This window comes from Lysobacter sp. BMK333-48F3, assembly GCF_019733395.1.
Lineage (GTDB): Bacteria > Pseudomonadota > Gammaproteobacteria > Xanthomonadales > Xanthomonadaceae > Lysobacter.
In genome coordinates, this window is record NZ_JAIHOO010000001.1 from 2714334 (window position 1) to 2770125 (window position 55792).

The window sequence follows — 55792 nt, forward strand, 5'->3', positions numbered from 1 at the left end:
GGCCCTGGCTGCGCAGGGCGCGGATCACCACGTCGGTGCACACGCCGCGGTCGGCGGCGACGTCGCCGCCGGGGTAGGCCAGGCGCACGTAGGCCGGATCGTAGTACCGGGTCACGCCGATCTGGGCGCGCGCCGCTGCGACCCAGGGCGGCGCGGGTTCGGTCGCGGCGGATGCGGGCGCAGGCTGGACCCGGACTTCGACCCGGCGCCCGGGCGGCGGCGCCGGATCGCGCGAGCAGGCGGCGAGCAGGGCGACGGCGAGCAGCGCGGCCGCCCCGGCGGGCGATCGGCGCTGCCGTTGCGCGAGGCGACGCCGTCCGTGGCGCGGTGGGTGCATGATCCGGCTCAGCCGCCCTGCGGCGGGCGCGGCGGGCGCGGTCGCGGCGGTTGCGCCGGCACGTCGCGGCCCGGCACCTGGACCAGGCGCAGCTCGTCGGTGTCCAGTTGCAACGCGGTGAGCTTGCCGCCCCAGACCGCGCCGGTGTCGATCGCGTGCACGCCGTGGCCGATGAACAAGCCCAGGGTGGACCAGTGGCCGCAGACGATCTTGAGGTCGCGCTCGGCCCGGCCCGGCACTTCGTACCAGGGGTAGAGGCCGACCGGCTGGGTGCCGGGGCTGCCCTTGTCCTCGAACGCGATCCGGCCGCGCGGCGTGCAGTAACGCAGGCGGGTGAAGACGTTGATGATCGCGCGATGGCGGTCGATCCCGGCCAGCTTGGGATTCCAGGCCGGGCGATCGCCGTACATGTTCTTCAGAAGGCGCCGGTACTGGTCGCCGTGCAGGCGCTCCTCGACCTCGCGCGCATGGCGTTCGGCCATGCCGGTGGTCCATTTCGGCGCCAGGCCGGCGTGGACCATCATCCAGCCGAGCTTGCGGTCGGCGTGGACCAGCTTCTGGCTGCGCAGCCAGCCCAGCAGTTCGTTGCGGTCCTCGGCCAGGACGATGCGCTGCAGGTCGGGGTTGACCTTGCGCTGTTCTTCCTCGGTGCGCTCGCCGATCGCCAGCAGCGACAGGTCGTGGTTGCCGAGCACGACGATGCTGTTCTGGCGCAGCGAGTGCACCAGGCGCAAGGTCTCAAGCGACTGGCCGCCGCGGTTGACCAGGTCGCCGCAGAACCACAGCGTGTCGCGCGCCGGATCGAACGCGATCCGCTCCAGCAGCCGCTGGGTCGCGTCGTAGCAGCCTTGCAGGTCGCCGATAGCCCAAACGCTCATAGACGATCCGCGCTCAGTGCAGGGTGCGCGGAACGGTGAGCGTGAACGCCGGAATCGGCGCGTCGAAACGGGTGCCGTCGTCGGCGACCATCGCGTAGCTGCCTTCCATCGTCCCCAGGCTGGTTTCCAGCACCGCGCCGGAGGTGTATTCGTAATCGTCGCCCGGACGCAGCCACGGCTGTTCGCCGACCACGCCGTCGCCGCGCACTTCCTGCACCTTGCCGTTGGCGTCGGTGATCACCCAGTGCCGCGACACCAGCCGAGCCGGCACCTTGCCGGCGTTGCGGATGTGGATGGTGTAGGCGAAGACATAACGGTCCTGATCCGGCTCGGACTGGTCGTCCAGATAGCGGGTGGCGACGTCGATGTCGAAGGCGTAGTCGTGACGGTGTTCCATGGCGGCAGTGTAAGCAAAGCAAGGATGAAGCGGTAATGAGTTCGCCGGCGCCGACGCGGCGGGCGGGACCGGGCGGTTTGCCGGTTCGGAAAATAGCGCGCCTGCGGCGGCGGCGCATTATGTGCGTCGCTGCGGCCGATAGACAGCGTCGCCGCGCGTCCCGCGCGGCCGCGGCCGTTCGACTGGAAAAACGGCGGCGTCCTCGCGTTGTGAGAACGCGCCGCTCAGCCCGGTTCGGCCAGGGCCGCGCCGCTGGCGGCGAGCGAGTTGGCCAGGCGGACGAAATCGGCGACCTCGATCTGCTCGGCGCGTGCGTCCGGGCGCAGCCCGGCGGCTTCGATCGCGGCGCCGTCGCAGACCTGCGACAGGGCGTTGCGCAGGGTCTTGCGGCGCTGGCCGAAGGCGTCGCGGACCACCCGCGCGAACAGCGCGTGGTCGGCGATGCCGATCTTTTCCGGCGGGTGCGGAATCATCCGCACCACCGCCGAATCGACCTTCGGCGGCGGCCGGAACGCGGCCGGCGGCACGTCGAACAGGGCGATCACCTGGCAATAGGCCTGCAGCATCACGCTGAGCCGGCCGAAGACCTTGCTGCCCGGCGCGGCGGCCATGCGGTCGACCACTTCCTTCTGCAGCATGAAGTGCATGTCGACGATCGCCGCGGCGTGCTCCAGGGCATGGAACAGGATCGGCGAGGACAGGTTGTAGGGCAGGTTGCCGACCAGCCGGATCGGCCCGCCGTTGTGGGCCAGGGCGCTGAAATCGACGGTGAGCACGTCGCGGTGGATGACCTCCAGGGTGCCGTGGGCGCGCGCGCCCTCGGTCAGCGGGAAGATCAGGTCGCGGTCGAACTCGATCACGGTCAGCTCGCCGTGGCGGTCCAGCAGCGGGAAAGTGATCGCGCCCTGGCCGGGGCCGATCTCGACCAGACGGTCGCCGGGCTTGGGGTCCACCGCGTGCACGATCATGCCGATGATGCCGGCGTCGTGCAGGAAGTGCTGGCCGAGGTGCTTCTTGGCTTCGGGCTTGAAGCCCTTGGCATGGGTCTTGGCCGTGCCGGTCATGGCGTGGCTCCGGTCTGGCGGCGGGTGCGCGCGATGCGCGCGCAGGCGGTGGCGGCGGCGATCAGGCTGGACGGGTCGGCCAGGCCGCGGCCGGCCAGGTCGAGCGCGGTGCCGTGATCGACCGCGACGCGCGGATAGGGTAGGCCCAGGGTCAGGTTCACGGCGTGTTCGAAGCCGCTGTATTTGAGCACCGGCAGGCCCTGGTCGTGGTACATGGCCAGCACCGCGTCGTAGCCGCGCAGCTTGGCCGGCAGGAAGGCGGTGTCGGCCGGCAGCGGGCCGATCAGGTTCAGTCCTTCGCCGCGCAACTGTTCCAGCAGCGGCTCGATGACCTCGATCTCCTCCCGCCCCAGGTGTCCGGCCTCGCCGGCGTGCGGGTTCAGGCCGAGCACGGCGATGGCCGGCCGGGCCAGGCCGAAATCGCGGCGCAGGGCGGCATCGAGGATGCGCAGGGTGCGCGCCAGCGGCTCGGGCCGGATCGCGTCGGCGACCTGGCGCAGGGGCAGGTGGGTGGTGGCCAGGGCGACCCGGACCACGGCGTTGGCCAGCATCATCACCACCTCGCAGCCGGCCTGTTCGGCCAGCAGCTCGGTGGTGCCGGTGTAGGCGATGCCGCCCTGGTTGATCGCGGCCTTGTGCACCGGGCCGGTGACGATCCCGTCCAGGCGCCCGTCCAGGCAGGCCTGGGCGGCGTCGCGCAGGGCCTGGATCACGGCCGCGGCGTTGCCCGGCTCGGGCGTACCGAAGGCCGGAAGCACGGGATGGGGGATCTCGACCAGCGCCAGCTCGCCCGGCGCCCGCGAGGGGCGGTCCGGCGGCAGCAGGGTCAGGGGCAGGGCGAGGGCGTCGGCCGCGGCGCGCAGGCTGCGCGGGTCGGCGTAGGCGATCAGGTCGTAGTCGCGCGGCTGCTGCAGCAGCCGCACGCACAGCTCCGGCCCGACGCCGGCCGGCTCGCCCGGCACCAGCGCGAGCCGGGGCGGGGTCACGTCAGCCGCCGGAGGTGGCGGGCTTGGCCGGCTCGGCCGGCGGGTTGTTCTGTTCCGAGCCCTTGCCGACCCGGAAGTCGACATAGGCTTCGCCGCGCTTCTCGCGCAGGAAGCGGTTCCACTCTTCCTCCAGCTTGCGCCGGCCGATGGTCTCCTGGACCTGGGCGCGCTTGCTCTGGTCGGACACGTCGCTCTGGCGAGTGCCCAGGCGCTGGACGATGTGGTAGCCGGCCTGGGTGCGGACCGGGGCGGAGATTTCGTTGTCGGCCAGCGCGCCGACCGCGCCGCCGAACTCCGGACCGAACTCGTCCTGCATGAACCAGCCCAGGTCGCCGCCCTTGGTCTGCGAGGTCAGGTCTTCCGAGCTTTCCTTGACCACGTCCTCGAACTTGGCGCCGCCGGCGAGGCGGGCGCGCAGGGTGTCGGCCTTGGCCTTGGCCTGGGCGTCGCTGGTCTGGTCGTTGGTGCGGATCAGGATGTGGCGGGCGTGGTACTGGGTGACCATCTTCGGCGCGCTCTGCGAGGCGTCGCGCACCTCGACCAGCTTCAGCAGCTGGAAGCCGCTGGCGCCGCGCAGCGGCTCGGTGACCTGGCCCGGGCTCATCTTGCGCATCAGTTCGGCGAACGCGGCCGGTATCTCGTCCATGCCGCGCCAGCCCAGGTCGCCGCCTTCCAGCGCGTTGGGGCTGTCGGAATAGCGCACGGCAGCGGCGTTGAAGTCCATCTCGCCCTTGTCGATCAGCGCCTTGACGCCGTCGACCTTCTTCTGCGCAGTCGCGATCTGCTCCGGGGTGGCGCCGTCGGGCAGGGCGATCAGTATGTGGGCCAGGTGGTACTGGGTGCCGGAGTTGGCCTGGGTGGCCAGGGCGGCGTCGATTTCGGCGTCGCTGACCGAGACCCGGGTCTGGGCGAAACGCTGGCGCAGGCGCTGGATCAGCAGTTCGTCGCGGACCGAGTTGCGGAAATCGGTGAACGAGCTGCCGTCGCGGACCACCTGCTGGCGCAGCTGGTCGACGCTGATGCGGTTGGAGTTGGCGATGCCGGCGATGGCCTGTTCGATCTCGGCGTCGCCGACCCGCACGCCGGTGCCCAGGGCCTGGGCGACCTGGATCTTGACCAGGATCAGGCGTTCCAGCATCTGCCGCTCCAGCACGTCGCGCGGCGGCAGCTGCTCGCTGCGCCCGGCGTACTGGTTGAGGATGTTGGCCAGGGCGCGGTCGAGCTCGGTCTTGAGGATCACGTCCTCGTCCACCACCGCGGCGATCCGGTCGATCGGCTGGGTGTCCTGGGCGTAGGCGGCCCCGCCGAACAACGCGCCGACGGCCAGCAGACTTGCCAAAACCGGGCTCGCAAGGAGCGGGCGGCGCGCGAGAATTTTGTTCATAGGGTCGGGTCGAGGGTCGAGTCGGCGTCGGCGCCGCGGTTTTCGCGGCTGACCGTGGGAGACGGCGGCGCCAGGTACAGGTCGTCGCGGTTGTAGCCGAGAATAGCACGGCGCAAAACGCGCTCCGTGTTCTGGCCGGCCGAGCCTAGACCCTTGAGTTCGAACTCCACCTGAAAGGAGCTGTTGAGGTCTTCGGAGCGGTTGCGCTGGTAGCGGCGGGCGATCGCGCGCACCGCCAGGCAGCAGCTTTCCCACTGCACGCCGGCGATCTGCTCGAGCGGACGCTTGTCCTTGAGCGAGTAGTAGTAGCGGCCGACCACGCTCCAGTTGTCGTTGATCGGGTACAGGAAGGAGAAATCGGCCTGCTCGTACTGGTCGCGTTCTTCGCGGCGGGCGTTCGGCGACACCGCCAGGTTGCGGCGGTAGCGGTAGGCGAAGTTGACCACCCCGGAATTGCCGAACAGGTAGCGGGCGCGCAGGCTGGCCACGTCTTCGCTGCGCAGGCGCGGATCCCACTGGTAGGTGGCGTTGATGGTCCAGCGGTCGCTCGGCGAGACGCTGACGTCGGCCACCCAGGCCGACTTGCCCTGCTTGATCGGCTGCTCGGCGCCGGCGGTGACCCGGATATCGTCGAAGTACTGGATCTGGCCGATGCTCGCCGCCAGGCGCTCGCGGCCGTCGGCCTCGCTGATCAGGCGGGTGGTCAGGGCGGTGGTGAGCTGGTTGGCGTCGGTCTGGCGGTCGGCGCCGGAGTAGCGGTTGTCGCGGAACAGCGCGCCCCAGCTGAACGACATCGGGTTGGTGTCGAACAGCGGCAGGCCGGCCTGGTCGCGGTACGGCGCGCGCAGGTAGAACACCCGCGGTTCCAGGGTGTGCAGGTAGCTCTCGCCGCGGATTTCGGTGTGGCGGTCGAAGTACATGCCGGCGTCGATCGAGGTGATCGGCAGGCTACGGGTCGGCGACTTGTTGTAGAAGCTGCGCACCAGCGCGTCGGTCTTGACCGGCGGATTGGTGTCGCCGCTATGCGCGCTTACATAGGCGTCGGCCTGCTGGTTGGCCAGTTGCGCGGCCAGCTCGCCGTCCAGCTCGTAGGCGGTGTAGCGGTAGGCCAGCTTGGGCCGGATGTACCAGGACGCGCCCTCCAGCGGGAAGCTGACGTAGGGCTTGACGTCGAAGCGGCTGCCGCCGGGGATCTCGCGGCGCAGGCCGATCGGCGCAGCCGGATCGCCCGGGGTGAACTTCATGTCCTCGTGCTGGAAGCGCACCGCCTCGGTGTCGACGCCGGTCTCGACCCAGCGGTTCCACGGCTGCGCCCAATGGAAGGTCGCACGCGGCAGGCGGTCGTAGGCCAGCGAGTTTTCCTGCAGGGTGAAGTCGGCCAACTGGTTGTGGTCGGCGGTGAAGCTGGCGTCCCAGTAGCGGCCGCGGCCGTACAGGCCGATTTCGCTGCGCAGCGAGATCGCCGACTGGCCGTACAGGCTGTTGCTGAAGTCCTGCAGGTAGTACTTGTCGCTGACCCAGGCCAGGTTGGCGCCGGCGTACCAGGTGCCGTCCAGGCGGTGGCTGGCCTTGAGCGCGAACTCGCCGCGGTTGTTGACCGGGCGGCGGTCCTTGGGGATCTCGAACAGGCGGCCGCTGGGGTCGTTGCGGCGGTAGTCGGTGTAGCGCTGCGGGTCCTTGTTGGGCAGGTCGTCGTGCGGCATCCAGTTGGCCGAGACCTCGCCGGAGCCGTTCTCGTACAGCCAGCGGAATTCGCCGCCGATCGAGCCGCCGCGCCGCGCCATGTAGCGCGGGTACAAGGTGGCGTCGTAGTTCGGCGCCAGGTTGAGGTAGATCGGCTGGCGCCAGTCGAAACCGTTCTTGCCCGACATCGAGATGTTCGGGTACAGCAGGCCGGTGCGGCGGCGGTCGTCGACCGGGAACACGAACCAGGGCACGTACAGCACCGGCACCTTGCCGATCCGCAGGGTGGCGCTGCGCGCCACGCCCATGCCTTCGGCGGTGTCGATGTCGATGCGGTGGGCGCGCAGCTCCCAGGCGCGCTGGTTCGGCGCGCAGGTCGAATAGGTCGAGCCGTGCAGCGAGCCCTTGGCGCCGTTGAGCTCGATCCGCTCGGCGCCGCCGTTGCCGCGGCGCGCGGTCAGCTGGTAATCGACTTCGTCGATGCGGTGCTGGTCGGCGTTCTGGTCGCCCTCGGCGCGCTCGGCCACCAGGCGCATGCTCGAGTCCTGGTAGCGGACATGGCCCTCGGCGGTGTACTTGCCCGATTCCTGGTTGTAGGTGAGCTTGTCGGTGCCCAGGAACTGGTCGCCGCGGCTCAGCCGCACATTGTCCTGGACCACGATGTTCTCGTTGGCCCCGGCGCGCTGCAGGGTGCCGCCGTCGATGTCGGTGGGTTGCTCGGCGCGCTGCTCGACGGTGCCGGTCGGGGCCGGGGCGTCGTCGAAGGACGGCACCGCGTCGATCAGCGGACACAGCCCCCAGTTCTCGTTGTCGTCCGCCGCGTACGCGGGCAGGGCGATGGCGATGCACAGCGACAACGGGAGCAGGCGGAGGGGTTTGCGCACGCGACCATCCGATGGACGGAAAAACGGCGGTTAGCTTGCCGTATCCCTTGCAAGCGGGCAACGCGAGCGCCATTTAAGCGGCATCGGCGTTCATTTTCCCGCAACGCCGCAGGCCCAACCCGGAGGAGCCCATGAGCCCGTCTTCCCGTCCCGACCCGGCCCCGGTCGCCAAGAGCGAAGCTGAATGGCGCGAACAGCTGAGCCCGGAGCAGTACGCGGTCTGCCGCTGTTCGGCCACCGAACGCGCCTTCACCGGCCGCTACTGGAACCACAAGCAGGCCGGCACCTACACCTGCGTGGCCTGCGGCGAGCCCTTGTTCTCGTCCGAAGCCAAGTACGACTCCGGCAGCGGCTGGCCGAGCTATTGGCAGCCGCTCAGCCCGCAGGCGGTCAGCGAGCACGCCGACGAGAGTCACGGTATGCGCCGGATCGAGGTCAAGTGCGCGCGCTGCGCCTCGCATCTGGGGCATGTGTTCCCCGACGGCCCGCGGCCGACCGGACTGCGCTATTGCATCAATTCGGCGGCGTTGGGGTTCGAGGGAACCGAAGAGGTGTAATGCGCGGCCTTTCCGAAGCCCGGTAGTTCGGCAAAGCATCTTCGGCAGCGACGAATCGCCGGTTTCCCGGCGGATAGGCCGAAAAGCGGCGGACGCCGGTCCGGCGTCTCGTGGTAGTCCGGCGCTTGGTTCGGCCGGGCTTCGGTTGGGCTCGGAGCAATCGCGGCTTAAGCCGCCCCCACGGGCGGGCAAACCGCCTCCATCAGCGCCCCCACATGCGCCACCGCGCTCTCGCGCAGCGCGGCCAGGTCGTAGCCGCCTTCGAGCATCGACACCACCCGGCCGCCGGCGTGGCGCTCGGCGATCGCGACCAGTTCGCGGGTGATCCAGGCGAAATCCTCGCCGTCCAGCTCGACCTGGGCCAACGGGTCGCGGCGGTGGGCGTCGAAGCCGGCCGAGATCAGCACCAGCTGCGGGCGGAACCCGTCGATGGTCGGCAGCAGGCGCTCGCGCCAGACCTTGCGGAAGCCTTCGCTGCCGGTGCCCGGCGGCAGCGGCGCGTTGACGATGTTGCCGATCCCGCGCTCATGGGCGTAGCCGGTGTCCGGGTACAGCGGCATCTGGTGCGAGCTGACGTACATCACCCGCGGGTCGGTATCGAAGATCGCCTGAGTGCCGTTGCCGTGGTGGACGTCGAAATCGATCACCGCGATCCGGGCCAGGTTGTGCTTGTCGCAGGCGTGGGCGGCGGCGACGGCGATGTTGTTGAACAGGCAGAAGCCCATCGCCGTGTCGTAGGTGGCGTGGTGGCCGGGCGGACGCACCGCGCAGAACACCCGCCGCTCCTCGCCCTTGAGCACCGCGTCGACCGCGGCCACGCCGGCGCCGGCGGCGCGCAAGGCGGCTTCGGCCGAGCCCGGCGCGAGCACGGTGTCGGGGTCCAGCGCCATCGGCCCGTCGACCGCGGTGTCCAGCACCAGGGCCAGCAGGGCATCGCCGTGGGCGCGCAGCAACTGGCCGCGGCTGGCGCTGGGCGCCTCGCGCCAATCCAGTTCGGGAAAGGCCTCGCGCAGGGCCTCGGTCACCGCGACCAGGCGCAGCGGCCGCTCGGCATGCCCCGGGCCGGGGTCGTGGCGGGTGCAGGCCGGGTGGGTGTAGACGCGCATCGCGCGGTCAGCCCTTGCGGCGCTCGTGGTTCCACAGCACCTCGCCGTGGCCGCTGGCGCGGGCCAGCACGCGGGCCAGCACGAACAGCAGGTCGGAGAGGCGGTTGAGATAGCGCACCGCCTGCGGCCGCACGTCTTCGACCCGGGCCAGGGCGACGGTCTCGCGTTCGGCGCGGCGGACCACGGTGCGGGCGATGTGGCAACGCGCCGCCGCTTCGCCGCCGCCGGGCAGGATGAAATCCTTCAGCGGCGGCAGTTCGTCGTTGTGCGCGTCGAGCCATTGCTCGAGCCGGTCGATGTCGGCGTCGAAGATCGCCGAGTGGCCGGGGATGCACAGCTCGCCGCCCAGGTCGAACAGCTGGTGCTGGATCGCCACCAACTGTTCGCGGATGGTCTGCGGCAGTTCGGCGGCCAGGACCAGGCCGATGCAGGAATTGGCTTCGTCGACCGTGCCGTAGGCGCCGACCCGGGCCGAGTCCTTGCCGATCCGGTTACCGTCGCCGAGTCCGGTGCTGCCGTCGTCGCCGGTGCGGGTGTAGATCTTCGAGAGACGGTTGCCCATCGTCGCGACGGACTCAGCGCTTGTGCGCGTCGTCCGCGCCGATCGCGCCGGCCTTGGACTTGGCGGCGCCGGCGGCGATCGCCTGCACCAGCGCGGCGATGCCGACGTAGGTGGCGGCGGTGCGCAGGTAGGGCAGCAGCCATTCGACGTAGTTGGCGGCCCAGCCGGCGACGCTCTTGTCGGCGACCGAAGCCGACAGCCAGTAGAAGCTGCCCTGGCTCAGCAGCTGGCAGACCGCGGTCGAGGCCAGCAGGGCGACCGCGGCCAGCGCCAGGGTGCTCCAGCGGCGGGCGTAGTTGCGCGCGACCCACAGGCCGCCGGCCCACATCGCGAAATAGGCCGGGAACAGGAACCAGTACGCGGCCGAGACGCAGTAGTGATCCCAGAAGCTCAGGCCCTGGCGGGTGATCACCGCGTAGTCGACCGCCACCGCCAGCGCCATCAGCGCTGGGAACGCCCAACGGGTCCACGAGCGCAGGTAGAAGCCGCCGATGAAGAACACCGCCCACGAGGCGTCCGGGATCGGCGTGAAGTGGTTCACGCGCGTGGCCGCCATCAGCACGGCGAGCAGGACGAAGATGAGGCTGCGTTGGGTGTTGGGCTGCATGACGATGGCTCCTGACGCCGGACTGGCGCGCCAATCCCGACATTCTAAGGAACCTGCGGCGAAAGTGCCGGTTTCGGCCGGCGCGCGCGGCGAGCAGACGCTAAGTGGTTGATTCCAAGCGTCCCGCCGGCGCCCGTCCGGGGCTGCCGGCGCTGCGGCACGGGGTCGCAGAACCGGGCCGCGCGCCACGACGCGGACAGACGCTGCGCGGGGCCGGCCGTATCATGAGCGGATGAATGCAGACGCTTCGACGCCGCCCGCCGCCGTCTACGCCAGCCACGACGTGCTCATCGTCGGCGGCGGCCTGGTCGGCGCCAGCCTCGCCATCGCCCTGGACCGGCTCGGCCTCGATGTCGGCCTGATCGAAGCCGCGCCGCCCGGCGCGCTGCCGGCGGTGTTCGACGAGCGCAACCTCAGCTTCGCCGAGGCCACCCTCAACGCCCTGGGCGCACTCGGCGTGCTGGCCAAACTGCGCGCTCCGACCGGCGCGATCCGGCGCATCCACATCAGCCGCAAGGGCGACTTCGGCCGCGCCGTGCTCGAAGCCTCGCGCTACGGCCGCGAGGAGTTCGGCCGGATCGTGGTCGCGCGCGACTTCGGCGAAGCGCTGGAAGCGCGCCTGGCCGAACTGCCGCGCCTGCACCGCTACCGGCCGGTGCGCTTCACCGGTCTGGCCGAGGCCGGCGACGGCTGGCGCGGCGTACGGGTCGCCGACGGCGCCGGCGAGCGGGTGCTGCGTGCGCGCCTGCTGGTCGCCGCCGACGGCACCCGTAGCGCGGTGCGCGCGGCGCTGAACATCGGCGCCGAGGAGCACGACTACGGCCAGACCCTGTTCGTGACCCGGCTGCGCGGCGAACGCGGCCCGGACGGCACCGCTTACGAGCGCCTGACCGACGAGGGCCCGACCGCGCTGCTGCCGCGCGGCGACCGCCACTACGGCCTGATCCACAGCGTCGCCAGCGAACGCGCCGAGGCGGTCGCCGCGCTCGACGAAGCCGGCTTCCTCGATCGGGCCCAGCAGGCCTTCGGTTGGCGCTGCGGCCGCTTCCTCGATTGCGGCGCGCGCAGCCTGTACCCTGCGATCCGGGTGTTGGCCGCGCGCCTGACCGCGCCGCGCGCGGTGCTGGTCGGCAACGCCGCCCAGACCATCCACCCGATCGGCGCGCAAGGCTTCAACCTCGGCCTGCGCGATGCGATGACCCTGGCCGAACTGATCGAGACCGAACTGGCCGCGCGCGGCGAAGCCGACTGCGGCGCGGACGACCTGCTACAGCGCTACGCCGCCCGGCGTCTGCCGGACCGCGAGCGCACGGTCGCGTTCTCCGACGGCCTGGCCCGGCTCAGCGCCAACGGCAGCGGCCTGCTGCGGCCGCTGCGCAGCCTCGGCCTGTTCGCGGTCGACCGGGTCGCGACCGCGCAGTCGTTCCTGGTCGGCGGCGCGATGGGCTACCGCGGCGAAGTGCCGGCCTTGTGCCGCGGCGACGCGGTCGATGCGCCGCGCCCGGCCGGAGGCCGCGCATGAGCCGGCGCGAATTGCTCGACGTGGTCGTGGTCGGCGCCGGCGTGGTCGGCGCCGCGGCCGCGCTGGCCTTCGCCCGCGACGGTTTCGAGGTGGCCCTGGTCGAGGCGCGCGAACCGCCGCGCTGGCAGGCCGACCGTCCCGACCTGCGCGTGTACGCCTTCGCTCCGGACAACGCCGCGCTGCTCGACGACCTGGGAGTGTGGCCGGCGGTGCGCGAGGCCCGCGCGCAGCCTTACCGCGGCATGCGGGTCTGGGACGCGGCCGGCGGCGGCGAACTGCATTTCGACGCCGATGCCTTCGGCCGGCGCGAACTGGGCTGGATCGTCGAACACGGCCTGCTGGTCGACCGCCTGTGGGCGGCGCTGCCGGCGGCCGGCGTGCAGCTGTATTGCCCGAACCGGATCGAGGCGCTGGAACGCGACCCCGCCGACAGCGTCGGCATGCTGCTCGACGGCGGCCGCCGCCTGCGCGCGCGCCTGCTGGTCGCCGCCGACGGCGCCGACTCGCAGCTGCGCCGCCTGGCCGGGATCGAAGCCGAGGGCCACGACTACCATCAGCGCGGCCTGGTCGCCTACGTCGACAGCGAGCTGAGCCACCAGGCCACGTGCTGGCAGCGCTTCCTGCCGAGCGGGCCGATCGCTTTCCTGCCGGCGGTCGGCGAGCCCGGCGCGCGCGACCGGCGCAGCTCGATCGTCTGGACCTTGCCCGAGCGCGAAGCCGAGCGCCTGCTCGCGGTCGACGACGCGGCCTTCCTGGCCGAACTCGAGCGCGCTTTCGACGGCCGCCTCGGCGCGCTGACCGCGGTCTCGGCGCGCGCGGCGTTCCCGCTGCGGCGACAACTGGTGCAGCGTTACTTCGCCGGCCGCGTGGTCGTCGCCGGCGACGCCGCGCACGTGGTCCATCCGCTGGCCGGGCAGGGGGTCAACCTGGGCCTGCGCGATGTCGCCGGCCTGCGCGCGCTGTTCCGCCAGGCGCAGCGGCGCGGCGCCGACCCGGGGTCGCCGCACCGGCTGGCGCGCTGGGCGCGCCAGCGGCGCAGCGAGAACGCGCTGGCGGCTTACGGCTTCGACGGCCTGAACAAGCTGTTCTCCAACGACGAACTCGCCGCGACGCTGTTGCGCGGGCCCTTGCTCGGCCTGGCCGGCAAGCTGCCGCCGCTGACCCACTATTTCTGGAAACGCGCCGCGGGCTTGTAGCCGCCGCCGTTGCGCGGCGGCAGCCCGCCGCGCCGAACGCCGCCAAGCGGCAAGGGAGCAAGACCATGCAGGGAGCGAAACCTTACGAGCCGCGGCGCGCAGATTGCCTGCGCGCGGCGGCCGGCCGCGCCGTCGCCGTCGCGCTGGCCGCCTGGCCCGGCCTGGCGGCGGCGATGAGGCAATGCCCGCCCGAGGCCGGCGAGAAGTCGCCGCTGTTTCTCGGCTTGGGCTGGGGCGTGCTGGGCCTGTTCGTGCTGCTCGGCCTGAGCATGCCGGTGTTGGGCTGGCGCCTGGGCCGGCGGCGCTCCGCAGGATGGCGCGCGTTGGCGCTGTTGCTCGGCGTCGCGCTGATGTTCGCGGTCTGGTTGCTGGGGCTGGCGGTGTTCCTCGTGTTCTTCGCACTGCCGTGCTGAGGCGGCCGCGGCGCGGCCGTGCGCGGGCGGACGTGGTTGCCGCTGCGCGATCGCAGACCCAAGGGCGCGGGATGGGGCAAGCCGAAACTCCGGCGCGTTCGATGCCGCAGACTGCACGGGCACCGCTGCGCTGCCGTATCGCCGCCGGCATGGCCGCGGCCGCGCCGCTGGCGGCGCAGGCGATGAGCCTGTGCCAGGGCGGCCTGGAGAGCCATTCGCTGGGTGCGCTGATCTTGTGGTGGGGCCTGTTCGCGGCGGTCGTCGCGGCGGCCGCCTGGGGCGCGGTTCGGGTGTGGCGCGCGCTCGCGTCGGCGCCGCGCATGCGCCGCGGCATCGGCCGGCTGGCGGCCTTGCTGGCGATGATCGCGGTGTGTGCGCTGGCCGCGGCGGCGCTGTTCCTGGTCCTGGTCGTGCGCTGCTGAGCGTATCCGCCGGGCAGGGCGCGCGATGCCTCAGTGCTCGTGGAACGCGCGCCGGGTGCGCAGCAGATACACGGCGACCAGCACGCCCATCGCCGCCACCGCCACCACGTAATAGGCCGGGGTCATGCCGCCGAGCTTGGGCGTCAGCAGGCCGATCAGCGGCGGAGTCAAGGCACCGAACACGGCATAGGCGACGTTGTAGGAAAACGACAGCCCGGAGAAGCGCACCGCCGGCGGGAACGCAGCCACCATCACCGCCGGGATCACCCCGACCACGCCGACGCAGGTGCCGGCCAGCGCATACAGGGCGAGGAAGTTCGCCCCGCCGTGGGCGAGGTCGTAGTACAGCGCGTAGCTCGACGCCAGCACGCCGAGCGAGCCGATCAACAGGGCGCGGCCGCGGCCGAGGCGGTCGACCAGCAGGCCGCCGCCGATCGCGCTCAAGGTCAGGCAGAACGCGGCCAGGCTGTTGCCGAGGAAGGCGCGCTGCGGGGCGATGCCGAACTGGCTCTGCACCAGGGTCGGGGTCATCAGCACGATCACCACGATCGCCGCGGTCAGCAGCCAGGTGACCAGCATCGACAGGACCACGCCGGCGCGGTGGTCGCGCAGCACCTGCTTGAGCGGCAGTTCGCGCACCAGTTGCCGGCTTTCGCGCATCGCCGCGAACACCGGCGTCTCGCTGAGCCAGCGACGCAGGTACACGGCCAGGAAGCCGAACACGCCGCCGATCAGGAACGGAATGCGCCAGGCCCAATCCAGCACCTGGGCCGGGGCGAACCAGGTATTGATCGCGGCGGAGATCAGCGATCCGATCAGGATCCCGGCGGTGAGGCCGGCGGTAAGGCTGGCGCAGGCGAAGCCGCCCCGGCCCGGCGGCGCGTGCTCGGCGACGAAGGTCCAGGCGCCCGGCACTTCGCCGCCGATCGCGATGCCCTGGACGATGCGCAGGAACAGCAGCAGCAAGGGCGCGGCGACGCCGATCTGGGCGTAGGTCGGCAGCAAGCCGATGCACAGGGTCGGCACCGCCATCAGGAACACGCTCAGGGCGAACATGCGCTTGCGCCCGGAGCGGTCGCCGAAGTGGGCCATGACGATGCCGCCGATCGGCCGCACCAGGTAGCCGGCGGCGAAGATCCCGTACACCTGCAACTCGCCCAGCCAGCCCGGCATGCCCGGCGGGAAGAACAGCTGGCGCAGGGTCGCGGTCAGGAAGACGAAGATGACGAAGTCGTAGAACTCCAGCGCGCCGCCCAGGGCCGACAGCAACAGGGTGCGGGCGTCGCGCCGGTCGAGCGGGCGGGCGGCGGCGTCGAGGGCGATCGGCGTGGCGGTCATGCGACGGAGGGGCAGCGAAGGGGCAAGGCACTATGCCGCATTGCGCCGCCGGCGCAACCGCGGGGCGCACGAACATGCCCGCGAAAGCGGGCGGTCAGAGACTTCAGCGCCATGCTTGGATGAAGCCCTGAGGTATTCGGCTACGCCGAAGTGAAGCGGAGCCCGCGTTCGCGGGAACCACGGTGGGAGGACTTCGTGGCGCGGTTGGTTTTTCTGCGGGATCGGGAGCGAGCGGCGCCTCTCAGCCGTCATCCCCGCGAAAGCGGGGATCCAGAGACTTCAGCGTCATGGCTCCTGCGCCCGGCGCCGTTGTTGCGGCCAGGGAACAAGCGAACGCTCCCGGGCGGGAGCGTTCGCGGTGTTGTGTATTGATTGGCGACGGTCTTCGCTTCGTCGCCCGCGGTCGGTCAGCGGCGCCAGCCGGCGATCTCGCCGCTGCTGATGCGGCCGTCGGCATCGACGTCCACGGCGAGGAAGTTGGCGCTCAGCGCGGTGTGCGCGCGCGCTTCCTCGCGGCTGATGCTGCCGTCGGCATTGGCGTCGACGGCGACGAAATCGACGTTGCGGCCGTCCGACGGCGGCGCGATCACCGTGGCCGGCAACTGATTGGCCTCGGCGGTGGCCGCGGCGGCGGCGCGGGCCACGCCGCTGGCGTCGACCGCGACCGCATTGGCGGTGCGCGCCTCGATCATCGCCGCGCGCGCCAGTTCGGCGGCGCCCTGCGGATTGCTGCCGTCGACCGCCGCGGCCTGCGCCGAGCGCGCCTCGTCGGCGGCGCGGATCGCCTGGTGGGCCGCGGCCTGGGCGTCGGCGGCCGAGCGCTTGGCCTGTTGCGCGGTGGCTTCGGCGGCGATCGCGCCGCGCGCGCTGACCGCGCCCTGGTCGCGGGTCGCCGCGGCGGCCTGCGCCGCCGCCTGCGCGGTGCTGGCGCTGTCGCGCGCCGCGCGCGCATCGGTCGCGGCGACGTCGGCCTTTTCGACCGCATCGTGTTTGGACTGCACCTTCGACGGCACCTGCGCGCTCGCCGCGCCGGTCACAACCGCCGCCATCGCCAGGGTCAACAGGGCGTGTCGCTTCATCGCGTATCGCTTCATGGCCGCAACCTCGCGTGTGGGGACGAGACGACGCTAAACCGGCGCGAGTCAACCGCGGATAAATTCGCGCAACCGGCGCTGAACGCGAACGCCCCGGCTGCGCGCAGTGCGAGCGCTGTCGCGTCTTGATCCGCTGTGCACATCGATGAAGCGGCGCTGCATCGCGCGCAACTGCGAAACCGCGGCGACGCGCTCAGCGCGGGCAGGGCTTGTGCAACGCGTAGCGCTTGCCGTTCCAGCGCCATACCGGCGCGCACATGCCCGGCCCGGTCATTTCCAGGTCGGGATAGCCCAGGTGCTTGCTCGGCAGGATGTTGTAGCCGGCCGGAAAACCGAACTGCGCCTGCCAGCGGCCGCGCGCGTCGCGGACGTACAGGTCCAGCGATACGCCGATGCGGCCGCCGAGGCATTCGGATTCCAGTTCGGTGAACACCTCGGGACGGCCGTCGCCGTTGAGGTCGACGACCTGGGCGGTGTAGCCGATGCGCTCTTCGCAACTGTCGTCGTAGTACTCGCCGCGGGTGCCGGTGAGGCGGCCGCCGGTGGCCTGCCGGATCACCGCCGCTTCGTTCCAGGCCGGGCCGGGCGGCGGTGCGGCCGATGCCGCGGCGCTCGCGCAAGCCAGGACCAGCGCGGCGGCGCGCAAACGGGCGTGAGCGTGACGATTTCGGTACATGGCGATCCTTTCCTTGGACGGGCCGCGTGGCGGCGATGGCGCCGGCTTACTTCGGCGCGGCGAACACGGTGATCTCTTCGCGATCGTGATACAGCTGGCGCGCGCGCACGATCAGCGGCCGGTGCGCCTGGTACTCGAAGGTCTCCAGGCACAGCCGGGTCTCTTCCCAGCGTTTCTTCATCGGCAGCTTGAGATTGAAGATCGCTTGCCGGCACCAACCCTCGCGGAACCAGGCCGCCATCCGCTCGGCGACCCGCACCGGCTGTTCGACCATGTCGCAGACCATCCAGTCCAGGGTGCGCTTGGGCTGCCAGGAAAAACCGTCGGCGCGCAGGTGATCGACCCGGCCGCTGTCGAGCAGGGCCTGGCGCAGCGGGCCGTTGTCGACCGAGGTCACCTTCATGCCGTTGCGCATCAGCACCCAGGTCCAGCCGCCGGGCGCGGCGCCGAGGTCGGCGGCCTGCATGTTGTCGCGCACCCGGCGCTCGCGCTCGTCGGCGTCGAGCAGGGTCAGCAGCGCTTCTTCTAGCTTCAGCGCGGAACGGCTGGGGGCGTCGGGATGCATGCGCAGGCGCGGGATGCCGAGCGGCCAGGGCGAGCTGTCGTGCGGATCGGACATCGCCAGCACCGCATGATCGCCGGCCAGGAAGGCCACGTGCAGGCGCGGCCGGCGCGGATCGTCCTCGCGGCTGAGCCAACCGGCCTTGCGCAGCGCCGGACGCAGGGCGTTGCCGAAGCTGCGCGCGAGCCCGGCGAGCGGCTTGCCGGCGTCGGAGTCGGGGTGCTCGACCCACAGTTCGCCGAACATCGACACGTTCAGGCCGCTGCCGGCGATCGCCTCCAGCGCGGCCAGCATCGGCGCGATCCGGTCGCTGGCCGGCAGCCCGCGCAGGTCGGCCAGGCGCACCAGCTTCTGCCGGGCGAAGATCAGCTTCGACCACGGCAGCGCGCGCGACAGCGCGGCGGCGTCTTCGACCATGAATTCGACGTAGCCGCTGTTGCGTTCGGTGCGGGCGTAGCCGGGATGGCCGGCGACCGCGGCGCGCTCGTTGAGTTCGGCGGCGAGTTCGGGCTCGAAACCGGCGCGGCACCAGCAGAACAGGGCGGAGTCGGTCATGGTCGGATTCGCGCGGTAATGAAGAATTTGTAGGAGCGGCGTGAGCCGCGACAACCGAAGCGATTAGCGGAAGCGTGCTGGCCGAAGACTGCGGGGCGACGAATCGCGCCTCGGTAGCGGCGCTGGCGACAACCGCTTCGGTTGTCGCGGCTCACGCCGCTCCTACATGCAGCTGCGTCAGTACGCCACGCCGCTTTCGCCGTAATGGCGCAGCACTTCGCAGGCGGCGTCGCGGTGCAGGTCGCGGCGTACGGCGATGCCGCGCCGCTCCAGCTCGCCGATCCAGTCCGCCGGCAGCGGGCCTTCGTCGAACTCGGTCAGGCGCATCACGTCTTCCGAGCGCGCGCCGATCAGCATCCGGTCGATGCCGGCCCAGAAGCTGGCGCCGTAGCACATGCAGCAGGGCTGGGCCGAGGTGGCCAGGGTCATCGGCCCGATCTCGTTGAGCCGGAACGCGCTCAACGCCGACTGGGCGCACATGAAGGCCATCATTTCGGCGTGCGCGACCGAGCAGTTCTGCGGCACGACCCGGTTCACCCCGACCCCGACCACATAGCCGTTGCCGTCGAAGATCGCCGCGCCGAAAGGACCGCCGCTCCCGGCCTCGACATTGCGCCGCGACAGCTCGATCGCCAGCGCGACCTTGTCCTCGTCGTCGTGGTAGGCGCGCTGGCGGTCGACCGCCGCGTCGACCCAGTCCGGCAGGACCAGGCGCACGTCGGCCTTCAGCCGGTGGGCGATCTTCGGGCTCATGCCTGCGCGCTCCAGGTGTCGCGCAGGGTCACGCTGCGGTTGAACACCGGGCGCTGCGCGCTGTGGTCGCGGCGGTCGGCGACGAAGTAGCCGACCCGCTCGAACTGGAACGACTGCTCCGGCGCCGCGGCGGCCGCGGCCGGCTCGACGTAGCCGACCACGCTGCGGCGCGAATTCGGATTGAGGTGGTACTGGTAGGTCTTGCCGTCGCTGTCGTCGTCCGGCGCGGCGACGTCGAACAGGCGGTCGTACAGGCGGATTTCCGCCTCGACCGCGTGGCGCGCGCTGACCCAGTGGATGGTGCCCTTGATCTTGCGGTCGGCGCCGGCCATGCCGGGGCGCGACTCCGGGTCCAGGCTGCCGCGCAGTTCGACGATCTGGCCGGACTCGTCCTTGATCACTTCGTCGCAGCGCAGGATGCCGGCGCCGCGCAGGCGCACTTCGCCGCCCGGAATCAGGCGCTTGAAGCCCTTCGGCGGCACTTCCTCGAAGTCCTCGCGCTCGATCCACAGCTGGTTCGAGAACGGCACCTTGCGGCTGCCGAAACTCTCGTCCTTGGGATGGTTGGAGAAGCTCAGCGACTCTTCGTGGGCATCGTCCAGGTTGGTGATGGTGAGCTTGAGCGGGTCGATCACCGCCATGCGCCGCGCCGCGGCCGCGTCGAGGTCTTCGCGCAGGCAGCCTTCCAGCACCGAGTAGTCGATCAGCGAGTTCTGCTTGCTCACGCCCAGGCGCTCGGCGAACAGGCGCAGCGCGGCCGGGGTGTAGCCGCGGCGGCGGATGCCCTGCAGGGTCGGCATGCGCGGGTCGTCCCAGCCGTCGACCAGGCCTTCCTGGACCAGCACCATGAGCTTGCGCTTGCTCATCACGGTGTAGTTGAGGTTGGCGCGCGAGAACTCGATCTGGCGCGGGATCGCGGCCTCGTTCAGATAGCCCTTGGCCAGCAGCGGCGCCAGCAGCTCGGGCGAGTTCGGCAGGTCGACCCTGCCCACGCACCAGTCGTACAGCGGGCGGTGGTCTTCGAATTCCAGCGTGCACAGCGAATGGGTGATGCCTTCGCAGGAGTCGCTGAGCGAGTGGGCGAAGTCGTACATCGGATAGATCGGCCAGGCGTCGCCGGTGTTCTGGTGGGCGACCTTCTTGATCCGGTACAGCGCCGGATCGCGCAGGTTGATGTTGCCCGAGGCCATGTCGATCTTGGCGCGCAGGGTGCGCGCGCCGTCGGCGAACTCGCCGGCGCGCATGCGCGCGAACAGGTCCAGGTTCTCCTCGACGCTGCGCTCGCGGTAGGGCGAGTTGCGGCCCGGCTCGTTGAGGCTGCCGCGGTAGGCGCGCACTTCCTCGGCGCTGAGATCGCAGACGAAGGCGTCGCCCTGGCGGATCAGCTTCTGCGCGGCCAGATAGAACACCTCGAAGTAGTCCGAGGCGTGGCGCAGCTGCGCCCACTCGAAGCCCAGCCAGCGCACGTCTTCCTGGATCGCGGCGACGTACTCGGGGTCTTCCTTGGCCGGGTTGGTGTCGTCGAAGCGCAGGTTGCACAGCCCGCCGAACTCGTTGGCGACGCCGAAGTCCAGGCAGATCGCCTTGGCGTGGCCGATGTGCAGGTAGCCGTTGGGCTCGGGCGGGAAGCGGGTCCGGATCGCTTGGTGCTTGCCGCTGGCCAGGTCGTCGCGAACGATCTGGCGGATGAAATCCTGCTTGACCGCGCCAGCGGCGGCGGTGTCGGACGGGAGTTCGGGAGCGGAGCGGGCAGGATCGGCGGACATGCGTCACGGCAGTGGGAAAGGGAGAAACGGGAGTTTAGCCGCTGGCGCCGGTCCTTGCCTGCGCCCGGGGCGCGCGACGGCGGCGGGCGGCGGACCGCAGGGGCGTCCGTCGGCGGCCCGCTCGGCGGCGGCTTGCCGGTTCGGGCGGTTCGGGCCGGGCGTGCGTCGCGACGCCCGCGGCGCGCCAGGCGGCGTATGCTGGACCCAGACCCGCCAGGCCTTACGCGCCGAAGGACGCCGACGATGCAAGTCGTCTACGAAGCCGCCCACCTGATCGATGCCCATCTGGTCCGCCATGCCCTGGAAGCCGCCGGGATCCCGGTGTTCCTGAAAGGCGAGGCCCTGCTCGGCGGGGTCGGCGAGCTGCCGCCGTTCGGCGCGGTTCAGGTTTGCGTGCCGGAAGCGGCCTGGCCGCAGGCGCGCGAGGTGGTCGAGCGCTTGTCCTTCGGCGAACCGCCGCCGGAGCTGCCGGAACCGGAGCCGACGCCGCCGGGCTGGCTGCCGGCCTGATCGGCCGCAGCACCGCCACCCGCAACGTCCATCAGGCCGCCGCTGCGACTGCGCGGGCCGGCTGTCCTATCGCCCTATCGATCGCGCGCCGCGGCCCCGCCGGGCGCCGCGTCCCGCACCCGCCGCGTTCGCCGCGGCCGGTGCGCGACGATCCGAACCGAACGGAGTTGCCTGCCATGTATCACCGTCTCTCGACCCGCCGCGGGCGCAGCGCATGAGCGCGCCGGCCGTTTCATCGACCGATTCGCTGCGCACCCCGTTGCTGCAGATGCTGTTCGGCGCTTCGGTGATCAGCAGCTCGGCGGTGTTCGTGCGCTGGGTGCAGATCGGCCCGGCGGCGTCGGCGTTCTGGCGCATGGCCCTGGCCGCGCTGATCCTGCTGCTGGTGGTGGCGCGGCCGTGGCAGCGCGGGCGCCTGCGCGACTGGCGCCCGGACGCGCGCACCCTGGGCCTGGTGATGCTGGGCGCGGCCTTCATGGCCCTGGACCTGTGGCTCTGGCACCGCAGCATCCTCTACGTCGGCGTCGGCCTGTCGACCCTGCTGGCGAATTTCCAGGTGTTCGTGCTCGCCGGCGTCGGCGCGATATGGCTGGGCGAACACACCAGCTGGCGACTGTGGACCGGCCTGGTGATGGGCCTGCTCGGCCTGGCCCTGCTGCTGGCGCCCGGCTGGGGCGGGATGGATGCGCGCTTCCGCCTGGGGGTGGTCTACGGTCTCGGCGCGGCGCTGGCCTACGGCGGTTTCCTGCTCGCCTTCCGCGCCGCCCAGGCGCGCCGCGGCCGCACTCCGAACGAAGCCCTGCAATGGTGGCTGTGTCTGGGCTGCGCGATCATGCTGCTGGCGCCGGTGCCGTTCGGCGGCGAGAACCTGTGGCCGACCAGCGCGCACGACTGGCTGATCCTGTTCGCCTACGCCGCGATCGCCCAGGTGCTGGGCTGGCTGGTGATCGGCCGGGCGATGCCGTTGCTGCCGGCCGGCATCGTCGGCCTGTGCCTGCTGCTGCAGCCGCTGCTGGCCTATGTCTGGGACGTGCTGCTGTTCGGCAAGCGGCTCGGCGCGATCGAACTGATCGGCCTGGCCCTGTCCCTGGCCGGCATCTTCCTCGGCCTGGCGCGCGGCGATCAACCGCTGTTCTCGCCCCGCCGCGACCCGGCCTGAGCGCCGCCCCGACTTTCCTACGGTGCAACCATGAGCGATTCCCTGGCTTCGATTTCCTCCCTGATCCGCAGCGTCGCCGACTTCCCCAAGCCCGGGGTGACCTTTCGCGACGTGACCCCGCTGCTGGCCGACGCCGGCGGCTTCGCCCGCTGCATCGACGCGCTGGCCGAACCCTGGCAGGGCAGCGGGGTGCAGGCGGTGTGCGGGATCGAATCGCGCGGCTTCATCTTCGGCGCCGCGCTGGCGCAGAAGCTGCACGCCGGCTTCGTGCCGCTGCGCAAGCCGGGCAAGCTGCCGCCGCCGCTGGTGGCGGTGGAGTACGAGCTGGAATACGGCCGCGACGCTCTGCAGGCGCGCAGCGACGCGCTCAAGCCGGGCGAACGCACCCTGATCGTCGACGACGTGCTCGCCACCGGCGGCACCCTGGCCGCGGCGCGCGAACTGGTCGAGCGCCTGGATGCGGTGCTGGTCGGCGCCAGCGTGCTGATCGAACTCGACGCCCTCGGCGGCCGCCGGCGCTGGCCGGGCCAGGCGCCGGTGCACGCCTTGTTGCATTACTGAAGCAGAGGAACGGGTAAGGGACAACGAAATGGCGGTGAAAGCGGCCGCTTCCTCTCGCTCGCCGCTCCTCGTTGCTGTTGGCTCTTTCCTCTCGACTCTTTCCTCTCAACTTCCCCGGCTCCTTGAATCCCGCCCGCCGGCCCGCATCTCACCGGCACGGCGAACGAGCGCCGCAACCGCAGACGGAGACAACCCATGGCCGGCACGTCCATTCCCGGGATCGGTGCGTTCAAGCAGCGCCTCCCGCAGCGCGAAGACGCGTTGCCGGGGCGCGACGAGCCGCTGCCGCTGCATAACGTCCACTACGTCAGCGGCGCCAAGCTGCGCGACGAATTCGCCGGCCTGGCCCGGGTCCAGTTCGGCATGGGCTGCTTCTGGGGCGCCGAGCGCAAGTTCTGGTCGCTGCCGGGGGTGGTCGCCACCGCGGTCGGCTACTCCGGCGGCTACACGCCCAACCCGACCTATCGCGAAGTCTGCAGCGGCCAGACCGGCCACGCCGAGACCGTGCTGGTGGTGTACGACCCGGCCAGGATCGCGTTCGAAGACTTGCTCAAGACGTTCTGGGAAAACCACGACCCGACCCAGGGCATGCGCCAGGGCAACGATGCCGGCACCCAGTACCGCTCGGTCGTCTATTGCGAGGACGAGGCCCAGCACCGCGCCGCGCTCGCCAGCCGCGACGCGTTCCAGACCGGGCTGAGCGCCGCCGGCTACGGCCAGATCACCACCGACATTCCCGCGCCGCCGGCGCCGGAGTTCTACTACGCCGAAGACGATCACCAGCAGTACCTGGCCAAGAACCCGATGGGTTACTGCGGCCTCGGCGGCACCGGCGTGAGCTGCCCGATCGGCCTGGGCTGAGCCGCCGTCCTATCGGTCGTCGCAACGGCGATGCGGCGCTCTCCCGGCGGCTTCGCGCTATCCGGGAATCGCAGCGCTCACAGCGGTTCGATCGCGCAGGCGTAGACCAGTTCGCAGGCGCCGTCGCCGGTGTCGGTGCGGGTCAGCGAACTGCGCCATCGCCATTCGCCCGGGGCGTCGGCCTGCACCAGCCAGCCGTGCACGCGCACGCGCTGGTCGGCGCGCGTGCGCTTGAGCGCGCGCGCGACTTCGGCATCGGCCGGGATGATGTGCAGGTTGGCGCTGGAGCGCTGCATCTCCTGCAGCGGAATCGGCGGCTGGCCTTCGAAACGGTAGGTCAGGAACCGCACTTCCTGGCTGAAGCGCAATTTCGACAGCACCGCGTCCTCGCGCATGCGTCCCCAGCCCAGGCCCAGGTCGGTGGGCGAAAACTCGGCGGTGATGCCGTTGCGGTAGTCGCGCCGCGACAGCACCCGGCCTTCGATGCTGAAACCGGCCAGCGGGGTCAGCGTGCCGGGTTCGAGCCGGAACGGCTGCAGGCCGGCCGGCACCGGCGTCTGCAGCGGCTCGGCGTAGTCGGCCACTCGCGGCGGCATCGGACAGCGCACGCTCGCGCCCGCCGCCGGCGCCGGATAGTGCAGGGCGCGCGGCGACAGCGGCGAATACCACCAGCCGACCGCGCTCAGCAGCAGCGCCAGCGCCATCCAGCCGCGTAGGCTCATCGCGCTTCGCGCACCGGCTTGCGTCCGCCGGGGCTGCGCGGCGGTTGCAGCAGCGAGGGCGGCAGCTTGCGCAGTTCGTCGGCCAGTTGCATCAGGAACTCGGACATCGCCGAGCTGCGCCGCCACAGCATGCCGATCTGCCGGTGCGGCGGATCGCCGTCGAAGCGCAGCAGATGCACGTCCGGCGAGGGCGGCACCGGCGGCTGCACCGCCAGCATCGGCAGCAGGGTGATGCCGACCCCGGCGGCGACCATCTGCCGCAGCGTCTCCAGGCTGGTGGCGCGGAAGCCGTCGCGCTCGTCGGCGCCGGCCAGGCGGCACACGTCCAGGGCCTGATCGCGCAGGCAGTGGCCTTCCTCGAGCAGCAGCAGGTGCTGGTCGTCCAGGTCGTGCAGTTCCAGGCTGTCGCGCGCCGCCATCGGATGCTGCTGCGGCACCGCCAGCAGGAAGGGTTCGTCGAACAGCGGCTCGACGTGCAACTGGTCGTCGTGGATCGGCAGCGCCAACAGGCCGGCGTCGAGGCGGCCGTCGCGCAGCCGGGCCAGGATCTGGTCGGTCTTCTCCTCGACCAGCAGCAGTTCCAGGCGCGGGAAGCGCTTGCGCAGCCCCGGCACCACGTGCGGCAGCAGATACGGGCCCAGGGTCGGGAACAGGCCCAGGCGCACGGTACCGGCCTCCGGGTCCTGGCTGCGGCGGGCGATCTCGCCCATCTGCTCGACGTCGGCGATCACCTTGCGCGCGCGCTCGGCGATGTCGCGCCCGACCGGGGTCAGCATGACCCGGCGCGGCGCGCGCTCGACCAGGGACACGCCCAGCTCGTCTTCGAGCTTCTTGATCTGGGTGGAAAGCGTGGGTTGGCTCACGAAGCTGGCCGCGGCCGCGCGGCCGAAGTGCTTGTGATCGGCCAGGGCGACCAGATATTTGAGGTCACGTAGATTCATCGACGGCTGTCCATTGAGGATGGCTATCGGCATAATAGGAACAATTCATTTCAGTAATCAAATGCTGGCGTGCAACATAGCCGGCATAGGTTGTGCCCATCGGCGTCACCCCCTCATCCCAACCCATCCCCTGACTCAGGAGTCACGAGCATGCTTTCGATCGGCGAAAAGTTCCCGAAATTCAAGGTCAAGGCCACCGTCGGTATCGAGAACCTCGATAGCGCCTTCGCCGACATCGACAACGACACCTACAAGGGCAAGTGGCTGCTGGTGTTCTTCTACCCGAAGGACTTCACCTTCGTCTGCCCGACCGAGATCAAGGGTTTCGGCGATCTGAACCAGCAGTTCCTGGATCGCGACTGCCAGGTCCTGGCCGCGTCGACCGACAGCGAGTTCGTCCACCTGGCCTGGCGCAAGGACCACAAGGACCTGCGCGACCTGCCGTTCCCGATGCTGGCCGACATCAAGAAGGACCTGACCTCGGCGCTCGGCATCCTGACCGACGACGGCGTCGCCCAGCGCGCCACCTTCCTGGTCGATCCGGAAGGCATCATCCGCTTCGTCTACGTCACCGACGGCTCGGTCGGCCGCAACCCGCAGGAAGTGCTGCGCGTGCTCGACGCGCTGCAGACCGACGAGCTGTGCCCGTGCAACTGGAACCAGGGCGAGAACACCCTCAAGGTCGCCTGATCCGTGCCGGGTCGTCCCCCGAACGGACGGCCCGTCGCGATCCGACCGGAGAGCGATCTCCCGCGGCGCCGGATTCCGTGACCCGGCGCCCCCTTGGTTCTCCCTGCGCTGGCGGCTCCGCCGGCAGCGCAGTCTTCTTCGGCCATTCCCGCATGCGGGCCGGCTCGGCCGGCCTCCCTCCCTCCCGTGCGGGATGCCTGCAGCCGGGGTTCGCCCCGGCTGCCTCTAATCGCAGCACCGTTCCTTTCCGTCGTTTCCGAGCCAGCCCTGCGCCCCGCGCACGCCCGCCAGGCGGCGACGCCTGCGCGGTCTTCGGACCGGAGCCTTCCGCAGCATTCAGGAGTTCCCGATGAGCCTTTCCGATCTTCGCAATTCGCTTCCCGATTACGCCAAGGACCTCAAGCTCAACCTCGACAGCGTGCTCAGCGACGCCGGTTCGCCGGGCCTGGACGGCAAGCAGATCCGCGCCATCGCGCTGGCCTCGGCGATCGCCTCGCGCTACAAGCCGCTGGCCGCGGCGGTCGAGGCCTTCGCCGCCGAAAAGCTGTCGCCGGAAGAGATCTCCGGCGCCAAGGCCGCGGCCGCGGTGATGGCGATGAACAACATCTACTACCGCGCCACCCACCTGATCCAGAACGAAGAGTACGGCCAGCTGCGCGCCGGCCTGCGCATGAACGTGATGGCCAATCCGGGCATCGACAAGATGTCGTTCGAGCTGGCCTCGCTGGCGGTGTCGGCGATCAACGGCTGCGGCGCCTGCATGGACTCGCACGAGAAGGTGATCCGCAAGCACGAGATCAACGCCCAGGGCGTGCAGAGCGCGCTGAAGATCGGCGCGGTGGTGCACGCGGTGGCGGTGACGCTGGAGCAGATGTGATCGTCTGATTCGGCAGCATCGCGCCTCCCTGAAATCGCCGGCGAAAGCCGGCGATTTCGTTTTTGAGGATCGACGACACAAGAGCCCGATCCTCCCTGCGTCTCTTCGCTTTTTGCCCTTGCCGTTCGCCTTAGCCCTTGCTTGGCGCGGCACGTGGCTCGCGAGACCGATGGAGACCCGGAGGGCGCCGCACAGGACGTGCGGCGTTTTCCGATAAGACAGGGATGTCTTATCGGAAAATCCCGGCGCGCGCTTCGAACTCGCAGGGGAGCTTCGTCAAGGAAAGCCCTTTTCTTTGGTTAGCTTTCTTTTGGGCTTAGCAAAAGAAAGTAACCCGGCCGCGCCAGCGGACGGAAGCTCTGCACTGGCTTGTAGCTTCTTAAGTGGCAAGATCAGATCGAACGCCAAAAGCTTCCGCCGCTGAAGCGGCGGGTTACTTTCTTTTGTCATAAGCAACAAAAGAAAGGTAACCAAAGAAAAGTGCTTTGCTTTGAATCAAAGGCCCGCGCGTTCGATGCCGACGCAGGGATTTTTCATACGGGACGTCCTTGTCCCGATGAAAAACGGCGCGCATCCCTGCGCGCCGCCCTTCGGGTCTTCGTTAGCCCTCGCGAGCGCCCGGCGACGCACAGCAACGGCAACAACAATGGCCGCAATCCCCAAGGTAGGAGCGGCGCCCCACAGGGATTTCCTTCGGTCATGAGCCGCGACCGCGTCCTCGCGCCGTAACCGCCTGCAACCGCGCGCCTCGACCGCCCGGCGGACGATGCCGATCTCGACGCCGGCGGATCTCCCCGATCCGCCGGCGCCGTCCCCTCAACGCACCTCGAACTCGTAGATCCGGGTCGCCGGATCGCCGTTCTGGGTCGGCGTGGCGACGTTGAGCTTGACGTAGCGCGCCGAGGTGGCGCTGATCGAGTGGGTGGTGGAACTGGCGGTATTGGCGCTCACCGACACCGGCGTGCTCCAGGTGCTGCCGTTGCTCGAGGTCTGGATGGTGAAGGCCTTGCTGTTCCAACTGGTCGACTCGCCGCCGGCGCCGGCGTGCTTGACCACGAAGCTGCTGACCGTCTGCGCCGAACCCAGGTCGACCTGCAGCCAGGCCGGCGAGGCCAGCGAGCAGAACTTGTCGGTGTTGCCGCCGGAAACGCTGCCGTTGACCGCCTTGGCCGGGCCTTCGTTGCTGTTGCACGCGGTCGAACCGGTGGCCGGCTTGTTGAGCGCGAGGTTGACGTTGCCGGCGCCGACCGAGACGGTCTGGGTCTTGGTGTGGGTCGCGCCGCCATTGTCGGTCACGGTCAGGCTGACGGTGTAGTTGCCGGCGCTGGCGTAGGTGCGGCTGGGGTTGGTTGCGGTCGAGCTGCCGCCGTCGCCGAAGTTCCAGCTGCGAGAGGCGATGCTGCCGTCGGCGTCGCTGGAGGAGTCGCTGAAGCTGGCGGTCAGGCCGTTGACGCTGACGCCGAAGTTGGCCACCGGCGCGGTATTGCCGCTGAGCGCGTTGTTGATCGCCGCCGCGTACTGCGCGCTGGTGCCCTGCGACCAGCACTTCTGGATGTCGTCGTACAGCCACAGGAAGCCGCCGCTGATGCCGGCGCTGGTCTTCCAGCCGGACATGCGGGTCTGCACCTGGGTGGGGCTGTCGCCGGCGGTGCAGCCGGTGCCGTGCTTGGTCCACAGGCCGGGCATCACGGTCATGCCCATCGCGGTGTTCCAGTTGGCCGGGTCGTTGCCGGCGCCGCCGTCGTAGACCTGCAGGTAGATCCGGTCGACCGAGCTGCCCAGGTTGTCCTTGACCCCTTTCCAGAAGCTCTGGTTGGTGTAAGGCGCGAAGGTGATCTTGTAGCCCAGGCCGACCAGCATCTGGCCGAAGGTGGTGGTGTCGGCGACGTTGTAGTGGCTCTCGTCGTCGAAGTTGACCGCGTCGGCACCGGTCGCGGTCTTCAGCGCCTGGAAATTGCGGTAGAGGATGCTGCCGCTGCCGGTGCCGCAGACGATGGTGCTGCCGCAGCCGGCCGCGGTGCCGTTGGCCAGCTTGGCCATGCGTTCGAAATCCGGCACGCCCCAGGCGCCGATCGACACCTCGACCCGCTTGACCGAGGTCGGCGCGGTCTTCAGCGAGGCCAGACGCGCCGGCCAGTCCGCGTCGGCGCCGGTGTAGGCGCCGTTCTTGACGATCGGAATGTCGTTGTAGACCAGGTCGCCGTTGTCCTCGATGTGGATGCTCCACAGGAACACCGTGGTGAACCCGGAAGCCTTGAGGTCGTTGATCACGGTCTGGCCGCCGGAATAGAACGGGCCGCCGCCGAAGATCGCCGACTCGGCGGCGAACGCGCCCGGCGCGGCGACGGCGAGGGCCAGGGCGGCCAGGCGCGGAACGAAACGGCGCAAGGCGGAAGTCGAGCGTTGGGTCGGCTGAGTCATGGGCGGTCCCCTGGTGGATGGTCGGCGGCGGGGCAGGCCGCGATCGCGCGCACGACGGCGCAGGCTCGCGCTGCTTGTCGCCACGGCGGCGACGCGGCCGACATTGCGAGCGGCGATTTCGCGGTGTCAACGTTTGGATCGATTTAAACCCGGTCAAATCGTTTAAAAACCCGGGCGCGCCGAAGTTTTCCCCGAGCAATCAATACGCTGAGCGAGAACGCACATTGGCCGGCGAAGGCGACCGCGCGCACGGATCGCGGCCGGCCTGCGTTGCGTCGCAACACGGATGCGCGCAAAGCCGCCGCTGCGCTCGGCGGCGGGCGCGCAGGCGAGATGCCGCGCAGTAGGGGGAAGGGCCGGAACTGCGTTGCTTCGACGCGTCGCGCCGTGCGCGGCCCTTACAATGCGCCGATGACTTCTTCCGACGACACCGGGTCCGCAGCGCATCCGCCGGCCGCGAGCGCGCGCCGCGTCGACGCGCTGCTGCGTGCGGCGCGCGCGCGCATCGAGCCGGCCGAGGCCGAGCTGCTGCTGGCCCAGGCGCTGGGCCGCAACCGCGGCTGGCTGTTCGCGCACGACGACCATGTGGTCGCCGACCAGGCGGCGCAACGTTTCGCCGACTGGCTGGCGCGGCGCGAGGCGGGCGAGCCGGTGGCGTATCTGATCGGCCGGCGCGGCTTCTGGCGCTTCGATCTGCAGGTCAGCGCGGCGACTCTGATTCCGCGTCCGGAAACCGAGCTGCTGGTCGAACTGGCGCTGGCGCGGTTGCCGGACGGGCAGGCGGCCCGCGTGGCCGACCTGGGCACCGGCAGCGGCGCGATCGCCCTGGCCCTGGCCTACGAGCGGCCGCAGGCGCGGGTGATCGCCACCGACGCCAGCGCTGCGGCGCTGGCGATCGCCGCGGCCAACGCGCGCGCGCTGGGGCTGGGCAATGTCGCGTTCCGCGAGGGCGACTGGTTCGCGCCGCTGGCCGAAGAGCGTTTCGACCTGATCGCCAGCAATCCGCCTTATATCGAGGCCGACGACCCGCACCTGCAGCAGGGCGACCTGCGCTACGAACCGGCCAGCGCGCTGGCCTCGGGCGCCGACGGCCTGGATGCGATCCGCGCCATCGCCGCCGCCGCGCCGGCGCATCTGCGAGCGGGCGCTTGGCTGCTGCTCGAGCACGGCTGGAACCAGGGGCCGGCGGTACGCGCGTTGTTGACCGCCGCGGGCCTGGCCGATGCGATGACCGAGCGCGATCTGGAAGGGCGCGATCGGGTCAGCCTGGCGCGGATGCCGGCGGCGGGCGACTGAGCCGGCGGTCCGGCGCCGCGCTCGCGCAGCGGGCGGCATCGGGGCGCGACTGCGACCGATGGCGTCGGCGTCGGTTCGCCTGCGTTCCCTGTCGCGGCTTGTGAGCGCGGGAAGTCCCGGTAGGAAGCCGCTCTGCCGGAGGCCCTGCGGCTCGTGCCGGTGGCGCCATACGCCGGCGTTGCCGACGCGACGGGCTCGCGCCGGTAAACTGGTCGGCCTCACGACTGCGAGGCCTGCGATGCGCACGCTCTACCCCGAGATCGAACCCTTCGACACCGGCACCCTGCCGGTCGACGACCGCCACACGCTGTACTACGAACAGTGCGGCAATCCGGACGGCAAGCCGGTGGTGTTGCTGCACGGCGGTCCCGGCGCGGGTTGCAGCCCGAAGATGCGCCGCTTCCACGACCCGGCCAAGTACCGCATCGTGCTGTTCGACCAGCGCGGCAGCGGCCGCTCGACGCCGCATGCCGACCTGGTCGACAACAGCACCTGGGACCTGGTCGCCGACATCGAAAAACTGCGCGCGCACCTGGGCATCGAACGCTGGCAGGTGTTCGGCGGTTCCTGGGGTTCGACCCTGGCCCTGGCCTATGCGCAGGCCCATCCGCAGCGGGCGACCGAACTGGTCCTGCGAGGCATCTTCATGCTGCGCCGTTGGGAGTTGGAGTGGTTCTACCAGGAAGGCGCCTCGCGCCTGTTCCCGGATGCGTGGGAGCATTACCTCAAGGCGATTCCGCCGGTCGAGCGCCACGACCTGATCAGCGCCTTCCATCGCCGCCTGACCAGCGACAACGAGCAGACCCGGCTCGACGCGGCGCGCGCCTGGAGCGTGTGGGAAGGCGCGACCAGCTTCCTGCACGTCGACCAGGATTTCGTCAGCGGCCACGAGGACGCGCAGTTCGCCCTGGCGTTCGCGCGGATCGAGAACCACTACTTCGTCAACGGCGGCTTCTTCGAGGTCGAGGACCAGCTACTGCGCGACGCGCACAAGATCGCCGAGATCCCGGGCGTGATCGTGCACGGCCGCTACGACGTGGTCTGCCCGGTGCAGAACGCCTGGGAGCTCAAGCAGGCCTGGCCGAAGGCCGAACTGACGATCACTCCGGCGTCGGGGCATTCGGCGTTCGAGGCCGAGAACGTCGACGCGCTGGTGCGGGCGACGGACCGTTTCGCCTGACCCTTGCCGGTTAGCGGCTCGCGCAGCGCTCCGGTAGGAGCGGCGCGAGCCGCGACCGCGGGACGCGCAGAAGATCCAAGGCCGACGCCATCGATCGAAGCCCAGGGCCATCGCCTGTAGGAGCGGCGCCCCACAGGGATTTCCTTCGGTCACAAGCCGCGACCGCCATGTAGCTTGTTCGCCGCGTCTTTGTCCTGCGCCCCTTGTAGGAGCGGCGCAAGCCGCGACCGCCATCCTTACGTCTCGCCGCGTCTTTGTCCCGTGCCCTTGTAGGAGCGGCGCAAGCCGCGACCGTCATCCCTCCTTCTCGTCGCGTCTTTGTCCTATGCCCCTGTAGGAGCGGCGTAAGCCGCGACCGCGCTCTTGCGGTCTCGCGGCGTTCGTCGCTCCAAAGCTTCAAAGCAAAGCTTCCGTCCGCAAGCGGCCGGGTCACTTTCTTTGTCCAAGGCGACAAAGAAAGTAACCAAAGAAAACGCCATGGCTGTTTCGAATCAAAAGCCACTATGGGACGAGGTTTGCGCAGGGCTGCTCCGCACAGGCCATCCCTGGCCTGGCTGCGCACGGCCCGCATCCCTGCGGCCCGCCCTTCGGGGCTGCAGGTCTTCTCGCGAGTTCGGTCCCGCGCCAAGCTCTTTACGGCAACGGCAACGGCAACGGCAACGGCAACGGCTGGCGTGGCGCCGTTGCTTTGGTTGGGGTAGGAATGGTGCCCACGGTGATTTCTTTCGGTCACAAGCCGCGACCGCCATTTCCGGCCTCGCCGCGCTTCGTGCCGCAGGTGGCATGGCGTCGCTGCGGCTGTCGCGGCTCACGCCGCCGCTACAGGAAACGCCGACGCGTCCGGGGCGAAACCGTTCGTTTCAGCCCGCTGCGCTGCCGTCCGGGTTGCGCTCGATCATCCACAGCCCGGCCCAGAGTTTGAGGTCGAGCTCGTAGCCTTCGTCCTGCTTGCGCATCAGCCAGGCCGGGGCGTGGTCGCGCGGGACTTCGTGGACGACGATGTCCTCGCCGTCGACGCCGCCGCCGTCGCCGACCCGGCGCAGGTCGGTGGCGCGGACGAAGGCGATGCGCTCGCTGCTCATTCCGGCCGAGGTCGGGCCGATCAGCAGCACTTCGACCTTGGCCGGCTCCCAGCCGGTCTCTTCGACCAGCTCGCGCCGCGCCGCCGATTCCAGGGTGTCGTGGTCGTGGTCGTCGCCGACCAGGCCGGCCGGCATCTCGATGGTGCGCGCGCCCAGCGGCACCCGCTGCTGTTCGACGAACAGCACCCGGTCGTCGGGAGTGACCGCGATGATGATCACCGCCATGCCCTTGCCGTGGGTGCGTTCGGCGTACTCCCAATGGCCACGCCGCATCATCCGCAGCCACTGGCCCTGGTAGAGCGTTTCGACGCCGTCGCTGGCGCCGGCATGGGCCTGCTCGGGGTGGTCGCGTCCTTGGTCGGCTGGGGTCATTGCGGTCCTCGCGTCATTGCGTCGCCATATACGTGCGGAAAGACGATGTTATGACGGAACCTGTGACGTCGCGAAGTCGAGTCCGACCGCTTCGTGCAAACGGCGCCGGGTCATCGGTCCGAAACGCAGGCGGTCGCACAGTTCCAGCAGGCCGGCCGGGTCGGCCGGATCGCGCAGGAAGTGACCGCGGTCGCCGCCGAGCGGGGCGTCGATCGCGATCGTGGTCAGCTGCCGGCACAGCAGCGCCTGCTCGCGGTGCGCGCGCAGCTTGGCCGCGGCGCTGGCGGCGCCGCGCAGGCGCAGGAACGGCACTTCCTCGACCCGCGCCAGCAGCGCGTCGAGGCTGCCGAAGTGGCCGAGCAGGGCGGCCGCAGTCTTGGCGCCGATCCCGGGCACGCCGGGGATGTTGTCGACCGCATCGCCGGTCAGGGCCAGGTAGTCGGCGATCTGGCTCGCCAGCACGCCGTGCCGCGCCGGCACGCCGTCGGCGCCCCAGCGCTGGCCGCGGGCAAAGTCCCACTGCTCGTCGTGGACGTCGAGCAACTGCGACAGGTCCTTGTCGGCGGACACGATCACCCCGCGGTAGCCCTGGCCGCGCATGGTGATCAGCGCGCTGCCGATCAGGTCGTCGGCTTCGTACTCGACGTCGGCCAACACCGCCAGGCCGAGCGCGGCGCACAGCGCCTTGCAATGGCCGAACTGGCGCTTGAGCGCGTCCGGAGCCGGGTCGCGGTTGGCCTTGTAGGCCGGGTACAGGCGATTGCGGAAGCACGAGTCCAGCGCCTCGTCGAAGGCGATGGCGATGTGGCGCGGCCGCTCGCGCTCGATCAGCTCGAGCAGGAAGCGGGCGAAGCCGTGCACGGCATTGGTCGGCCAGCCTTCGGCGTCCTGGAATTCGTCGGGGATCGAATGCCAGGCGCGGAATACGTACAGGCTGGCGTCGACCAGGTAGAGCGGGGGGCGCGGCGTTGCGTTCATCGCTTCATTCCAACACGCGCCGTTCAGCGCGGCGACCAGGTGCGGGTCAGTTCGGACGGATCCGGACGCTCGCGCTCCGGCGCTTCCAGGCGCGCGGTGCCGATGTGGATGAAGCCGGCGATGCGTTCGTCGGCCTCCAGCTCCAGCCATTGCGCGACCTGTTCGTCGTAGGCCGGCCAGCCGGTCAGCCAGACCGCGCCGTAGCCGAAGGCCTGCGCGGCCTGGAGCAGGGCGAAGCAGACGCAGCCGGCGGTGAGGGTGCGTTCGAACTCGGGGATCTTCTCGTCCGGGCCGAGCTTGGCGATCACCGCGACCACCAGCGGCGCATGCGAGAAGCGGCTGCGGTCCTTTTCGACCGCGGCGGGGCCGGCATCGGGGAAACGTTCCTGGCCGCGCCGGGCGACGCGTTCGCCGAGTTCGTGGCGGGCCTGGCCCTGCAGCAGCAGGAACCGGAACGGCACGCGCTTGCCGTGGTCGGGCACGCGCACCGCCGACTGCAACATACGCTGCAGCGTCGATTCGTCCGGGCCGGGTTCGGTCAGTTGCTTGGCCGGCACCGAGCGGCGTAAATCGAGGGCGTGGAGCAGGTCGGGCGCGGTGGGGGACATAAGAGACAAGGGGACTCCGGTCACAAAAATGAACGACAACACATTAATGGACGCATATTGGCACTATCCTGCCTCTGCAGTCGGAAATCGACGCAGCAGCGTCCAGCTCATCAGGGGAAATTCGTAAGTGTCCGGCCACTTGCACGGCGTCGCTCAGGCAACGCGCACCGATCCCGTGCGCGTGCTCGAAGAAATCAAACGACAGACGCTCGAGCAACTCGGGGGGCTGCCGGGCAGCCTGTACCTGCCGATCGAGGAAGTCCTCAAGGCCGAGTCGCTGAAGGGCGACGGACGCAATCACCAGTTCGAAGATCAGGCTGCATTGTGGGTCCTGCGCCAGCAGCAGGCCAGTCATGTGATGGCGTTTCGGCAGCAGGTCGCGCTCGGCTTCGACGCGTTCCGCGCCCCGGGCGCCGCGGTCGGCGGTCTGGGCGGCACGCCGCTGCAACTGGTCGGCGATCAGCAACTGGCCTTCGACCTGGACGGCGAGCGTCTGACCGAGGCGCTGGATCATCGCTATCTGCGCCCGCTGGAGATGGTCCAGGGCCGGCTCAAGATGCTGTCGCAGGCGATGGGCACGCCGATCGGGATCAACCCGCTCGGGCCGTACCGCCTGGTGCGCGCCTTCACCGCGGTCTACAACGAAGCGACGGTGACCGAAAGCCTGCGCCTGCGCCTGTTCCGCCAGTACGAACAGGAGTTGGCGCGATTGCTCGGCGATCTCTACGGCCGGGTCAATAATCTGCTTGCGACCGCCGGTTACGGCGTCGGCTTCGGCGCCCCCGCGCCCAGCGCGCCGGTGCGCGCGGCCGACGACCGCGCCCGCGAGCGCAACACGCTCGACGAGGTATTCGACACCGTGCCGCACCGCGAGCCCCCCGCGCCCCTGCCCGATTACAGCGCCGCGATGGGCGGCTACAGCGACAGCCACGGCGGCCCCGCCGGCTACGGCGGCAATTACGGCGCGCAGGCGCCGGTGTCGCAGGCCGAAGTCGCGGCGATGGCCAACGAACTGGCCCAGCTGCGCTCGCAGCTGCACGCCTGGCGCGAGGGCCTGATCAACACCGGCGGCCTGCCGCCGGCGCACATGCCGCAGCGCTCGATGGCGCCGCGCCGCGAGCTGCGCGTGGACGAAGTGGTCGGCATGGTCTCGCTGCTGCAGCCCGAGCCGCCGGACGCCTTCGCCCGCGCCCTGGCGGTGTCCGGCCGGCTCGGCGAGACCATCCGCGACCAGCTCTACGACGGCGCGCGCCGGCTCGGTTTCAACCCCGACCAGACCTGCTTCAGCGCCGAGGAAGACGACGCGATCGACCTGGTCGCGCTGTTGTTCGACTCGCTGTTCCGCAACCACGCCCTGCAGGACCGCGCGCGCCGGGTGTATGCGCGACTGGTCATGCCCTACGTCAAGGTTGCGCTGACCGACAACGAAGTGTTCGTCAAGCGCGAGCACCCGGCGCGGCGCCTGCTCGACGCCATCACCGAGGCCTGCGAAGGCAACGACGGCGAGACCCAGCAGGACCGCGATCTGCTCGAGCGCGCCTCGTCGATCTCGCAGCGCATCGTGTCCGACTACAACGAAGACCTGGCGGTGTTCGAGCTGGCCCACGCCGAGCTCGACGCGCTGCTGGCCCAGCACCGGCGCCGGATCGAGCTGCAGGAGCAGCGCGCGGCCAAGGCCACCTACGGCCGCGAGCGGCTCAACGCCGCGCGCAACCAGGCTGACCATGCGGTGCGCGAGCGGGTCGGCGACTCCGAGCTGACCCCGGCGGTGGCCGAGTTCCTGGCCACGCCCTGGCGCCATCACGTGGTCCAGGTGCTGCTGCGCGAAAACGAAGACCCCAAGCGCCGCGCCCAGGCGCTGGCGCTGGGCGACGCGCTGGTCATGGCCGACCGCCTGGCCGCGGAGAACCGCGGCCGCGAGCTGGCCGACCAGTTGCTGGCGCTGCAGCCGGTGATCGTGCAGTGCCTGGCCAGTTCCGGCCTGGACGACAACGCCGCCCAGCAGGCGATGGCCGAACTGGTCCGCGCCCTGGCCACCCCCGATCACACCCGCCAGCAGCACCCGCAGCCGAGCGCGGCCGAGATCGAAGAGGACGTGGCCGAGGAGCGCAAGCTGTACCTGGCCGCCGGCATGGACCAGACCGCCCACGATCCCTTGCTGGCCCAGCGCATGCGCGAGCTGGAACCCGGCGACTGGCTGCGCCTGACCAACACCCAGGGCGAGACCATCGCGGTCAAGGTCGCCTGGGTCAGCCCGCTGACCTCGCGCCTGCTGCTGGTCAACCGCCGCGGCGTTCGCGCCCTGGTCGCTTCGGCCGAGGAGCTGGCGGTGCTGGCCGCCTCCGGCCGGCTGGTGGTCGGCGCCGAGCGCACCGCCTTCGACGAGGCCATGCGGCAGGTGCGGCGGCATCTGGATCGGGTGATCTGAAGCGAGAAGCGAGCGCAGAGGAGTGAGGAACGAGCGAAAGCGGTAGATGCGCTTCCACTCACTCCTCACTCCTCCGCGCTGTTTCCTCGCTCCAATGTGCTGAGCCGTGACTCCCTGCCGCTTCCGCGCCGCCGTCCGTCCGGCGGGATCGCGCGGGCCCGGCCGCATCCGCTACGATGCGGCGAACCGGGCACGGAGCGAAGCATGTCGGGCATCACGATTGGCGTTGCCAGCGAAACCGCGACCGGCGAGAAGCGCGTGGCGCTGACGCCGGAGACCTGCAAGAAACTGATCGCGCGCGGCGCGCGGGTGCGGATCCAGCGCGGCGCAGGCCGTGCCTCCAGTTTCACCGACGAGGCCTATGTCCAGGCCGGCGCGGAGCTGGCCGACGACGCGGCCGCGGCGCTGGGCGAGGCCGACGTGATCTTGTGCGTGCAGGCGCCCGACCCGGGCCGGCTGGCCGCGCTGCGCGAAGGCGCCGCGGTGGTCGGGCTGCTCGCGCCGCAGGCCGACGCCGCGCGCGGCGAGGCCATCGTCGCGCGCAAGCTGCTGGCCTTCCCGCTCGAACGCCTGCCGCGCACCACCCGCGCCCAGGCCATGGACGTGCTGAGTTCGCAGGCCGGCATGGCCGGCTACAAGGCGGTGCTGATCGCCGGCCAACTGGCGCCGCGCTTCTTCCCGATGCTGACCACCGCCGCCGGCACCATCCGCCCGTCCAGGGTGCTGATCGTCGGCGCCGGCGTCGCCGGGCTGCAGGCGGTGGCCACCGCCAAGCGCCTGGGTGCCCAGGTCGAAGGCTTCGACGTGCGCCCGGAAACGCGCGAGCAGATCGAATCGCTGGGCGGCAAATTCCTCGACCTCGGCGTCAGCGCGGCGGGCGAGGGCGGCTACGCGCGCCAGCTCACCGACGAGGAGCGCGCCGAGCAGCAGCGCCGCCTGGGCGAACACCTGAAGAACATCGACGTGATCGTCTGCACTGCGGCGGTGCCCGGGCGGCCGGCGCCGAAGATCATCACCGCGGCGATGATCGCCGGCATGAAGCCGGGCAGCGTGCTGGTCGACCTGGCCGCCGAGACCGGCGGCAACTGCGAGCTGACCCGTCCCGGCGAGACCATCGACGCCGACGGGGTCGCCATCGCCGGCCCGCTCAACCTGGCCAGCAGCGGTGCGGTCCACGCCAGCGAGATGTACGCGCGCAACCTGCTCAACTTCGTCAGCCTGTTCGTCGACCAGGGCGCGCTGAACTACGACTGGAACGACGAGTTGCTGGCCAAGACCGTGTGGCCGCAGCCGCCGGCCGCGGCCGCCGCCGCGGCCTGAGTCGCGGACGCTTGCGCTGCCAGGGGTAGCGGCGGCGTCAGCCGCGATTGCGCATCCGCCTGCGGCGGTGGAGCCGGCAGAGCCAGGGCAAATCCCCCCTAACCCCCCTTTTTCAAAGGGGGGAACCGCAGGCGCGAGGCGGTTCCTGTAGGAGCGGCGTGAGCCGCGACCGTCGCAGCGGTGTACGCGAGTGCTGCGGCCGAAGACCGAATGCGCCAGACCATCGTGCTTCTGGGCCACGGGGCGGCCCGGCTTTCTTCAGCCGACGCATTGCTGGGGCGTTTCGTCGCTTCGGCTGTCGCGGCTGACGCCATTCCTACAACAGCGGTTCTGTCGCGGCGGGCGCCTCTGCCCGCTGTTCGCGCCTACTCGCGCGGTGCGCCGTCGCGGCGCCACGGCGGCGGGTTGGCCTTGACCCAGGCGCGGCGCTGCTCCTCGCTCATGCCGCGCCACTGGTCCATCAGCGCGCGCCGGCCGGCCTCGTCGAGGACCCGCATCTTGGCGTACAGCGCGCGCATCTGCTTGCGCTGATCCGGGTTCAGATGTTCCCAGTGCTTCAGCCCCTGGCGCGCGTTGCGGCGTTCCTCCGGACTCATCTGCTGCCAGCGGCGGGCATGCTGGAGCATGCGCTGGCGCTCTTCCGGCGAGCTGTTCCAGCGTTCGCGCATCGGCGCGATCAGCTGCTCGCGCTGGGCCGGGCTCAACTGCTCCCAGGCCGGCAGCGGCGTGGCCGGCGGGTCGGCGGCGAAGGCCGGCGCGGCGGCGAGCAGGGCGATGCCAGCGAGGACCAGGCCGGCGCGGCGAAGAAAGGCGAGGCGGGGCATGGCGGCTTACTCCGGCTGGTTCGGCAGGACGTCGCCATTGGACGCCAGCCACAGATAAAGATCGGGATTTTCGTCGAGCGCGGCGACCGCGGTGTCGGCGTCGTACCCGGCCGCCGACGGCAGTTCGGCCAGCGCCGGCGCGGCGGCGGGCGGTGCCTGCGGCGCCGGGCCGGCGAACTGCAGGCCCAGGGCCAGGGCGACCGCGGCCACGCCGCCGCTGGCCAGGGCCCAGCCGAGCAGGCCGCCGCGCCGTACCGGCGCGCGCGCGGCCTCGCTGCGGATCGAGCGCAGGCGGGCGCGGGTGGCCGGTTCGACCTGTTCCAGGGCCTGCCGGTGCAGGGCGCGCATGGCCGCGTCGAAACGCGCGTCGCGCTCGTCGCCGGCGCCGGGCGCCGGACCGGTGGTATCGGTGTGGGTGCTGCGGTTCATCGCCATTCCTCCAATTGCCGCTGCAGGGCTTCGCGCGCGCGCGACAGATGGGTCTTCACCGCGCCTTCGCTGCAACCCATCGCCCGCGCGGTCGTGGCGACGTCGAGTTCTTCCAGCACGCGCAGGCTGAAGGCCTCGCGCTGGCGCCGCGGCAGCGCGGCCAGGGCCTGCGACAGGCGCGCATAGGCTTCGCGGCCGTCGTGGGTGCGCTGCGGGTCGGGGCCGTCGTCGGCCCAGTCCAGCGGCGTGTCGTCCTCGCGCGCGGCCGGGGCCAGCCAGCGCAGCCGGAACGTACGCCGGCGCTGCAGGTCGACGATGCGGCTGCGCAGGATGCTCCAGAACAACGGCGTCCATTCGCCCGGCGGGCGGTCGCGGTAGCCGAGCATCTTCATCATCGCGTCCTGGACCGCGTCCAGCGCGTCCTCGCGATGGCGCAGGCCGAGTTCGGCGAAGCGGAACGCGCGCGCGCTCAGCCCGGCCAGGAACGCGTCCAGGCTGGCCGGCGGGCGCGCGGCCGCGGCTCCATGCAGGTCAATCCCATGCGGGTCAGTCCCGGGCGGGTCGGCCTCGGGCGGGTCGGCCTCGGGCCGCTGCGGCGGGGGCGGGACGGACTCCGGCAGCGGTTCGGCTTCGACGCTCACGGGCTCCAGCATACGGGCGCCTGGCGGTTGCAGCACCTGGGCGGCTCCTCAGCGGGCGGCGCGCGGACGGCGGGCGCGGCGGTCGGCGGGTGGGGTCGGCATCGCGGGATCCTGGGCGACGTAATGGGCATCACATTCGGAACCGGAAACGCGCCGCCGGCCGGTCGGTTGACGAGGCTGGCGCTGTATTCAGGGCCGGTTATGATGCGGAAGACATCGCATGGGGACAGGTTCGGATGAACGACGGTTTCGTGGCGCTGTATATCTTCATGTTGGCCGCGATCGCCGGCCACGTGATCATCTCGCGGGTGCCGGTGATCCTGCACACCCCGCTGATGTCGGGTTCCAACTTCATCCACGGGATCGTCCTGATCGGCGCGATCATCGTCCTCGGCCACGCCGAAACCACCCTGGAAAAAGCCATCGGCTTCATCGCCGTGCTGCTCGGCGCCGGCAACGCCGCCGGCGGCTACGTGGTGACCGAGCGCATGCTGGAGATGTTCAAGTCGAGCAAGAAGGCGGGTGGCGCATGAGCGGGCTGGATATCCTGGTCAAGTCCAGCTACCTCGTCGCCGCCACCTTGTTCCTGCTGGGCCTGCAGCGCATGGCCTCGCCGGTGACCGCGCGCAGCGGCATCCGTTGGGCCGGCGCGGGCATGGTCATCGCCACCGTCGCGACCTTCTTCCTGCCCGGGCTGCACAACCTGGGGCTGATCGTGCTCGCGCTCGGCATCGGCACGATCCTGGCCTGGGTCTCGGGCAAGAAGGTCGCGATCACCGACATGCCGCAGATGGTCGCGCTGTACAACGGCATGGGCGGCGGTTCGGCGGCGGCGATCGGCGCGGTCGAACTGCTGCGCCTGGCCGGGCGGCTGCCGGCCGACCCCTTGCAGGCGCAGATCGAGCGCGGCGTGATCGACATGCAGACGCCGACCGTGGCCCTGGTGCTGGCGGTGGTCGGCGCGGCGATCGGCGCGGTCTCGCTGTCGGGTTCGGTGATCGCCTGGGCCAAGCTCGACGGCCGCCTCGACAAGCGCGTGGTGTTCCCCGGCCAGCAGGTGTTCAACGCCGCGGTCGCGCTGGCGATGGTGGCGCTGGGCGTGGCCGCGATCATGACCCTCAACGTGCCGATCATCATCGCCTTCTTCGTGGTCGCGCTCGCCCTCGGCGTGCTGATGACCCTGCCGATCGGCGGCGCCGACATGCCGGTGGTGATCTCGCTGTACAACGCCTTCACCGGCCTGGCGGTGGCGTTCGAAGGCTATGTGCTCGGCAACGAGGCCCTGATCATCGCCGGCACCATGGTCGGCGCGGCCGGCATGCTGCTGACCCGGTTGATGGCCAAGGCGATGAACCGGCCGATCAGCGGCGTGCTGTTCTCCAACTTCGGCGGCGGCGGCCAGGCGCAGGAAATCAGCGGCACCCAGAAGCCGATCGAGGCCGGCGACGTGGCCGCGATGATGGCCTTCGCCGAACGCGTGGTGATCGTGCCCGGCTACGGCCTGGCGGTGGCGCAGGCCCAGCACAAGATCTGGGAACTGACCCAGAAGCTGACCGAGCGCGGGGTCAAGGTGAAATTCGCGATCCATCCGGTCGCCGGACGCATGCCCGGGCACATGAACGTGCTGCTGGCCGAGGCCGGCGTGCCCTACGACCTGATCGCCGACATGGACGACATCAATCCCGAATTCGCCACCACCGACGTGTCGCTGGTGATCGGCGCCAACGACGTGGTCAATCCGGTCGCCAAGACCGATCCGGCCTCGCCGATCTACGGCATGCCGATCCTGGACGTGGTCAATTCGCGCAACACCATCGTCATCAAGCGCGGCAAGGGCACCGGTTTCGCCGGCATCGAAAACGCCCTGTTCTACGCCGACAACACCCGCATGCTGTACGGCGACGGCGCCGAGATGGCCAGCGCCCTGGTATCGGAGTTGAAGGCGCTGGACGGCGGGCACTGAGGCGGGGAACGAGTGGAGAGGAACGAGTAACGAGCAGGCGGAGTGGCCGCCCGTTCCCGTTCGTCTCCACTCTTTTTGTGTATCGGGCAAAGAACACGGAAGCTGGACAGCGCGGGCGAGGAACGGCAGCGGCAACTCGTTACTCGTTGCTCTCCACTCTCTCCTGGTTCCGAGTTCCTAGTTCCGGCTCCGCAGCCCCCGCCCCACCGCCCAGGCGATCGGCCAGGCCACGCACATCACGTGCACCAGCACGCTGAGCACGATCCAGACCACATCGTCGGGCAGGCCCTTGCCGCCGGCGCGCGACAGCGGCACGACGATGAAATTCATCGCCACGAACAGCCACAGGCCGTACAGGGTCGAGGCGATCCAGGGGTGGCGGCGCATCCAGCCCAGGCGCACCGCGGCGACGGCGTAGACCGCGGCCATGACCAGGGCGATGAAGTAGTGCAGGAACAGCCCCAGCGCGGCGGTCGGCGCGCCGCCGGCGAACGCGGCCTCGCGGCCGAGCAGGCCCGAGGCGACGCTGTGCAGCACGCGCTGCGCGGGCACGCCCGCGCTCAGGCCCCAGTACGAAATGGCGTAGACGATGTCGAGCGTGGCGGCGATCAGGCCGCCGGCCAGGGTCCAGAAGAGCAGGCGCGACGGCGGAGCGGAACGGGGCGAACGGGAGACGTCGGTCATGGCGAGGCTCGGTGAGAGGGCGGCGGACGGACGAAGGCCGGGGAGCTGCGTCGACGGCGGCGCAGCGGATACGGCGGCGCCCATGATGTCGTCAATGCGGCTCAGGCCACCCGTGCCGTAGCGCGCTCCAGCCGCCGCGCCTGGGTCGCGGTCAGGCCGAAGGAATTCTTGAACGCGCGGCAGAACGCGCTCTGGCTCTCGAAGCCCAGCGCCTCGGTGATCTCGCACACCGGCATGCGGGTGTCGCGGACCATCCGCCAGGCCCGGTCCGAGCGCAGCCGCGAGGCGAACTCGGTCGGGGTCTCGTCGAACACCTCGCGGTAGATCCGGATCAGGTGGCAGGGCGAGTAGCTGGCGCAGCGCGCCAGCCGGCCCAGGTCCAGGCGCAGCTCGGGATGGCGCCGGATCAGGTGTTGCACCCGCAGCAGTCGCAGCAGGGTCTGCTGGCGCCGGCGCTGGGTGCGGCCGCTGCAGCGCGGCAGGCGCGCGAGCAGTTCGCGCTGTTGCTCCAGCAGCAGCGCGCACAGGGTGCGCAGCAGCGCGCCGGCGTTGCGTTCGCCGTCCGGCTGCAGCCGCCGCGCCAGCCGCACCAGCAGGCGCTGGGCGTCGCGCGGCGCGACGCCTTCCCAGGGCAGCGGCTCCAGCGCCGCGCCCTCGGCCGGGGCCGGCAGGTGCGGGCGCCAGGCGGCCTCCGGGCCGGACAGGCACAGCCACCAGCACGGCACCCGCGCGCTGCTGCGCAGGCGGCCGTCGCGCCACACCTGCAGATGCCCGGGCGCCAGCTCCCAGGTGCTGTCGGCGGTCTCCAGGCGCAGCGGGCCGCGCAGCGGCAGCCACAGCGACAGCCAGCCGGCCGGCAGTTCCAGTTGCACCGCGCGGCCGGAGGCGCGGATCAGGTGCAGGCCCGGCCGCGCGGCGGTCAGGTCCAGGTGTTCGGCGAAGTGGATCCGGTGGTGGTGCAGGTTCATGCGTCCCTCGTCCTGGTGGCGCAGCGGTGACCCGGCGATGGCTCCTACGCTAGCCAGCCGGCCGCCGCGGCTGGAGGGCCAATCGACCGGAACTGGAAGGAGCCAATTGCCGTTACCGGCGCAGGGGCCGATTCAGCCGCCCGGGTCGCGAAGCCCGGTGCGACGGGCAGGTCCGGGCTTGTGCAGGGCCGGACCGACTCGCGGCGCCGGTCTCGCCGGCGGGACAATGGCTTGGCACTATCGGATGCCTGGACGGCCCGCGGGGGGCCAATCGGAGCCGCGCACATGTACCTGCCGCTGGACGGTCGCGGGCCCCTGCACGGCCAATTGGTCCGCTCGCTCAAGGACGCGGTGCTCGGCGGCCGCCTGCCGGCCGGGCTGCGCTACCCGCCGAGCCGGTTGCTGGCGCAGCAGTTGGACCTGTCGCGCAACACCGTCCTGGCCGCCTACGAACAATTGCGCGCCGAGGGCTTCATGCAGGCCCGGGTCGGCTCGGGCAGCTACGTGGTCATGCCCGGCGCGCCGGTGCAGCCGCGCAGCGAGCCGCCGCAACGGGTGCCGCCGCAAAGCGCCTACGCCCGCCGCCTGCGTCGCTACCACGACCACGCCGCGATGCCCGGCCGCGGCGTGCCCGGGGTGTTGCACAGCTTCCAGTACGGCGTGCCCTTCACCAACCCGCTGCTGACCTCGGCCTGGGCGCGCGCGCTGTCGCACGCCGCCGCCTACACCCCGCCGAACTATCCCACCGCGCAGGGCCTGCCGATGCTGCGCGCGGCGGTGTGCGAATACCTGTCGTTGCGGCGCGGGGTGCAGGCGCGGCCGGAGGACGTGATCGTGGTGACCGGCACCCAGCAGGCGGTCAGCCTGACCGCGCGCGTGCTGCTCGACGAAGGCGACGAGGTCGCGATCGAGGAACCGCAGTATTTCGCCGTGCGCGAGGCCTTGCAGATCCACGGCGCGCGGCTGGTGCCGGTGCCGGTCGATCGCGAGGGCCTGTGCACCGACCTGCTGCCCGAGCGTCCGCCGCGGTTGATCTGCGTGACCCCGTCGCACCAGTTCCCGACCGGCGCGCTGATGTCGTTGGCGCGGCGGCGCGCGCTGCTCGACTACGCCTGCCGCCACGATTGCTGGATCTTCGAGGACGATTACGACGGCGAGTTCCGCTACGACGCGCAGCCGCACGCGGCCTTGTGCGGGCTCGACGACAGCCGCCGGGTGATCTACACCGGCACCTTCTCCAAGGTGCTGTTTCCGTCGCTGCGGTTGGGCTATATCGTTGCCCCGCCGGGGCTGCGCGACGACTTCGTCAGCGCCAAATGGGTCGACGATTTCGGCTCGCCGGCGATCGAGCAGGCGGCGTTGGCGCATTTCCTCGCCGACGGCGGTTTCGAGCGCCATCTGCGCCGCACCGCCAAGACCCTCAAGCAGCGTCGCGACGCCCTGCTCGGGGCCTTGCGGCGTTCCTGCGGCGACGCCCTGGACATCGACGATTCGCATGCCGGCATGCACTTGCTGGTGTGGCTGCGCGGGCGCGATGCGGCGCAGGGCGATGCGTTCATCGCCGCGGCGCAGCGGCGCGGGCTGGGTCTGTATTCGATCGCGCCGTATTACTTCGAGCCGCCGGATCGGGCGGGGCTGCTGTTGGGCTACGGCGCCTTGTCGGTGGCCGAGATCGAGGAGGCCGCGCGCTTGTTCGCCACCTGCCTGGCGGAGATGGACTTTCCTGAGTGAGGCTCAAGGGCGGTGCGAGTCTGCGTGCTGATCTCGTTTGTAGGGGCGGCGTCCCCCGGGAATCCCTTCGGTCACAAGCCGCGATCGCCATCTGACCCGCTCGCCGCGTCTTTGTCCTGCGCCCCTGTAGGAGCGGCGTCCCGCAGGGATTTCCTTCGGTCACAAGCCGCGACCACCATCTCGCCCGTTCGCCGCGTCTTTGTCCTGTGCCCCTGTAGGAGCGGCGTAAGCCGCGACCGCGCTGCTGCGGTCTCGCGGCGTCTGTGTCCGAAGGCTTCAAAAGCAAAGCTTCCGTCCGCATGCGGCCGGGTCACTTTCTTTGTCCAAGGCGACAAAGAAAGTAACCAAAGAAAACGCCATTCCTGTTTCGAATCAAAAGCCACTATGGGACTTAGTCTGCGCGGGGCTGCTCCGCACAGGCCATCCCTGGCCTGGCTGCGCACGGCCCGCATCCCTGCGGGCCGCCCTCCGGGGCTGCAGGTCTTCTCGCGAGTTCGGTCCCGCGCCAAGCTCTTCACGGCAACGGCAACGGCAACGGCAACGGCAACGGCAACGGTGGGCGCTGCTGTCGCTTCAGGGGTAGGAGCGGCGGCGTAAAGGGATTTCCTGCGGTCGCAAGCCGGGACCGCGGTGCTCCGGCCTTGGGTCGTTAGCGGCCGTCGGCGGCGCCCGGTTCAGCGCGACGCCACCACCGCCACCACCGCGGCCAGGCCCAGCCAGATCAGGTCGGTGCCGGTGTTGGCCAGCTGGAACAGGGTCCAGGCGAAGTTCGGGCCGAGCCGGGTGGCGGACTCCAGCGCGTCGAAGCCGAGCATGCCGCCGTACTGGGTCGCGGCGATGCCCCAGTTGGCGATCAGCACGATCAGCGCGCTCGCCGTCAGGCCCAGGGCGGCGCGGCGCGGGCCGGGGCGCCAGGCGCCCAGGCGCAGCATCCAGGCGATGTCCAGCGCGCCCAGCACCGCCATCCAGCTGCACTGACGGTCCCAGGCCACCGCCAACAGGACCCAGAACGCGGCGAAACCGACCGTGCCCAGGACCAGCAGCAGCCACGAGAACGGCGTCGTCCGGCGCTGCGGGCGTTCGTTCTGGCGGGGGATGCGGGGGGCGGTCGGCACGGCGACGGTCATCGGCGGAACACTGTGGGCGGGGCAAGCCCTACAGCATAGCCGGCCGGGGTCGGTAGAATAGGCCTTCTTGTGCTGCGGCACGGCGTCCCCATCTTTCCGGCATGTACTCCCGCAGCAGCGAACCCGTCCGTTTCGAGCGCGATTGCGCCGTCGTCATGGTGCCCCAAGGCGAGCAGGTGACCCTGCCGGCCGGCAGCGTGGGCTATATCACCCAGGCCCTGGGCGGCAGCTACACGGTGTTCGTCGAAGGCAATCTGTTCCGCATCCACGGCCGCGACGCCGATGCGATCGGCAAGGAACCGCCGGAACCGCTGGAACTGCCCGAGGGCGCCGACGACGAAGCGGTCGAACGCCTGGTGTGGCAGCAGCTGCGCACCTGCTTCGACCCGGAGATCCCGATCAACGTGGTCGAGCTGGGCCTGGTCTACGAGGCGGCGGTGAAGCATCGCGACGACGGCCAGCGCACGGTCGAGGTGCGCATGACCCTGACCGCGCCGGCCTGCGGCATGGGCGACATTCTGGTCGACGACGTGCGCAGCAAACTGGAAATGATTCCGACCGTCGCCGAGGCCGATGTCGAGCTGGTGTTCGATCCGCCGTGGAATCGCAACATGATGTCCGAGGCCGCGCGCCTGGAAACCGGCATGCTCTGAGCTGCCCGCGTCGTCCGAGACGACGCGAACGCGCAGCGCTAGATCGAGTCCATTGCGCCGCGGCGAAAGCCGCGCGCGTCGCGCCGTCCGAGCGACGGCGCGACCGCATGCGTCGATACAACAAAGCACATTAGTTTTGACGACGCATGCCGCGGTCGCGTCGCAATGCCGTTACGTATGGTGTCGATACGTGATCGGACGCACGGGTATGTCCGCATAAGCCCCTTTCTTGTGCCTTGTGAGCGCCGACTGCGCGCTCGTAGCGTGTGCCGCGCGGACCGACGAGTCCGCACGCACGGCGCGAGTTCGTCGCGGACGGCACGCGGTTCGACAGTCCTTCGCGCTTACGCCGCATCGACGGCATTCGCTTTGGGGGTTTTCCATCATGTCCAATCGCATCACGTCCGCGCCTTCGCAGGTTTTGCGCAAGCGCGCGCTCGTCATCGCCACCGCCGCCGCGCTGTCCTGCGCGGCCTGGTCCGCGTCCGCCGCCGAATCCGCGCCGCTGTCCGCGGCGAGCGAAGACGTGCAGGACGAGTTCATCGTCAAATACCGCGACGGCAGCGCGCAACGCGCGAGCGCGGCCGGCCTGGAGCGTTCGCTGAGCGCCGCGTCGGCCGGATTCTCCGCCAAGGGCAAGGCGCTCGGCCTCAAGCATCTGCGCCGCATCGCCACCGGTTCGGAACTGATCCGCGCCGGGCGCAAGCTCGATCGCGCCGAAGCCGCGGCGCTGATGCGCCAGATCGCCGCCGATCCGAACGTCGAGTACGTCGAGCCGAACGCGCGCATGTACCCGCTGGCGACGCCGAACGACACCCGCTACGGCGAGCAGTGGGGCTACACCGACGCCGACGCCGGCATCAACGCGCCCGCCGCGTGGGACATCAGCACCGGCACCGGCGTGGTGGTGGCGGTGCTGGATACCGGCATCACCAGCCATAGCGACCTCGACGGCAACGTGCTGCCCGGCTACGACTTCGTCAGCGACGCCACCGCCGCGCGCGACGGCAACGGCCGCGATTCCAACCCGGCCGACCAGGGCGACTGGTTCAACGCCGGCGAGTGCGGCCGCAACTACAACAGCCCGTCGAGCTGGCACGGCACCCACGTCGCCGGCACCGTCGCGGCGGTGACCAACAACGCCAAGGGCGTCGCCGGCACCGCCTACAACGCCAAGATCGTGCCGGTGCGCGTGCTGGCCAAGTGCGGCGGCACCCTGGCCGACATCGCCGACGCGATCACCTGGGCTTCCGGCGGCAGCGTGTCCGGCGTGCCGGCCAACGCCAATCCGGCCGAGGTCATCAACATGAGCCTGGGCGGCGGCGGCAGCTGCAGCTCGACCTATCAGAGCGCGATCAACGGCGCGGTGTCGCGCGGCACCACCGTGGTCGTCGCCGCCGGCAACAACAACGGCAACGCCGCCAACAACCAGCCGGCCAGCTGCAGCAACGTGATCACGGTCGGCGCGGTCGACAGCGCCGGCGCGCGTTCGGTGTGGAGCAGCAGCCAGAAATCCAACTACGGCAGCGTCGTCGACGTCGCCGCGCCGGGCTCGAACATCCTGTCCACGCTCAACAGCGGCAGCACCACGCCGAGCACCGAGAGCTACGCCTCCTACGGCGGCACTTCGATGGCGACGCCGCACGTCGCCGGCGTGGTCGCGTTGCTGCAGGCCAAGGCGGCCACCCCGAAGACGCCGGCGGAAATCGAAACGCTGTTGAAGAACAGCGTGCGCGCGTTCCCGCAAACGCCCGATCAGCCGATCGGCGCGGGCATCGTCAATGCCAAGGCGGCGCTGGACGCGCTCGGCGGCGGCACGACCCCGGGCGCGCAGACCTACACCAACGGCACCGACTACGCGATCAACGACAACGCCACCACCGAAAGCCCGATCGCGGTGTCCGGCCGGACCGGCAACGCGCCGAGCAACGCTTCGGTGTCGGTGACGATCTACCACACCTACCGCGGCGATCTGAAGGTCGACCTGGTCGCGCCCGACGGCTCGGTCTACAACCTGCTCAACTACAACAGCAACGACGCCAGCGACAACGTCATCGCCACCTACACCCGCGATCTGTCGACCGAGGCCTTGAACGGCACCTGGAAACTGCGGGTCAACGACAACTGGGTCAACGACACCGGCCGGATCGACAGCTGGAGCATCAAGTTCTGACCGCGTGGCGCGGCCGGGAGAGCGGCCGCGCCCTTCGTTCCGCGGACCCCGGCTGCGGCCGGGGTTCGCTGCCCGGTGCGCGTTGCTCCTGTTTTCGATAAACGAAAGCTATGAGTAAAGCTCGCTATCCGCGTCGATACGGTATCGCAGCGACGAGTACGGTCTATCGGAGCGCGGGTGCCGACGGAGCGGCGAACTCAGCCTGAATTCATGAAATTCATCGCATATTTCGGCCGGGGTAGGGGGTTTTTGGCCATTTGCGTTGAACGCAGGACGCGCAAAGACACTTCTCAATGCGTGATTGATTTCACCTTTGAACGGGCAAAGTTGCCGGCACGACGTCTTGCTGACATCGCCGCGCAATCGTTAGCGTGAATCGAGGACGCGTATCGGCCCCGGCCGCTAGGGCGTTCACGACCAGTCCGGGCGCTGCGTACCGCAGGGGCCGCCGACGCACCGGACGACATTCGCCGCGACCGCGGCTTTCCTGTTTCGGGGGTTAGTTCAGATGTCCGTTCGTACCCGTCGTAGCAACCGCATTCACGCCCTGGCCGCCGCCACCGCCCTGGTGCTCGGCTCCACCGCCGCCGGCTCGGCGTTCGCCGCCGAACGCATCAACCTGGCCGCGCTGGCCAACGAGACCCAGGACGAATTCATCGTCAAGTACCGCGACGGCAGCGCCCAGCGCAGCAGCGCGGCGAGCCTGCAGGGCGCGTTGAGCACCGCCGCGACCGGATTCTCCGGCAAGGGCAAGGCGCTCGGCCTGAAGCACCTGCGCCGCACCGCGCTGGGTTCGGACCTGGTCCGCGCCGGACGCAAGCTCGACCGCGTCGAGGCCGAGGCGCTGATGCGCCAGATCGCCGCCGATCCGAACGTCGAGTACGTCGAGCCGAACGCGCGCATGTATCCGCTGGGTACCCCGAACGACACCCGCTTCGGCGAGCAGTGGGGCTACACCGACGCCGACGCCGGCATCAACGCCACCACCGCCTGGGACATCAGCACCGGCACCGGCGTAGTCGTGGCGGTGATCGATACCGGCATCACCAGCCACAGCGACCTCAACGCCAACATCCTGCCCGGCTACGACTTCGTCAGCGACGCCACCGCCGCGCGCGACGGCAACGGCCGCGATTCCAACCCGGCCGACGAAGGCGACTGGTTCAACGCCGGCGAATGCGGCCGCACCTACGACAGCCCGTCGAGCTGGCACGGCACCCACGTCGCCGGCACCGTCGCGGCGGTGACCAACAACGCCAAGGGCGTGGCCGGCACCGCCTACAACGCCAAGGTCGTGCCCGTGCGCGTGCTGGCCAAGTGCGGCGGCTCGCTGGCCGACATCGCCGATGCCATCACCTGGGCCTCCGGCGGCAGCGTGTCCGGCGTGCCGGCCAATGCCAACCCGGCCGAAGTGATCAACATGAGCCTGGGCGGCAGCGGCACCTGCGGTTCGACCTACCAGGCCGCGATCGACGGCGCCGTTTCGCGCGGCACCACCGTGGTCGTCGCCGCCGGCAACAACAACGGCAACGCCTCCAATGCGCGTCCGGCCAACTGCAACAGCGTGATCACGGTCGGTGCGGTCGACAGCGCCGGCGCGCGCTCGGTGTGGAGCAGCACGCAGAAGTCGAACTACGGCAGCGTGGTCGACATCGCCGCGCCGGGCTCGAACATCCTGTCCACGCTCAACGCCGGCAGCACCACCCCGGGCGCGGAAAGCTACGCCTCCTACGGCGGCACCTCGATGGCGACGCCGCACGTCGCCGGCGTGGTCGCGCTGCTGCAGGCCGCCTCGGCCACGCCGAAGACCCCGGCGCAGATCGAGACCATCCTCAAGAACACCGCGCGGCCGTTCCCGCAGACCCCGGACCAGCCGATCGGCGTGGGCATCGTCAACGCCAAGGCGGCGCTGGATTCGCTCGGCGGCGGCGGTACCCCGGGCGCGCAGACCTACACCAACGGCACCGACTACACGATCAACGACAACGCCACCGTCGACAGCCCGATCGCGGTGTCCGGCCGGACCGGCAACGCGCCGAGCAACGCCTCGGTGTCGGTGACCATCTACCACACCTACAAGGGCGACCTGAAGGTTGACCTGGTCGCTCCGGACGGCTCGATCTACAACCTGCACAACCGCACCGGTTCCTCGACCGACAACGTCATCGGCACCTACACCGTGAACCTGTCGAGCGAACCGCTCAACGGCACCTGGAAGCTGCGGGTCAACGACAACGCGGCGCAGGACACCGGCCGCATCGACACCTGGAGCGTCACCTTCTGATCGCTGCGCGGCCAGGGACGGCCGCATGCCTCGCCCGCGAACCCCGGCTGCGGCCGGGGTTCGCGTTTGCGGCGCCGATGCGCGGCGTGCCGGCGGCCTCGGTCGGTTTCGATATGCATCGCCTATCGAATGGCGTCGGGACTTGCGACCTGCCGGACTCCGGAGGCTGCCGCGGCACTCTCGGTCGGGTTCGCAGATCATGTTGCGAACGACGCCAAGATATTCGACGTATGCCGCATTTTGCCCGGCGGGGTAGGGGGATTGGAGTCATTTGCGTTGTGACGGGCACATTCCGAATGCGTGATTGACCTCACCCTTGAACAGGCGAAATCGCGCCGCCGCCATCTTGCCGACCCATCGCTGCAATCGTTAGCGTGAATCGTGGATGCGCATCGGCAACGGCCGATGAGGGGCGCGTCCGCGATCAGTCCGGGCGCCGCGGCTCCTCGTCGTCGCCGCCGGCTCACCGGACGTCACCCGCCGCGATCGCGGCTTTCCTGTTCGGGGGTTTCCTCAGATGTCCGTCCGTTCCAACCGCATCCATGTCCTCGCCGCCGCCACCGCCCTGGTGCTGGCGTCGACCGCCGCCGGCTCGGCCTTCGCTGCCGAGCGCGTCAACCTCAGCGGCCTGCAGACCGCCGCCAAGTTCGACCGTTTCATCGTCAAGTACCGCGACGGCAGCGTCGAGCGCAGCAGCACCGCCAACGTGCAGCGCGCGCTGAGCACCGCCGCCAGCGCCTCCGGCGCCAAGGCCAAGGGCGCCGCGCTGGGCCTCAAGCACCTGCGCCGCACCGCGATCGGCGCCGACGTGGTCCGCGCCGACCGCGCCCTGGACCGCGCCGAAGCCGAATCGCTGATGCGCCAGATCGCCGCCGACCCGAACGTGGACTTCGTCGAAGTCGACGTGCGCCGCCACCGCCTGCTGACCCCGAACGACACCCACTACGGCGTCCAGTACGGCTTCAACGGCGCCAACGGCGGCATCCGCGCCGACCAGGCCTGGGACGTCGCCACCGGCACCGGCGCGGTGGTCGCGGTGCTCGACACCGGCATCACCCCGCACACCGATCTGAACGCCAACATCCTGCCGGGCTACGACTTCATCACCGACACCTTCGTCTCGCGCGACGGCAACGGCCGCGACTCCAACCCGAACGACGAAGGCGACTGGAACAACGAGACCGAGTGCGACCAGCCGGGCTACGACGTCGGCGCCAGCGATTCCAGCTGGCACGGCACCCACGTCGCCGGCACCGTCGCCGCGGTGACCAACAACGCCAAGGGCGTCGCCGGCACCGCGTTCAACGCCAAGGTCGTTCCGGTGCGCGTGCTCGGCCGCTGCGGCGGCTACGACTCCGACATCTCCGACGCGATCGTGTGGGCCTCCGGCGGCACCGTCTCCGGCGTGCCGGCCAACGCCAACCCGGCCGAGGTCATCAACCTCAGCCTCGGTGGCGGCGGCGCTTGCCCGAGCAGCTACCAGAACGCGATCAACGGCGCGGTCGGCCGCGGCACCACCGTGGTGGTGGCCGCCGGCAACGAAAGCGCCAACGTCTCGACCTCGACCCCGGCCAACTGTGCCAACGTGATCGCGGTCGCCGCGACCACCTCGGCCGGCGCCAAGGCCAGCTACTCCAACTACGGCACCGGCATCGACGTCTCGGCGCCGGGCGACCAGATCGCCTCGACCCACAACGGCGGCACCACCACCCAGGGCGCCGAGCAGTACGTGTACATGAGCGGCACCTCGATGGCCTCGCCGCACGTGGCCGGCGTGGTCGCGCTGATGCAGTCGGCGGCGACCACGCCGAAGACCCCGGCCGAGATCGAGAGCATCCTCAAGAGCACCGCGCGCGCGCTGCCGGGCGCCTGCTCGGGCGGTTGCGGTTCGGGCATCATCAACGCCAAGGCCGCGGTCGACGCGGTGCGCGGCGGCACCCCGGGCGGCGGCACCCAGACCTACACCAACGGCACCGACGTCAGCATCCGCGACAACGCCACGGTGGAGAGCTCGATCGCCGTGTCCGGCCGCAGCGGCAACGCGCCGAGCACCGCCAGCATCTCGGTGACGATCTACCACACCTACAAGGGCGACCTGAAGGTGGACCTGGTCGCGCCGGACGGCTCGCTGTACAACATCCACAACCGCACCGGCTCCTCGACCGACAACGTCATCGGCACCTTCACCAAGAACCTGTCGACCGAAGCGCTGAACGGCACCTGGAAGCTACGCGTGAACGACAACGCCGGCGGCGACGTCGGCCGCATCGATACCTGGAGCATCACGTTCTAAGCGGCACCGCCCGAACCGCGCCGCTGCCTGGACAGCGGCGCGATCCAAACCCCGGCTTCGGCCGGGGTTTGTCTTTGCGCCGTATCGACCGCGCGCTCGGTTAAGCTGAGGCCGCGATCCCGGGCGCTTCAGCCGCGGTTGGGGCGCAGGGTTCTTAGATCGTTGGCGCCATCGAGTCGATGGTCCGTATCGCCATCCTCCGGCCGCCGACCCCGTTCGCCCGCTTGGTGCGTTGTCATGAATCGCCCGACTCATTCGCCTCAGGAGACGCCCGTATGTCGATTTCCTCCCGCGCGCCGTGGCCGGCGGCCACGGCCCTGTTCAGCGCGTTCGCGGTAAGCGCCTGCATGGCCGCCGGAACGCCTCCGCCCTCCAACGCCGCGCCCGCCGAGCGCGCGCCGGCCCAGGTCGGCGCGCCGGTCGGCGCCGGCCCGTTCGGCCAATTCATCGTCAAGTACCGCGACAGCAGCGCGCCGCTGAAACAGCAGGGTCTGGTGCAGGCGCGGCTGAACCGCACGGCGGGCGCGGTGCCCGGCAAGGCGCTGAAGCTGACCTGGAAACATCGCATGGGCATCAACGCCGATGTGTTCGCGGTCGAGCCCGCGCTCGACGCCGAGGGCGCGCGGCGCCTGATGCAGGCGTTCGCGGCCGACCCGGACGTGCAGTTCATCGAACCCGACAATCACATCGCGCTGGATCCGATCATCCGCGGCCCGGCCATTCAGGGGCCCGACGTGCGCAATCCGGAAGTGATCGAGAAGAGCGACAAATAGTCGCGCCGCAGCCCGCGACCGAGCGGGTTGGAGATCTCAAAAAACCCCGGCTCCGGCCGGGGTTTTTTCGTTGTCTGGACGACGCAAGGAATCGGCGAAAAATCCCGCGTAATCGCACGAAAAAAGCCGCTGCGAGATGGCGCGTTCGTCGCCTGCCGCAGCAGTTTTCCGATGCATGACCACAGTCACGAACGCGCCGCATCAATCGCGGCGAACGCCGTTGCCTGGAGATTCGCGCAGCCGCTAGCGTCGTATCGCGGCCGAGACGACGAACTCGCGCCGCCATCGACCGGACACGACGACGCGAGCTCGCAGCGAGCGTCGCCGACGCGCCGGCGTTCGCCGCTTCGGCCGCCATCGCGGCCTTCATCCATCGGGGGTTACACCAATGTCCACTCGTTCTCCGCGTCGCGCCTCGCGCGCCGTTTTCGCCGTCCGCCTGACCGCGCTGGCCGCCGCCCTGGCCGCCGCGCCGGCGTTCGCCGCCCAGCCCTTGTTCGT

General features: G+C 70.4%; 51 protein-coding genes and 1 pseudogene (2 of these 52 only partly in view). 24 read left to right on the plus strand and 28 right to left on the minus strand.

Features of this window, described 5'->3' with window-relative positions:
• From K4L06_RS11490 to lptD, 7 genes are all read right to left on the minus strand, one after another.
• A protein-coding gene (locus tag K4L06_RS11490; protein WP_221671512.1) for a DUF1287 domain-containing protein crosses the window boundary here: on the minus strand, positions 1 to 337 show its start. 419 nt of this gene lie to the left of the window's left edge; the window shows 337 of its 756 coding nt (coding positions 1–337); the start codon lies at positions 335 to 337; the stop codon falls past the left edge of the window.
• 8 nt (positions 338 to 345) lie between these two features.
• Entirely contained in the window at positions 346 to 1215 is an 870-nt protein-coding gene (locus K4L06_RS11495; RefSeq protein WP_221671513.1) for a symmetrical bis(5'-nucleosyl)-tetraphosphatase, read from the minus strand.
• 13 nt (positions 1216 to 1228) lie between these two features.
• The gene (gene apaG, locus K4L06_RS11500; RefSeq protein ID WP_221671514.1) at positions 1229 to 1612 is read right to left on the minus strand and encodes a Co2+/Mg2+ efflux protein ApaG; all 384 of its coding nucleotides are present in this window, start codon (positions 1610 to 1612) and stop codon (positions 1229 to 1231) included.
• Positions 1613 to 1836: 224 nt separating this feature from the next.
• Positions 1837 to 2676: a 16S rRNA (adenine(1518)-N(6)/adenine(1519)-N(6))-dimethyltransferase RsmA gene (rsmA, locus tag K4L06_RS11505; RefSeq protein WP_221671515.1), complete on the minus strand. Its 840-nt coding sequence runs from the start codon at positions 2674 to 2676 to the stop codon at positions 1837 to 1839.
• On the minus strand, positions 2673 to 3662 hold the full coding sequence (gene pdxA / locus K4L06_RS11510) for a 4-hydroxythreonine-4-phosphate dehydrogenase PdxA (RefSeq protein WP_221671516.1): 990 nt from the start codon (positions 3660 to 3662) through the stop codon (positions 2673 to 2675). Before pdxA ends, rsmA begins: the two co-directional genes overlap by 4 nt.
• Before the next feature lies 1 nt (position 3663).
• A complete protein-coding gene (locus K4L06_RS11515; RefSeq protein ID WP_221671517.1) occupies positions 3664 to 5046 on the minus strand; it encodes a peptidylprolyl isomerase in 1383 nt (460 codons plus the stop codon).
• A complete protein-coding gene (gene lptD / locus K4L06_RS11520) occupies positions 5043 to 7613 on the minus strand; it encodes an LPS assembly protein LptD (protein WP_221671518.1) in 2571 nt (856 codons plus the stop codon). The genes K4L06_RS11515 and lptD overlap by 4 nt, the downstream gene beginning before the upstream one ends.
• A gap of 131 nt (positions 7614 to 7744) precedes the next feature.
• Between lptD and msrB the strand changes: the two genes are divergently transcribed.
• Positions 7745 to 8170, plus strand: a complete 426-nt coding sequence (gene msrB / locus K4L06_RS11525; protein WP_221671519.1) for a peptide-methionine (R)-S-oxide reductase MsrB — start codon at positions 7745 to 7747, stop codon at positions 8168 to 8170.
• A gap of 167 nt (positions 8171 to 8337) precedes the next feature.
• Here the strand turns inward: msrB and K4L06_RS11530 are convergent, their stop codons facing one another.
• From K4L06_RS11530 to K4L06_RS11540, 3 genes are read right to left on the minus strand one after another with little or no spacing between them, the layout of a single operon-like run.
• Positions 8338 to 9276: a histone deacetylase family protein gene (locus K4L06_RS11530; protein ID WP_221671520.1), complete on the minus strand. Its 939-nt coding sequence runs from the start codon at positions 9274 to 9276 to the stop codon at positions 8338 to 8340.
• A gap of 7 nt (positions 9277 to 9283) precedes the next feature.
• A complete protein-coding gene (locus K4L06_RS11535; protein ID WP_221671521.1) occupies positions 9284 to 9838 on the minus strand; it encodes a cob(I)yrinic acid a,c-diamide adenosyltransferase in 555 nt (184 codons plus the stop codon).
• Positions 9839 to 9851: 13 nt separating this feature from the next.
• Positions 9852 to 10445: a hypothetical protein gene (locus tag K4L06_RS11540; protein WP_221671522.1), complete on the minus strand. Its 594-nt coding sequence runs from the start codon at positions 10443 to 10445 to the stop codon at positions 9852 to 9854.
• Between the two features lie 232 nt (positions 10446 to 10677).
• Between K4L06_RS11540 and ubiH the strand changes: the two genes are divergently transcribed.
• The 4 genes from ubiH to K4L06_RS11560 all read left to right on the plus strand — a co-directional run bounded on the left by ubiH (position 10678) and on the right by K4L06_RS11560 (position 13998).
• Positions 10678 to 11967 carry a 2-octaprenyl-6-methoxyphenyl hydroxylase gene (ubiH, locus tag K4L06_RS11545; protein WP_221671523.1) on the plus strand — a complete coding sequence of 430 codons (1290 nt, stop codon included), beginning with the start codon at positions 10678 to 10680 and terminating at the stop codon, positions 11965 to 11967.
• Positions 11964 to 13163 carry a UbiH/UbiF family hydroxylase gene (locus tag K4L06_RS11550; protein ID WP_221671524.1) on the plus strand — a complete coding sequence of 400 codons (1200 nt, stop codon included), beginning with the start codon at positions 11964 to 11966 and terminating at the stop codon, positions 13161 to 13163. The genes ubiH and K4L06_RS11550 overlap by 4 nt, the downstream gene beginning before the upstream one ends.
• Before the next feature lie 65 nt (positions 13164 to 13228).
• On the plus strand, positions 13229 to 13576 hold the full coding sequence (locus tag K4L06_RS11555; protein ID WP_221671525.1) for a hypothetical protein: 348 nt from the start codon (positions 13229 to 13231) through the stop codon (positions 13574 to 13576).
• Between the two features lie 101 nt (positions 13577 to 13677).
• On the plus strand, positions 13678 to 13998 hold the full coding sequence (locus K4L06_RS11560) for a hypothetical protein (protein ID WP_221671526.1): 321 nt from the start codon (positions 13678 to 13680) through the stop codon (positions 13996 to 13998).
• A 30-nt stretch (positions 13999 to 14028) separates the two neighbouring features.
• On the opposite strand, the gene K4L06_RS11565 is transcribed toward K4L06_RS11560, so the two are convergent.
• The 6 genes from K4L06_RS11565 to K4L06_RS11590 all read right to left on the minus strand — a co-directional run bounded on the left by K4L06_RS11565 (position 14029) and on the right by K4L06_RS11590 (position 20742).
• Positions 14029 to 15336, minus strand: a complete 1308-nt coding sequence (locus tag K4L06_RS11565) for an MFS transporter (protein ID WP_221671527.1) — start codon at positions 15334 to 15336, stop codon at positions 14029 to 14031.
• Positions 15337 to 15743: 407 nt separating this feature from the next.
• Complete coding sequence (locus tag K4L06_RS11570; RefSeq protein WP_221671528.1) at positions 15744 to 16415, minus strand: hypothetical protein; 672 nt, start codon at positions 16413 to 16415, stop codon at positions 15744 to 15746.
• A gap of 208 nt (positions 16416 to 16623) precedes the next feature.
• Positions 16624 to 17106, minus strand: a complete 483-nt coding sequence (locus K4L06_RS11575) for a hypothetical protein (protein WP_221671529.1) — start codon at positions 17104 to 17106, stop codon at positions 16624 to 16626.
• 46 nt (positions 17107 to 17152) lie between these two features.
• The gene (gene rlmM, locus K4L06_RS11580; RefSeq protein ID WP_221671530.1) at positions 17153 to 18223 is read right to left on the minus strand and encodes a 23S rRNA (cytidine(2498)-2'-O)-methyltransferase RlmM; all 1071 of its coding nucleotides are present in this window, start codon (positions 18221 to 18223) and stop codon (positions 17153 to 17155) included.
• A gap of 177 nt (positions 18224 to 18400) precedes the next feature.
• Positions 18401 to 18976: a nucleoside deaminase gene (locus tag K4L06_RS11585; RefSeq protein WP_221671531.1), complete on the minus strand. Its 576-nt coding sequence runs from the start codon at positions 18974 to 18976 to the stop codon at positions 18401 to 18403.
• Entirely contained in the window at positions 18973 to 20742 is a 1770-nt protein-coding gene (locus K4L06_RS11590; RefSeq protein WP_221671532.1) for a glutamine--tRNA ligase/YqeY domain fusion protein, read from the minus strand. The genes K4L06_RS11585 and K4L06_RS11590 overlap by 4 nt, the downstream gene beginning before the upstream one ends.
• A gap of 243 nt (positions 20743 to 20985) precedes the next feature.
• Between K4L06_RS11590 and K4L06_RS11595 the strand changes: the two genes are divergently transcribed.
• The 4 genes from K4L06_RS11595 (at position 20986) to msrA (ending at position 23833) form a co-directional block, all read left to right on the plus strand.
• Entirely contained in the window at positions 20986 to 21252 is a 267-nt protein-coding gene (locus tag K4L06_RS11595; protein WP_221671533.1) for a DUF2007 domain-containing protein, read from the plus strand.
• A 214-nt stretch (positions 21253 to 21466) separates the two neighbouring features.
• Positions 21467 to 22411 carry a DMT family transporter gene (locus K4L06_RS11600; RefSeq protein WP_221671534.1) on the plus strand — a complete coding sequence of 315 codons (945 nt, stop codon included), beginning with the start codon at positions 21467 to 21469 and terminating at the stop codon, positions 22409 to 22411.
• A 30-nt stretch (positions 22412 to 22441) separates the two neighbouring features.
• On the plus strand, positions 22442 to 22972 hold the full coding sequence (locus K4L06_RS11605) for an adenine phosphoribosyltransferase (RefSeq protein WP_255595077.1): 531 nt from the start codon (positions 22442 to 22444) through the stop codon (positions 22970 to 22972).
• Between the two features lie 210 nt (positions 22973 to 23182).
• Complete coding sequence (gene msrA / locus K4L06_RS11610; RefSeq protein WP_221673606.1) at positions 23183 to 23833, plus strand: peptide-methionine (S)-S-oxide reductase MsrA; 651 nt, start codon at positions 23183 to 23185, stop codon at positions 23831 to 23833.
• Between the two features lie 77 nt (positions 23834 to 23910).
• On the opposite strand, the gene K4L06_RS11615 is transcribed toward msrA, so the two are convergent.
• Together K4L06_RS11615 and K4L06_RS11620 are read right to left on the minus strand one after the other, a co-directional pair.
• Positions 23911 to 24555, minus strand: coding sequence for a hypothetical protein (locus K4L06_RS11615; RefSeq protein ID WP_221671535.1), 645 nt, complete (start codon positions 24553 to 24555; stop codon positions 23911 to 23913).
• Entirely contained in the window at positions 24552 to 25496 is a 945-nt protein-coding gene (locus tag K4L06_RS11620) for a LysR substrate-binding domain-containing protein (protein ID WP_221671536.1), read from the minus strand. The genes K4L06_RS11615 and K4L06_RS11620 overlap by 4 nt, the downstream gene beginning before the upstream one ends.
• 150 nt (positions 25497 to 25646) lie before the next feature.
• Here K4L06_RS11620 and K4L06_RS11625 point away from each other — a divergent pair, with 150 nt between their 5' ends.
• Together K4L06_RS11625 and K4L06_RS11630 are read left to right on the plus strand one after the other, a co-directional pair.
• The gene (locus tag K4L06_RS11625) at positions 25647 to 26186 is read left to right on the plus strand and encodes a peroxiredoxin (protein WP_221671537.1); all 540 of its coding nucleotides are present in this window, start codon (positions 25647 to 25649) and stop codon (positions 26184 to 26186) included.
• A 349-nt stretch (positions 26187 to 26535) separates the two neighbouring features.
• Positions 26536 to 27063, plus strand: coding sequence for a carboxymuconolactone decarboxylase family protein (locus K4L06_RS11630; protein ID WP_221671538.1), 528 nt, complete (start codon positions 26536 to 26538; stop codon positions 27061 to 27063).
• Between the two features lie 816 nt (positions 27064 to 27879).
• Here the strand turns inward: K4L06_RS11630 and K4L06_RS11635 are convergent.
• Positions 27880 to 29484 (minus strand): PKD domain-containing protein, encoded by a 1605-nt coding sequence (locus K4L06_RS11635; RefSeq protein WP_221671539.1) that lies wholly within the window; start codon positions 29482 to 29484, stop codon positions 27880 to 27882.
• Between the two features lie 411 nt (positions 29485 to 29895).
• Between K4L06_RS11635 and prmC the strand changes: the two genes are divergently transcribed.
• Entirely contained in the window at positions 29896 to 30780 is an 885-nt protein-coding gene (gene prmC / locus K4L06_RS11640; RefSeq protein ID WP_221671540.1) for a peptide chain release factor N(5)-glutamine methyltransferase, read from the plus strand.
• A 238-nt stretch (positions 30781 to 31018) separates the two neighbouring features.
• Complete coding sequence (gene pip, locus K4L06_RS11645; RefSeq protein WP_221671541.1) at positions 31019 to 31960, plus strand: prolyl aminopeptidase; 942 nt, start codon at positions 31019 to 31021, stop codon at positions 31958 to 31960.
• 860 nt (positions 31961 to 32820) lie between these two features.
• Here pip and K4L06_RS11650 read toward each other — a convergent pair.
• The 3 genes from K4L06_RS11650 to K4L06_RS11660 form a co-directional block, all read right to left on the minus strand.
• Positions 32821 to 33318 (minus strand): NUDIX hydrolase, encoded by a 498-nt coding sequence (locus K4L06_RS11650; RefSeq protein WP_255595613.1) that lies wholly within the window; start codon positions 33316 to 33318, stop codon positions 32821 to 32823.
• 144 nt (positions 33319 to 33462) lie between these two features.
• A complete protein-coding gene (locus K4L06_RS11655; RefSeq protein WP_221671543.1) occupies positions 33463 to 34392 on the minus strand; it encodes a 5'-3' exonuclease H3TH domain-containing protein in 930 nt (309 codons plus the stop codon).
• A 23-nt stretch (positions 34393 to 34415) separates the two neighbouring features.
• Positions 34416 to 35000, minus strand: coding sequence for a nitroreductase (locus tag K4L06_RS11660; protein WP_221673607.1), 585 nt, complete (start codon positions 34998 to 35000; stop codon positions 34416 to 34418).
• A 175-nt stretch (positions 35001 to 35175) separates the two neighbouring features.
• Here K4L06_RS11660 and K4L06_RS11665 point away from each other — a divergent pair, with 175 nt between their 5' ends.
• Together K4L06_RS11665 and K4L06_RS11670 are read left to right on the plus strand one after the other, a co-directional pair.
• On the plus strand, positions 35176 to 37428 hold the full coding sequence (locus K4L06_RS11665; RefSeq protein ID WP_343225818.1) for a DUF1631 family protein: 2253 nt from the start codon (positions 35176 to 35178) through the stop codon (positions 37426 to 37428).
• Positions 37429 to 37632: 204 nt separating this feature from the next.
• Positions 37633 to 38748, plus strand: a complete 1116-nt coding sequence (locus tag K4L06_RS11670; RefSeq protein ID WP_221671545.1) for an NAD(P) transhydrogenase subunit alpha — start codon at positions 37633 to 37635, stop codon at positions 38746 to 38748.
• Positions 38749 to 39113: 365 nt separating this feature from the next.
• Here K4L06_RS11670 and K4L06_RS11675 read toward each other — a convergent pair whose 3' ends face one another.
• From K4L06_RS11675 to K4L06_RS11685, 3 genes are read right to left on the minus strand one after another with little or no spacing between them, the layout of a single operon-like run.
• Positions 39114 to 39572: a DUF3106 domain-containing protein gene (locus K4L06_RS11675; RefSeq protein WP_221671546.1), complete on the minus strand. Its 459-nt coding sequence runs from the start codon at positions 39570 to 39572 to the stop codon at positions 39114 to 39116.
• Between the two features lie 6 nt (positions 39573 to 39578).
• Complete coding sequence (locus K4L06_RS11680; protein WP_255595081.1) at positions 39579 to 40001, minus strand: hypothetical protein; 423 nt, start codon at positions 39999 to 40001, stop codon at positions 39579 to 39581.
• Entirely contained in the window at positions 39998 to 40654 is a 657-nt protein-coding gene (locus K4L06_RS11685; RefSeq protein WP_221671547.1) for an RNA polymerase sigma factor, read from the minus strand. Before K4L06_RS11685 ends, K4L06_RS11680 begins: the two co-directional genes overlap by 4 nt.
• A gap of 224 nt (positions 40655 to 40878) precedes the next feature.
• Here K4L06_RS11685 and K4L06_RS11690 point away from each other — a divergent pair, with 224 nt between their 5' ends.
• On the plus strand, positions 40879 to 41175 hold the full coding sequence (locus tag K4L06_RS11690; RefSeq protein WP_221671548.1) for an NAD(P) transhydrogenase subunit alpha: 297 nt from the start codon (positions 40879 to 40881) through the stop codon (positions 41173 to 41175).
• A complete protein-coding gene (locus tag K4L06_RS11695) occupies positions 41172 to 42605 on the plus strand; it encodes an NAD(P)(+) transhydrogenase (Re/Si-specific) subunit beta (RefSeq protein WP_221671549.1) in 1434 nt (477 codons plus the stop codon). The genes K4L06_RS11690 and K4L06_RS11695 overlap by 4 nt, the downstream gene beginning before the upstream one ends.
• A gap of 177 nt (positions 42606 to 42782) precedes the next feature.
• Here the strand turns inward: K4L06_RS11695 and K4L06_RS11700 are convergent, their stop codons facing one another.
• On the minus strand, positions 42783 to 43289 hold the full coding sequence (locus K4L06_RS11700; protein WP_221671550.1) for a hypothetical protein: 507 nt from the start codon (positions 43287 to 43289) through the stop codon (positions 42783 to 42785).
• A 101-nt stretch (positions 43290 to 43390) separates the two neighbouring features.
• A complete protein-coding gene (locus tag K4L06_RS11705; protein WP_221671551.1) occupies positions 43391 to 44257 on the minus strand; it encodes an AraC family transcriptional regulator in 867 nt (288 codons plus the stop codon).
• Positions 44258 to 44542: 285 nt separating this feature from the next.
• Here K4L06_RS11705 and K4L06_RS11710 point away from each other — a divergent pair, with 285 nt between their 5' ends.
• Positions 44543 to 45988 carry a PLP-dependent aminotransferase family protein gene (locus tag K4L06_RS11710; protein ID WP_221671552.1) on the plus strand — a complete coding sequence of 482 codons (1446 nt, stop codon included), beginning with the start codon at positions 44543 to 44545 and terminating at the stop codon, positions 45986 to 45988.
• Between the two features lie 674 nt (positions 45989 to 46662).
• Here K4L06_RS11710 and K4L06_RS11715 read toward each other — a convergent pair.
• The gene (locus K4L06_RS11715; RefSeq protein ID WP_343225755.1) at positions 46663 to 47103 is read right to left on the minus strand and encodes a hypothetical protein; all 441 of its coding nucleotides are present in this window, start codon (positions 47101 to 47103) and stop codon (positions 46663 to 46665) included.
• A gap of 113 nt (positions 47104 to 47216) precedes the next feature.
• Between K4L06_RS11715 and sufT the strand changes: the two genes are divergently transcribed.
• From sufT to K4L06_RS11745, 6 genes and pseudogenes are all read left to right on the plus strand, one after another.
• Positions 47217 to 47768, plus strand: coding sequence for a putative Fe-S cluster assembly protein SufT (gene sufT, locus K4L06_RS11720; RefSeq protein ID WP_064750028.1), 552 nt, complete (start codon positions 47217 to 47219; stop codon positions 47766 to 47768).
• Between the two features lie 385 nt (positions 47769 to 48153).
• Complete coding sequence (locus tag K4L06_RS11725) at positions 48154 to 49941, plus strand: S8 family serine peptidase (protein ID WP_221671553.1); 1788 nt, start codon at positions 48154 to 48156, stop codon at positions 49939 to 49941.
• A 508-nt stretch (positions 49942 to 50449) separates the two neighbouring features.
• Positions 50450 to 52225: a S8 family serine peptidase gene (locus K4L06_RS11730; RefSeq protein ID WP_221671554.1), complete on the plus strand. Its 1776-nt coding sequence runs from the start codon at positions 50450 to 50452 to the stop codon at positions 52223 to 52225.
• 517 nt (positions 52226 to 52742) lie between these two features.
• A complete protein-coding gene (locus K4L06_RS11735; RefSeq protein WP_221671555.1) occupies positions 52743 to 54518 on the plus strand; it encodes a S8 family serine peptidase in 1776 nt (591 codons plus the stop codon).
• A gap of 275 nt (positions 54519 to 54793) precedes the next feature.
• The gene (locus K4L06_RS11740) at positions 54794 to 55291 is read left to right on the plus strand and encodes a hypothetical protein (protein ID WP_221671556.1); all 498 of its coding nucleotides are present in this window, start codon (positions 54794 to 54796) and stop codon (positions 55289 to 55291) included.
• 388 nt (positions 55292 to 55679) lie between these two features.
• A pseudogene (locus K4L06_RS11745) lies at positions 55680 to 55792 on the plus strand (M12 family metallo-peptidase) (its annotated part continues 1192 nt past the right edge of the window); the annotation flags it as partial.

Coding starts and splice junctions, on each gene's coding strand:
- K4L06_RS11615 (WP_221671535.1), bottom strand. CDS start 24,555: ATGAGCCTACGCGGCTGGATGGCGCTGGCGCTGCTGCTGAGCGCGGTC.
- sufT (WP_064750028.1), top strand. CDS start 47,217: ATGTACTCCCGCAGCAGCGAACCCGTCCGTTTCGAGCGCGATTGCGCC.
- K4L06_RS11680 (WP_255595081.1), bottom strand. CDS start 40,001: ATGAACCGCAGCACCCACACCGATACCACCGGTCCGGCGCCCGGCGCC.
- K4L06_RS11705 (WP_221671551.1), bottom strand. CDS start 44,257: ATGAACCTGCACCACCACCGGATCCACTTCGCCGAACACCTGGACCTG.
- apaG (WP_221671514.1), bottom strand. CDS start 1,612: ATGGAACACCGTCACGACTACGCCTTCGACATCGACGTCGCCACCCGC.
- K4L06_RS11560 (WP_221671526.1), top strand. CDS start 13,678: ATGCCGCAGACTGCACGGGCACCGCTGCGCTGCCGTATCGCCGCCGGC.
- K4L06_RS11540 (WP_221671522.1), bottom strand. CDS start 10,445: ATGCAGCCCAACACCCAACGCAGCCTCATCTTCGTCCTGCTCGCCGTG.
- K4L06_RS11585 (WP_221671531.1), bottom strand. CDS start 18,976: ATGAGCCCGAAGATCGCCCACCGGCTGAAGGCCGACGTGCGCCTGGTC.
- K4L06_RS11710 (WP_221671552.1), top strand. CDS start 44,543: ATGTACCTGCCGCTGGACGGTCGCGGGCCCCTGCACGGCCAATTGGTC.
- K4L06_RS11730 (WP_221671554.1), top strand. CDS start 50,450: ATGTCCGTTCGTACCCGTCGTAGCAACCGCATTCACGCCCTGGCCGCC.
- K4L06_RS11735 (WP_221671555.1), top strand. CDS start 52,743: ATGTCCGTCCGTTCCAACCGCATCCATGTCCTCGCCGCCGCCACCGCC.
- K4L06_RS11725 (WP_221671553.1), top strand. CDS start 48,154: ATGTCCAATCGCATCACGTCCGCGCCTTCGCAGGTTTTGCGCAAGCGC.
- K4L06_RS11695 (WP_221671549.1), top strand. CDS start 41,172: ATGAGCGGGCTGGATATCCTGGTCAAGTCCAGCTACCTCGTCGCCGCC.
- K4L06_RS11625 (WP_221671537.1), top strand. CDS start 25,647: ATGCTTTCGATCGGCGAAAAGTTCCCGAAATTCAAGGTCAAGGCCACC.
- K4L06_RS11595 (WP_221671533.1), top strand. CDS start 20,986: ATGCAAGTCGTCTACGAAGCCGCCCACCTGATCGATGCCCATCTGGTC.
- K4L06_RS11605 (WP_255595077.1), top strand. CDS start 22,442: ATGAGCGATTCCCTGGCTTCGATTTCCTCCCTGATCCGCAGCGTCGCC.
- rlmM (WP_221671530.1), bottom strand. CDS start 18,223: ATGACCGACTCCGCCCTGTTCTGCTGGTGCCGCGCCGGTTTCGAGCCC.
- K4L06_RS11590 (WP_221671532.1), bottom strand. CDS start 20,742: ATGTCCGCCGATCCTGCCCGCTCCGCTCCCGAACTCCCGTCCGACACC.
- K4L06_RS11550 (WP_221671524.1), top strand. CDS start 11,964: ATGAGCCGGCGCGAATTGCTCGACGTGGTCGTGGTCGGCGCCGGCGTG.
- ubiH (WP_221671523.1), top strand. CDS start 10,678: ATGAATGCAGACGCTTCGACGCCGCCCGCCGCCGTCTACGCCAGCCAC.
- K4L06_RS11600 (WP_221671534.1), top strand. CDS start 21,467: ATGAGCGCGCCGGCCGTTTCATCGACCGATTCGCTGCGCACCCCGTTG.
- K4L06_RS11575 (WP_221671529.1), bottom strand. CDS start 17,106: ATGTACCGAAATCGTCACGCTCACGCCCGTTTGCGCGCCGCCGCGCTG.
- K4L06_RS11650 (WP_255595613.1), bottom strand. CDS start 33,318: ATGATGCGGCGTGGCCATTGGGAGTACGCCGAACGCACCCACGGCAAG.
- msrB (WP_221671519.1), top strand. CDS start 7,745: ATGAGCCCGTCTTCCCGTCCCGACCCGGCCCCGGTCGCCAAGAGCGAA.
- K4L06_RS11635 (WP_221671539.1), bottom strand. CDS start 29,484: ATGACTCAGCCGACCCAACGCTCGACTTCCGCCTTGCGCCGTTTCGTT.
- K4L06_RS11555 (WP_221671525.1), top strand. CDS start 13,229: ATGCAGGGAGCGAAACCTTACGAGCCGCGGCGCGCAGATTGCCTGCGC.
- K4L06_RS11630 (WP_221671538.1), top strand. CDS start 26,536: ATGAGCCTTTCCGATCTTCGCAATTCGCTTCCCGATTACGCCAAGGAC.
- K4L06_RS11535 (WP_221671521.1), bottom strand. CDS start 9,838: ATGGGCAACCGTCTCTCGAAGATCTACACCCGCACCGGCGACGACGGC.
- K4L06_RS11495 (WP_221671513.1), bottom strand. CDS start 1,215: ATGAGCGTTTGGGCTATCGGCGACCTGCAAGGCTGCTACGACGCGACC.
- K4L06_RS11660 (WP_221673607.1), bottom strand. CDS start 35,000: ATGTCCCCCACCGCGCCCGACCTGCTCCACGCCCTCGATTTACGCCGC.
- prmC (WP_221671540.1), top strand. CDS start 29,896: ATGACTTCTTCCGACGACACCGGGTCCGCAGCGCATCCGCCGGCCGCG.
- K4L06_RS11620 (WP_221671536.1), bottom strand. CDS start 25,496: ATGAATCTACGTGACCTCAAATATCTGGTCGCCCTGGCCGATCACAAG.
- K4L06_RS11570 (WP_221671528.1), bottom strand. CDS start 16,415: ATGAAGCGACACGCCCTGTTGACCCTGGCGATGGCGGCGGTTGTGACC.
- K4L06_RS11515 (WP_221671517.1), bottom strand. CDS start 5,046: ATGAACAAAATTCTCGCGCGCCGCCCGCTCCTTGCGAGCCCGGTTTTG.
- K4L06_RS11670 (WP_221671545.1), top strand. CDS start 37,633: ATGTCGGGCATCACGATTGGCGTTGCCAGCGAAACCGCGACCGGCGAG.
- rsmA (WP_221671515.1), bottom strand. CDS start 2,676: ATGACCGGCACGGCCAAGACCCATGCCAAGGGCTTCAAGCCCGAAGCC.
- pip (WP_221671541.1), top strand. CDS start 31,019: ATGCGCACGCTCTACCCCGAGATCGAACCCTTCGACACCGGCACCCTG.
- K4L06_RS11700 (WP_221671550.1), bottom strand. CDS start 43,289: ATGACCGACGTCTCCCGTTCGCCCCGTTCCGCTCCGCCGTCGCGCCTG.
- K4L06_RS11655 (WP_221671543.1), bottom strand. CDS start 34,392: ATGAACGCAACGCCGCGCCCCCCGCTCTACCTGGTCGACGCCAGCCTG.
- K4L06_RS11690 (WP_221671548.1), top strand. CDS start 40,879: ATGAACGACGGTTTCGTGGCGCTGTATATCTTCATGTTGGCCGCGATC.
- K4L06_RS11685 (WP_221671547.1), bottom strand. CDS start 40,654: ATGCTGGAGCCCGTGAGCGTCGAAGCCGAACCGCTGCCGGAGTCCGTC.
- K4L06_RS11565 (WP_221671527.1), bottom strand. CDS start 15,336: ATGACCGCCACGCCGATCGCCCTCGACGCCGCCGCCCGCCCGCTCGAC.
- K4L06_RS11740 (WP_221671556.1), top strand. CDS start 54,794: ATGTCGATTTCCTCCCGCGCGCCGTGGCCGGCGGCCACGGCCCTGTTC.
- K4L06_RS11675 (WP_221671546.1), bottom strand. CDS start 39,572: ATGCCCCGCCTCGCCTTTCTTCGCCGCGCCGGCCTGGTCCTCGCTGGC.
- K4L06_RS11530 (WP_221671520.1), bottom strand. CDS start 9,276: ATGCGCGTCTACACCCACCCGGCCTGCACCCGCCACGACCCCGGCCCG.